Below are 53,025 nucleotides of genomic sequence, written 5' to 3'. Positions count from 1 at the left end.
CGCGATGCATATCGGGACCTTTGACGATCCGTCCGGGCTTGAGCCGCGTCACAATTACGGTTCCTCGCAACGGCTCGGCTGGGTCTGCTGCGGCATCGACTTGCCGCACCACGACACGGAAGAACGATGGTAGCGGCGCCCCGCAGCGACTTGCCGTTGCCATTGGAAACGCCGCCGATGGAAGCGCGAACGGCGGAAGCCTTGCCCGAGGGAAATGGTTCTTGGCAATACGAGCCGAAATGGGATGGCTTCCGCTGCCTTGCCTTCAAGGACGGCAAGGCCGTCGATCTCAGGGCGAAATCCGGAAAGCCGCTTGGCCGTTACTTTCCCGAATTGATGGCGATGATGCAGAGCGTCGATGCGGAGGATTTCGTCGTCGACGGCGAGATCGTCATCGAGATCGACGGTCGCGCTTCCTTCGATGCGCTGCAGATGCGGCTGCACCCCGCGGAGAGCCGTATCCGCAAGCTCAGCATCGAGACGCCGGCGCGGCTGATCCTGTTCGACATGCTGGTCGCCCCGGGAGGCAAGATCATGCTCGAACGACCCCTGCGGGCCCGGCGCGAGGCTTTGGAGGCCTTTCTGTCCAAGGCGGCCACTCCCGGCCTCCAGCTGTCGCGATCTACCACCGATGTCGCCACCGCCAGGCATTGGCTGCAAGGCGCCGGCGGTTCGACCGATGGTGTCGTCGCCAAGATGCTCGACGAGCCATATCGGCCGGGCGAGCGCGCGATGGTCAAGGTCAAGCGGCTGCGCACCGCCGACTGCGTGGTCGGCGGCTTCCGGTATCTGAACGGCAAACGGCAGGTCGGATCGCTTCTGCTCGGCCTCTACAACGACAATGGGCAGCTCGATCATGTCGGCTTCACATCAACCATCGCCAATGAAGACCGCGCGGCGCTCACGGCGAAGCTCGAGGCCTTGCGTGGAGGGCCGGGCTTCACCGGCAAGGCGCCGGGCGGTCCGAGCCGCTGGAGCACGGAGCGCAGCGGTGAATGGGAGCCGGTGAAGCCGGACCTGGTCGTCGAGGTTCGTTTCGACCATGTCACCGGTGAACGCTTCCGGCATGGCACAAGGTTGCTGCGCTGGCGGCCGGACAAGGCGCCGCGGCAGTGCACGTTCGAGCAGATCGCGTAGCCTTCTACTCTATCGGAGATAGCATTGCCGATCATCTCTTGAACGCGAAGAGGCTTGCATCCGCATCCTCCTTGCCGGCGATGGAAGCCGAGACAATCTCGGACGCGATCTGTGAAAACGTGATTCCGTTTCCACCGTAGCCCATCACCGCATGAACGCGCGGGTGGCCGGGCACACTACCGATAATCGGAAGTCCGGTATCGGTGGCTCCGAACGAGCCGGTCCAGGCGAATTCCGCAGCCGCGTCGAGTCGCGGGAAGATTTTGCCGAGTTTCTCCTCAAGTCGGTCCGTCTTTTGCGCGATCAGGGCGTCGCGCCGTTCCTCGTCGGTGAACTCCTCGTCTTCGCCGCCGCAGATCACGCGACCATCGGATGTCGCCCTGAGATAGAGATAAGGGTCCGAAGCTTCCCAGATCAGGGCGGCGAGCGGCCAGATCTTCTCCGGCTGCGGCCGGGTGGCAATCGCCCATGTCGAGATGATGCGATGGCGTATCTTCGGCACGATATCGAGCAGTTCGTAGCCGGTCGCGAGCACAAGATGGCGAGCATGGATCCTCGGACCCTGGCGCGTCGCCACCATCACGCCGAGGCGGGTATCTTCGATCGCCGTCACTTCCGCCGGCGCATAGAACCGCGCTTTGCGGTGCAGCGCCCTCATCAGCAGTCCGGACGTCAGTTTGCGTGGATCGAGCGCCAGATTGCCATGGCTCAGAATCGCTGCGGCGCGCTCTATCCCGAAATCGTCTCTCAGCTTCTTGCGTGGCAGGAAGGACGCTCCAATGCCTGCCTCGCGACGCGCTTCGGCCTCGCTGCGCAGCTCCGGTGCATCGAGCCGATTGCCGGCCAAATAGAGTGACGGCGTCTCGGCCGACCGGCAGCGGATATCGAGTTCCGCGATGCGTCCGCGCAGGTTGAGCAGCGACAGCCGCGAGCGAATCCAGGCCTGCCGCGCGGCATCGCCTCCAATCATCCTGGACAGCCTTGTCAGCGGTTGATCGATCTCGAACTCGACGAGCGCCGTCGTCGCGGCCGTCGAGCCCTGCAACGGCCCACGCCTGTCGATGCAAATAACGGCGTGGCCGTCGCGGGTCAAAGCTTCGGCCATCATTGCGCCGCTGATACCCATGCCGACGATCAGGACGTCGGTCTTTGCATCTCGGGTCAGGCGTTCCGCCGGCACCGCGGGCGAGCGATAGGCAGACCAGACAGGCGTGCCGCTTCTGAGATCGAGCTGGCGAGGCATGAAAGTTCCCGGTTCGGCACGATAAGTCACAAGGCGCAGTGCTGTTCCCGGGCAGCCGCGCCAACCATCCGTGCTTGGATATGAAGCGGAACAACTGTTTCGGCGAGAGGTTCTTCACTTGAAGCTCAGAAATGGAGAACGTCATGGACCCGCGCGACAAACAGCGGCCTGCAAAGGCCGACGAAACCGAAGCGCCGACCATCGAGCAGCAGGACTGGGACGCTCTGGAGGGCAGCAGGATCCTGCCTGACAGCGTCGCGGTGAACGGTGATCCGCAGGACGATGCCGAAGCGGAAGGCGACCTTCCGGAAGAGGATGACGACAACCCCTTCCAAGACAGCGATGAAGCCTTGCCTGATCACGAAGAAGAACGCGTCCTGTCGAAGGACCCTTCCAAGGAAGGCAGCCGGTTCGACGAGGTCTGACGTTCAGATTTCGAGCAGCGCGTAGGGCCGGCCCGTCGGCTTCGTGATGTGCATGGCGACGTTGTAGACTTTGGCGCCGCCGGGAGTCTGGCCCTCGAAAGTGCCACGGTGGGCATGGCCGTGCACGACCGCGCTCACCTTGAACCGGTCGATCGTTTCGGCAAGCCGCGACGATCCGAGGAACGGAAAGATTTCCGGCGGCTCGCCGGCGACCGTCTCCGCGATCGGCGCATAGTGAAGCACCACCAGCGTGCGCTTGGCGCGGACCTGCCGCATGGCGTTCTCGAGCCGCATCGCCTCGTTGACGCTCTCGGCCACCATGGCCTTGATCGCCGGCTCGCCGAAAGAGCCAAGCATCCTCGGGCCGAAGCCGCCGACAAAACCTTTAACGCCGACAAAGCCGACTTCCATCAGCTCCGTCGCTTGCCCATCGAGGAGATAGACACCGGCCTGCCGGAGCGTCGCCGCGATCTGGTCGACGCAGCCGGATTCGTAATCGTGGTTGCCGAGCACCGCTACCACGGGAATGGAGCAGGCGCGCAAATCCTCCGCGAGGAGCTCGGCCTCCTTCGGCTTGCCGAGATTGGTGAGATCGCCGGTGAGCACCAGGACGTCTGCTTCTCGGGAAACCTCGCCGAACAGGTCGCGGTAGGACGTCTGCGCATCTTCCTGAACATGCAGATCGCCCATGGCGGCAATCTTGACCTTGCCGTTGCCGCTCGCTTTGCGGCCTGTCCTGCTTTGTTCAGCCATCGCGGAATTCTCCAACGCCGCCGACGCCGGCGAAGCCCCATTCCTTGACGTCGATCTCGTAGTCGACCTGCGACAAAAGCCGGCCGCGGCAGATCTTCATCCGCGGCGAAGGCAGTTGCCGCTGCCTGGCGAGCCGGCCGAGCAGATTGTCGAGCAGCCAGTCGGGGATGTGGTCGCGCTCGCTGGGATAGATCCATCTGAAATTCAGCAGCTGGATCAAGAGCACCTCCCAGTGGGTGTCGAGATAGGACAGCAATCTTTGCCAGTCGATCTGCTCATGCGCCTTGAGGATGGTATGGGCGATGTCGGCGCCGTCATGCCGGCCCCTGTCCTGGATGAAGCATTTCGACCAGATAAGCTCGGTCGGGCCGATGATCCTGACGCGGCTGCCCAGCAGCTCGACCTGGCGGGCATGCTCCAGCCACTGGTCCTCGACCTGCATTGTCCCGTTGGCGGAAGCAAAGATCACGTCGAAGAAATGCGGGCCTTCGAAGACCTTGCCCAGCCAGCGATCGTCCTCGATCTCGACGGCGTAGCCGATATCCTTGAAATGGGTGAGGATGCGTGGGCAATCGCCGGGTTTGCAGAAGATGTCGAGATCCTTGGTCTGGCGCACGACGCCGGTATAGGCGCTGACGGCATAGGTCCCGGCAACCAGAAACGGAATGTCGGTGGCGGCAAGTTCGCGGATTGCATGCGTGTAGAATGCTTCCGCCTCCGCGCTCTTCAGCGTCGGCTCCGCCTTTGCATCGATAACCGGCAGCGTCGCCAGCACTCCCGGCAACTCGTCATTGGCCATCAACCGTTGCTCCGGCTTTCGATCTTCATTCCCATGTTTCGGTAAACAGCGGCAGACCGGCGTTGTTCCGCGCTTGATGTCACGCTTTGACGAGCTTCGCCAGGACAGAGGCGCTAGTCGCCTTCGTCCCGGTACAGACGCTGGGTTGCCCGGTCGCTCTCGCGCCGCTCTGCCGGTCCGCGGCGGCGGCGGGTAAGGAGAACGTAGACGATCACGAGCATGAGAATAAGGGGACCGCCCGCGACGACGATGAACCACAAGTCGGTGCCTGACATTGATCTTCCTTCCTGGGTTGAAGGCTGTTCTCCCGCAAGCAGAGGCGCCGGTGGTGCGCTAACCGGTGAAAGGATCAAATGTTCCGCTGTCGGAACGGAGACCGCACATCAGTCGTTGGTGGCTTGAACACGCTGGCAGCTCGCCATGACCCGTGCGGATGAAGCCCGACCTGCGTTTTCGTCCGTGACACAGGATTGCAGGCCGGGCCTGGCCTAAGTGAGGGACAAAGGCCAACCCATGTTGCACGATGATTGCGCCGCCGCCTTAACATAGGTTGTTGATGGCGGCGGGGATCGAGCGCTTCTCTTTGGGCGAATGGTCAGCGGTAAAGCGATCATGCGCTCAAGACGCAGCAAACGTTTTCGCAAACCGGTTATCGTGCAGCCCGGCCGGATCGATCGTGATCGGGTGGTGATCACTGTGCTGGATGCGGCCGACGTCCTTCTGCATACCTGGCCGAAGCCCAACTCCCGCGCCCGGCATCACGCCATCAGGGCGTGCCTTGCGGTGCTGCGGGACGAGAAGCCCCCACGCGTGGCGCGCCAGGCTTTCGTAGACGCCGCAAAGGACGCCAGGATTTTCCTGGGCGACCAAGCCTGACGCTATTTCTGGCTGCGCGCTTCTCGCCGGGTGCCTTGAGCATTTTGCCAAGGTGGATCAAGGCTTCTGTCCCGCCCGATCTTGGCCAGCAACTGTCGGGACTGCTGCAGCACAATCCGACTTCTGGCGATAGCCGAACCGGTTTCGCCGATCAGACGCTTCGCGCGTCGGCGGGTTTGGAGAAGATGTTCCAGGTCGAGCTGGATGCGATGCGAGCGCAGATCATCCATGATGCCGAACACCGTGGGAAGCCGCATGTTCCCTTCAGCCGACAAACCGCTCCAGCACTGCCATGACAACTCTCAGCGGCCGATGCAGCTCGAAGCGGATAAGAGCGGCGCACATCAGGTACCACCCGCGCCTGTCTGCCCGCTCGCCGGGTGCTGCAACGCTTGCTTGACGGCTTCAATCAACGCCGGCGGGCAGGGTTGGCCTTCGTAGAGATCTTCGTAAAGCGAGCGGACTATGTCCTCTATCGACACGGACGGATCGGACTGCACCAGCTCGCGCGCAACAGCCTTGATGTCGGAAAAGTCATAGCCATTGGCAGCGGAGACCATTTTGTTCTCTAGTTGCTTGGCTGAGCGCCTCGCGGGCGACCCCGGGCGCCACTCAACCGGGTCCGCCGGGTGACGCTGAACATATCTGCGCCCGGCTCAGGCCCCCGACAATAACGCAGGTTAAAGCGACTCTTTCCGGGCTCGGATAAATTTCGGCCCTGGCTTACAAGACGGTGGCAACCGAAGAGAGCCGGAGGGCCCGCCTAACTCTACCCCCAGGCGAGGCGGGCCCTTTTTGGGATCGGATTCTTGACCGCGCCCAAGCTTCCAAAGAATTTTCGCCTCCCTCGCATGGGTTAATGCTTGGCCCGAGGCAGGGCGCAATTACCAAATGCAAACATCACAAAAGCGCGGGAGGTTGCGGCGTGATCAAATATCATCCTGTGCGGCTGAACGAGCTTATCGAACACTACATGGAAACGCGTTCCTCGCAGCACACGCCGGTGTCGGTCGCCGCGGCCACGAGGGCCATCTTGACCGTCATGCCGGATTGCTCCGTCGAGAGGCCGCAATTGAGCAACATGATCGCGCGATCGGCCGTCAGGCATAGTCATGTCGTGAGCTTCGATTTGACGGCCATCTAGTCCAGCACCAAACCCATTATCGATCGCAAGGGATCGGCAGCGACTCGCGCGTCATGTCCACAATGTGGCGCGCCAATTCCGTTGCGTCGCAAGGTTTTTCGAACCTGCGAATCTCAGCAAAGCGTGGGGGGATGGCAGCGGCATCATAGCCGGTGGCGAACACAAACGGAAGCCGCCTTTCCAGCAGCGCGTCCGCCACGGCAAAGTCGATGCCACCGGCCAGATCGAGATCAAGTATGGCGGCGTCGACGCAATCCAGGTCAAGGGAATTCAAGGCCTTGTCACGGGTCGCGAAGGGACCGATGACCGTCAGCCCGAGCCCCAAGAGGGCTTTTGTGATATCCTCAGCCAGAAAATACTCGTCTTCCATGACCAGAACACGAGCGCCGGCGAATTTCTCGTTCATGGCAAGCCTCCCGCGGGGAGTCATTTGGACCGTCTTACGCGGTCCGACATTAACATAGGTAAGGTCGCCGCCGCATCATTGTGTGTATCACGGGAAAGAGGACTGGGATGAGGCGACCTCTGATCCGCAAGCTTGAGAAATTCACGCGGCTTTCGCAGGCCGACAAGGAGATGCTGGTCAGAATTGCGGCGCAACGCGTCCGACGCTTCGCCGCGCGCGAAGACATCATCCACGAAGGCGAGAAACCTGAGTTCATCAACCTGATCAACGAGGGCTGGGCCTGCCGCTATAAGACCCTCGAGGACGGGCGGCGGCAAATCATTGCTTTCTTCCTCCCCGGCGATCTCTGCGACCTCAACGTCTTCATCCTGAAAGAAATGGACCACTCGATCGGCGCCATCACGCCAGTCGCGGTCTCGGAGATTTCGCGCGCCGCCTTCGACGAGATGATGATCGGACATCCGCGCATCACTCAGGCTCTGTGGTGGGAATCGCTGGTCGCGGCGGCGATCCAGCGCGAGTGGACGGTCAACCTCGGCCAGCGCGATGCGCTCGAGCGGATGGCGCATCTGTTGTGCGAGCTGTTCATCCGGCTGGAGGCCGCCGGCTGCACAAGCGACAGCAGTTGCGAATTCCCGTTGACGCAGACGGAACTGGGCGAGACGCTGGGCATGTCGACGGTTCACGTCAATCGCACGCTGCAGGAGCTGCGCGCCTCGAATCTCATCGTGCTGAAGGACAGGACGCTGACCATTCCCAACCTCCAGGCACTGCAGGATGTCGCGCTGTTCAATCCCAATTATCTGCATCTCGATCGCGAGGGCAGGCATCTCGATGCCAACGAGGAGTGATGTCCAAGGGCCCGCCCAACAAGCCGCTTGAACCCGGTCTGGCAGATGTCAAGACGGCCTTGCGCGGGCATGCGCGTGCCGAAGCCCGGCTGCGTGAGAGCGACGAGACCCTGCGGGATTTCGCCGAAGCCACCTCGGACGTGCTCTGGGCCCGCAATGCCGACACGCTGCAGTGGGAATACCTGACGCCTGTCTTCGAGGCGATTTACGGGATGAGTCGTGAACAGGCCCTGGCCGGCGACAACTTCGCCACCTGGATCGGCCTTATCGTACCCGAGGATCGCGAGCATGTGCTGGGCCAGATCGCGCGCATACGCGACGGCGAACGCGCAACCTTCGAATACCGAATCTGCCGGCCGGCCGACAGCGAGATGCGCTGGCTGCGCGATTCCGGCTTTCCGATGCGTGATGAGGCGGGAAAGGTTGCCCATATCGGTGGCGTGGGCCAGGACATCACGCGCCAGAAAGAAGCCGAGGAACAGCAGCAGGCTCGCTTCGCGGAATTGCAGCATCATATGCGCAACACGCTGGCCGTGATCCGCTCCATCGTGCGGCGTACGATGGAGAAAAGCGAATCCCTGGACGAAGCCGCGGCTCACCTGGAGGGTCGCATCAACGCCTTCGCCCGCGTGCAGGCGGCGATCACACGCCGTCCGTCGATCGAGATCAACCTGGCATCGATCGTCGCCGAGGAATTGCGCGCCGCCGGCGGGCGGGAGGGCGATAACCTGACGATCGAGGGGCCGCCTTTGACGCTCGCCCCCAAGGCTGCCGAGACGATGGGCTTGGCCATCCACGAACTGGCAACGAACGCGTTGAAATACGGGGCGCTTGCCAGCTCGAGCCGGAGTGGCCGCATCGACATCGAATGGCGTTTGGAGGAAGATCTGCTTCGCTTCGTATGGGCTGAGAGCGGTGTTGACGATCTAAAACAGACCGAACGGCGCGGCTTCGGATTCGAGGTGCTCGAGCGGACCTTGCCTTACGAGCTCGGGGCGACGGTGGAGTTGCGGTTCGCTCCGAGCGGTCTCAATTTCACGGCTGCCGTCCCGCTTCGCGCCATTAGAGCAATTTCAGGAAAAGTGTGAGCGGCTTCCGCTGGAAATTGCGTCAAAAGAAAGAGATAGAGTGAGTTCGCCGGTTCCGTGAAGCGGCGAACCACTTCTAAAGCGCGTCGCAATCTTTCAGATTCGCTCCATGCGCTTAGGTTTTTGATTTACGCATGTCTTTATCCCGAAACTGGTTCCCACTTTCGGGAGACATGCTTAGCCGACGGCGGTCGTAACCGTCCGGGAGTCGCTGCGCAAATAGCCCGCCTCGTCTTCGTCTCTTTGCCTGCCGCCTAGCGCTGCCGCGACCGCGGCGATGAACGCGCCAATCACCAGCGACAGCGCGCCAACCAGTGCAGCGGTGGCGCTCGCCTTGCGGGTCTTATCGGCGGCTGCCTTGGCTTTGTTCTTGGCGTCCTCGGCACGCGCCAGGACCTCGTCGACCCGCTTCTGCGCCTCAGCCTGGGGAAGGCCCGTGCGGGATGCCACGAGTTGAGCAAGATACGCCTTGTCATCCGCGCTCATTTCGCCGTTCGCAGCGCTGACTGTCAGTATGCGTGCGGCCTGTGCCGCGGCGTCCGCGTTGTTTTGGGGCGTTGCCGCCGCTGTAGGCGCGGCCGCGTTGCCGGCCGGCCGGAAGAGCGCGTCCACGAAATAGCCGGCGAGATCGTTAGCGGACGGAGTTTGCGCCGAAGAAGCCTGCGAAGCCGCACCGGCGGCCACGCCGCTCAGCAAACCAGTCGTCGCCTGGGCGCCCGTCCCCGCGATTCCGGAGACCGCCGAGCCGAGGACCGTGGCCACGAGCAGCGTAGCCAGGGCCCAGGCCAGGAATCCATGCGCGGTGTCGCGGAAATACACCTCGTCGGTGTGCACGTTGACCCACTTGGTGCGAAGCCGCCCTGCGACGTAGCCGCCCAGCGCAGACGACAGCCATTGCACGATGACCAGCCAGACCGCGGTCGACACCGCAAATGTCATCAGGGTAGGGCTACCCCATGGCGACATCATCGCCAAACCGAGTCCGGAACCGACAAGCATGAGGATGACGGTCAAAGTGGCCGCCGCGAAAGCGCCGGCCACGATTGGTCCCCAGTTGACGGCGGAGGATGATGTCTCAATCGTTGCGGGTTCGTCCATTGTCGAATAGGCGTCGGTCATCGTCGGCTCCTAACGTGCGAAAAGCATCAAAAGGATGATGATCGGAATCGGAACGCCAAGCAGCCAGAGCAGAATACCTCGTCCCATTTCGTCCTCCTGCAAGTAATGTTCGAATGCTTGTACCTAATTCCCGGATCTCGCTTTCGTTCCGCCTGAACTACTTCTTTCAATCCTGTTAAACTCAGGGCCTGACGCAAACGCCATCACGGCCCGCAAATCTTGGACCGATGGAAGGCTCGCCCGCAAAGGGGTGAACGGGGGAGCCTTTCGATAGGACGCCTGACGCCCAAGACGGCGCATTCGGGACGCGGAACGCGCCGACGCCGATCGAACTAAGAAAGTGGCGAGATGTTCCGAAGGAAAAGCAGTCCGCTGGTCGGGGGCGCCGCCTCTCCGCTATCGCCAGCATTCCAGAATTGCCTCCACCGGCGCGACCTCGACATGGTGGGAGTACCGCTTGGTGAAGAGCTTCAGGATGTTCTCATAGGCCTCATCGGACGCGCTGCAGATGGCGTCCTCCGCGAGGATCGTTCGGTAGCCCAAATCGATGGAGCCGAGCAGGGTCGCCAAAACGCACATATCGGCCTCACCACCGCTGACGATGACTTCCTCGACGCCTTCGGACTGAAGCACACCAGCCAGTTCGCCGCTCAGCCACGGTGAATAGATCGGCTTGTCGAACACGCGCGCCGGCGGGATATGGACGGCAAGCTCGGGCAGAAGGTCGACCGCCTCCTTGCCGGCCCTTGCGATCGTCATGTCCGCCCAATGCTCATAATATTGTTTCCATTGGCCGTGGCCCTCGCCCGGATTTCGCGCGGGGATGAACCTTGTGAAGATCGTGGCTTCCGGTCGCTTGCGCACCAGCCTCTGAACTTGTGGCAGGATCACGGGCAGCCAATCGACCGCCCATGGCCACGGCGGCGTGAACATCTGCTGCATGTCTACGCAAATATGGACGGCTTTCGCCGAAATCGGTGAGACCCCGCTCAAAGCTGGTGACCCTCAAATCGCGGCGCGTTCGATATCGCGAGAAGCAGTTCGCGTGTCGAAGCCCGGCGTCAGGCTGGACCCCTTTATGCGACAGGCCAAGGCACGCATCGCGCGTGCGACCGGATACATCTTGATGCGTTCGAATTCCCGCGCTTGCGCCTCGGCGATAGCCGCGCACCGTTCGCGTTCGGCGATTTCAGGACAAAGGTTTTCGGCAGTGTATTCCATGTTGGATTTCTCCATCGCGTTGTCTGCCGCTAAACTCCGATTAAAGTCCTCCGTTCCATCAAAGCAGGCGCTTGCCACGTTTTTTCGAAAAGCACTCGCGCTGACCGGCCTCGATTTGGCAAGTTACAATAACAAATGATGTTTTCGGCCGCTCCGCAGAAGAAAATTCTTTGAATGAGTCGCCTCGCCGCGAGGTCTGTTGCGATCGTTGGCTTCATCGATAAGGGCGAGACCAGGGAGGAAGGATAGCCGACGCCCCGCTCTCCAAGCTCGCCGGAGGCAGAGTCAACCGACATCCGCCAGCCACGGCCGGACGATTTTTTGCAGGCCAAGGAAACGAGGTCATTGGGGAACAAAGGGCCGGAACGGTGGTTCGGTGCCACCAAGACCAAAGGAGCCTTGCCCCATGAGCATGCGGATATTCCTTATCCCATCGACGACCGCCGCGCTGATGCTTGCCCTTCCTGCCTTCGCGGCCGACGACGCGCAGACCTTCGTCAACAAGGCTGCGATAGGCGGGATGTTCGAAGTGGATTCGAGCAAGATCGCGCAGGACAATGCGAAGGATCAGCAGATCAAGGATTTTGCCAAGCGCATGATCACCGATCACGGCGCGGCGAACGCCAAATTGCAGAAGATCGCCGTCGAGCAGAAGCTGCAGGTGCCGGCGCAATCCGATGCCGCTCATAAGAGCGATCTGGAACGATTGCAGAGCACGACTGCTTCGCTGGACCAGCCTTACGTCGAGATGCAGCGTAAGGCGCATGCCGACGCCGTCGGCCTGTTCCAGGCCTACGCCAAGGATGGAGACAATCCAGCCCTCAAATCTTTCGCGGCGGAGACGCTGCCTAGGCTGAAGATGCATCAGGACATGATCGAGAAGATCGCCGGCACCAGCGCGAGCACGCCGGCGGTCAAATCGGCATCGACGCCCAAACCACCCGCTCCGGTCCCCGGCGCGAACAGCTTCACCGAAGCGCAGGCGAAGACGCGCATCCAGGATGCCGGCTATGCGGACGTGTCCGCCCTTGCCAAGGACGAACAGGGCATCTGGCGCGGCCAGGCGACAAAGGACGGCAAGGGCACCTCCGTCGCGCTCGATTACCAGGGCAACGTTTTTGCCGGCCAACAATAGACAGGAGAACCGACGTGCAAACGATCACCGCCCTGTTCGACGACTATGACGATGCCGCTGACGCCGTGGGCGCGCTGGAGTCCACCGGCGTTCCTTCGTCGGACATCAGCATCATGGCCAACAATGTGCGCGGCTGGTACCGCAACACGCAATCCCCCGCAGCCGAGGACGCCGCCAGCGGCGCCGGTATCGGCGCGGTCGTGGGTGGCGCCGGCGGCCTGGCAACGGGCCTAGGCGCGATGGCGATACCGGGCGTCGGGCCGGTGGTCGCGGCCGGCTGGCTGGCGGCGACAGCCGCGGGCGCCGTCGCCGGGGCGATTGTGGGCGGCGCGGCCGGCGGTATCATCGGCAGCCTGACCGACGCCGGCGTGCCGGAGCAGGACGCGCATGTCTATGCCGAAGGCGTCCGCCGCGGCGGCGCGCTGGTGACGGCTCGTGTGGAGGACGACCTCGCCTCGGAAGCCCGGGAAGTTCTCCGCAGCTCCGCGCCGGTCAACATCGCCGACCGCCGCAGCGAATACCAAGCGGACGGGTGGACAGCATTCGACCCGGCTGCCGGCGATTATTCGGCTGACGATGTCGAGCGCGAGGCGGCGCGACGGCGGGGAGCCTGAGCCAGACACGCGCTCGACAGAGGCCAGGAAGGAATCGGCATGAGACGCGTTGTTTTGCCGCTCATACTGACCTTGATCGTGCTGCTGGCATGCTACTGGGTCTTCATTCGTGTCGACAGCGGCTCATCTTCGGCGCCATGGAAGCGCACGCCCGAACAAAACCAGGGCGGGAATGCGCCGCAGGATAGCTCGCCAGCCGCCGGCATAACGAAGAATCCACAGGACGCCAGCAAGATGCCGGGGGCTCAGTGACAGTCGAAATCTTTGCTCCCGAATGGCTACTCGCGCGGCACGAACTTGTTGAAGCGGCTGGTGCTGCCTTCAGCGGTCATGTCCTGGTGAACGAACGCCAGGTTGCTGTCATCCAGCACCTTGAAGAAATCCTCCCATTCGATCGGCCTCAGATCTTCGTCGCCGGCGCCGAAATCGACCCGCAGCGTCGCAGCCTTCCCTGGCGTCGCGACAACGGCAGGCCGGCCTTCGCGCGCCTCGATCCAAGCTCGGATCACTTCGTGATTTGAGGTGGTCATGGCCTCGCTCATTGCGGCCTCCTGCTGACAGTTCCCTTCTCTCGAAAGCAACCCCGCACGCATCCGCTTGTTCCCGTCGGGCCCGGTTTTGTAGGCCCGCCGCAACCGAATATCGGCAGATAGAGAAGGCCCGCTGCCTGCATGCGGCAACGGGCCTTGTCAGGTCTTGATGGGACCCTGGATCGCTGGAGGGAGGGCGATCTTCTTTCGAACCGGCAGGCGCTCGAAATGTTCCCGCGACAGTCAGAGTTTGACGGCGCTCTCTCTCGCCCAAAGCCGCAGCTTGCGGCAAGCCTCGACGAATGAGCGCGCGGAATCGCCGCCCGTGAGCTCGATGAGCCCCTCGTCCGCATCGGCCGCTACCCCGGCGCTTGCCAGCAGAGGTCCGGCACCCGCGACAAAGCCGATGAACTTCAGATGCGCAAAGGCATCGGACACGAAGTCCTTTGCCGCAGCATCCCTGGACAGCATCTCGGCGCCTTCCTCGGAAACGAGCAGCACGACCGCATCGAAGAGAACGGAAGGACCGCCGTCGATCATGTGATTGGCTTCGATCCAACTGCCATCGCCTGCCTCGACACCGCCCACCCGGCGCGCCACGACTTCCACTTGGGCGCCTTCGGCTTGCGCCGCATCCCGCACCGCTTGCAGCAGGCCGGAATCGATGCCGTCGCTGACGAGCACGCCGATCTTGCGGCCCTTGAAGCTGTCCGGCCCGTTGTTGATGATGCTGAGCGCGGGCGACGGCTCGAGGTCATCGCGTGTCGGCACGGCGGCGTCGGCAGGGGCCGGCATGGTCTTGATGCCGAGCTTGTCGGCGACCGTGGTCGCCAGCGTCTCGTCGATGTTGAGCAGATGGGAGAGCATCCGCTCGCGGATGACCGGCGTCTCGACCTTGCTCAGTTCGAACGTCAAGGCCATCGCGATGTGACGCTGCTCAGGTTCGGTCTGGCTGATGAAGAATTGCCGCGCCTGGCTGTAGTGATCGGCGAAGCTCTCCGCCCGCAGCCGGACCTTCTGTCCCTCCTCCGCATCGGCAAAGGAGCGGAAGCCCCGCTCGGGTGACTCACGCGGCCCCTCGCCCCAGGAATTCGGCTGATAGTTGGCGCGGCCGGCGGGATTGCGCATCGCCATGTGACCGTCCTGCTGGAAATGATGGAAGGGACATTTCGGCGCGTTGATGGGAAGGTGCGTAAAGTTGGGGCTGCCCAGGCGTTTGAGCTGCGTGTCGAGATAGGAGAAGTTGCGTCCCTGCAGCAGGGGATCGTTGGAAAAGTCGATGCCTGGCGGCACGTTCTGCGTCATGAAGGCAACCTGTTCGGTCTCTGCGAAGAAGTTCTCAGGCATGCGATCGAGGACAAGCCGCCCGACCGGGATCGGCTCGATGATCTCCTCGGGAATGATCTTGGTCGGATCGAGGATGTCGAAGTCGAAACTGTCGGCGAAATCCTGGTCGAAGAGCTGGACGCAGAGCTTCCACTCCGGAAAATCGCCGGACTGGATGGCGTTCCAGAGATCGCGGCGGTGGAAATCGGGATCCGCGCCGTTGATCTTCACGGCCTCGTTCCAGACCACCGACTGCATGCCCAGCTTCGGCTTCCAGATGAATTTGACGAAGGTCGATTCATCCTTGGCGTTGACGAGACGGAAGGTGTGCACGCCGAAGCCCTGCATGAACCGGAACGACCGGGGGATGGCGCGATCGGACATGATCCACATGATCATGTGCATCGATTCCGGCGTGAGCGAGATAAAATCCCAGAAATTGTCATGCGCGGATTGGGCCTGCGGGAACGCCCTGTCCGGTTCCTCTTTCACGGCATGGACCATATCCGGAAACCTGATCGCATCCTGGATGAAGAAGACCGGGATGTTGTTGCCGACGAGGTCCCAATTGCCCTCCTTGGTATAGAGCTTCACGGCGAAGCCCCGCACATCCCGCGCCAGGTCGAAGGACCCCTTGCTGCCGGCGACGGTCGAGAAACGAACGAAGGCGGGTGTCTTCTCGCCGGGCCGCTGGAAGATATCGGCCTTGGTGTACTTGGCAAGCGACTCATAAGTCTCGAAGAAGCCATGGGCGCCGTAGCCGCGCGCGTGGACGACGCGCTCGGGGATGCGCTCGTGATCGAAATGGAAGATCTTTTCGCGGAAATGAAAATCCTCGATCAGCGTGGGACCGCGGTCGCCGATCTTCAACGTGTTGTGGTCATCCGCGATCGGCGCGCCAAGCGCCGTCGTCTGCACCTCGACCTCGCCTTCGGCCACCTGATGCAGCTCGCCGCCACTGCCGCGGACAAGTTCCTGGTCATGAATCTCAGCCACGGCTGTAGCGTCGGCCGGGGAAGCTTTCTTCGGCATTGTCGTTGTCCCTTGTGCTCGCTGAAATGATGTTGCCGAACGAGCAATCAAGGCGAATGTTCCAGCCGCTGGAGCGGGCATGCCCAGCTCGAACTATCTTTGAACGGCGTCCGACCCCTCCCCTGCCCCGCTTGCCTGGGAACGGTCCGGCGTTACCCGCGAGGATGCACACGCGGGCATCTCTCGCGGCGCAGGGATGCGAGATTTTCGGCGCCACCAGCGCGGCAGGAACTCGGCCATCAGGCTTTGAATCAGGCTCTTCATCGGATTGCCCATGTAACGTTTCAGCGGCGAACAGATGCCGGCCCTGATTGTTCCGGGTTGGCGCGATCAGAGCGTCGTCAGTTGAAAGTCAATTGGGACGGGACTTGCGCGCACGCAACGCGATCGCGGCGTCCAGCTTTCGCGCCAGTTCGAGCATTCGAGAAGGCGCGTCCTCGACTCTCAGCGTCTCCAACGCCACGGTCGTCTTGCGCTCCGGCGCTGTCGCCTCGGACAGTTCCTGTTCCGATGTCAGTGCTTCACGAACCTTCCGTGCCACGGCCGGACCTTAACATGGGTTAATGCCTCCCCACTAACCCACTGATGGAGAAAAAGTTCCTGTAGCGCCCGTCCGCTGGACCGGCGAACTTCCTTCGACGCAGCTTTCGCTCATTGCCTGCCGAATTCGACCAGAAATCTCTCCAATCCCTCCCTAACCTGTGCGGGAGCTTCCCTCGTCGGGAAATGACCGACACCCGGCAGGAGCACGCGCTCATAACCGGCGGTAAAATACGGCTCCTTGCCTTCAGAGGAATCCGGCAGAACGACGCGATCGTCGTCGCCATGAAGGACCAATGTCGGCACCGAGATGACCTCCGCCTCAATTTGCTTGCGCGCAAGTTCAGCATAGTTCGGGGCGGGATCCGCCTCGCCCCAGCGCACGCGATAGGAATGCAGCGTCACGTCCGGCCAGTCGGGATTCTCGAAGGACCTGGCCACCCGATCGAACAGCGTGTCGTCGAACCAGCCTGGGGGGCTCCAACTGTCCCACTGGAAACGCGCGAAGGAGCGACCGTGCTGTCGCACGAACCCTTCGCCGCGCCCGGTCGCCATGAACCACTGATACCAGAAAGCCTTCGTCTGCTCCAAAGGCGGCGTCGGAGCCGGGCCGGGCTGCCACCCCAGCGAAAGCGCCGCGCAGCATGTTATGCGCTGCGGAAAGACGGAAGCGAGCAGATAGGCGATACGCGCGCCCCAGTCATGGCCGACAACCGCGAACCGTTCGAGGCCGATGGCATCGGCAAAGTCGAGCGCGTCCTGCGCCATGGCGGCGATCTCGCCTGAGCGCATCGTTTGATCGGAGTGGAACGAGGTCTGCCCAAATCCGCGCAGCCATGGCGCGAAGGTTCGGAAGCCCGCGGCCTGAAGAGATGGCGCCACATCCGCAAAAGTCGTCGCATCATCCGGCCAGCCATGGAGGAGCAGCACAGGCGGTCCATCCTCGGATCCACCGCTCAGATAGGCGACCCGCAAAAGCGAAGTGTCGCAGAAAACAGGTTCCATGGACGCCTCCTCAGGACCATCACACTGCAGTGGCGGCCCAACCTGCGCAATCGGGGTTGTTCCGCCTCCATCCGGCGAGGGAACCAACCGCAGCCTCGCTGGTTCGGAAGCCAACAGCGGAGCCTCGCCATGCCCAATGCAGCCGAAATTCTCGTCGACACCTTGATCGCCTGGAACGTCGAAGTCGTGTTCGGGTTGCCTGGCGACGGCATAAACGGCGTCATGGAAGCGCTGCGCAAAAACCAGGACAGGATATCCTTCGTCCAGGTGCGGCACGAGGAATCGGCCGCGTTCATGGCTTGCGCCTACGCCAAATGGACAGGGAAGCTCGGGGTGTGCCTCGCAACATCCGGGCCCGGCGGCACGCATCTTCTCACCGGCCTCTACGACGCCAAGCTCGACCAGGCGCCGGTGCTGGCGATCACCGGCATGCAGTTTCATGACCTGATCGAGACTTTCACGCAGCAGGATGTCGATCTTACCCGCGTCTTCAACGACGTCAGCGTCTACAACGTCCAGGTCTCGGACGCGGCGCATATGGAAAACGTGGCAAGCCTCGCCTGCCGCACGGCGCTCGCCCGGAAGGGCGTCGCGCATCTTTCGATCGCCAGCGATATCCAGGAACAGCCCGCCGACGCGGCCGAGCGATCCAAGCGCAACCGGCCGGCACACACGCCGCAAGACATGTTCGCCCCCCACTGCCTAGCCCAGGATGCGGAGCTGGACAAAGCGGCGGCAATCCTCAACGACGCGCGGCGCGTGGCGATCCTGGCGGGGCGCGGAGCGCTCGGCGCGGCGGCCGAGCTCGAAGAAACGGCCCGGTTGCTGCAGGCGCCGATCGTCAAGGCCTTGCTTGGCAAGGCGGTGCTGCCGGACGACCATCCCCACACCACGGGCGGCATCGGCATTCTGGGCACCTTGCCATCGCAGGAGGCGATGGAGACGTGCGACGCCGTCCTCATCGTCGGCTCGACCTTCCCGTATATCGAGTACTATCCGCAGCCGGGCAAGGCGCGTGGCGTCCAGATCGATTGCGACGCGCAACGCATCGGCCTGCGCTTCCCGGTCGAGGCCGGTCTGGTCGGCGATGCGGCGGAGACCTTGCGCGCCCTCAACAAGCGGCTGCAGCAGAAGGGCGACGGCGCATTCCTGACGACCGCGCAGATCTCGATGCAGAAATGGCGCGAGATGATGCGCCAGTCCGAAGATGGCTTGGCCCATCCGCTCAAGCCGCAACGCGTCGCGCGCGCCTTCGGCGAGCGCCTCGCCGAGAATACGGTGCTGGCGACCGATTCTGGCCAGAACACGGAACTTGCCGCGCGCCATGTCGATCTCCGCGCGGGACAGGCTTTCGGCGTTTCGGGCGCGCTCGCCTCCATGTCCTGCGGTTTGAGCTATGCGATCGCGGCCGGCATTGCCTTTCCGGGCCGGCCGGTCGCAGCGATCGTCGGCGACGGCGGGCTCGCTATGCAGCTCGGTGAGTTCTCCACGGCGGTGCGCTACGGCATTCCGCTGAAAGTCCTGGTGATCAAGAACAACATGCTGAACCAGATCGCCTGGGAGCAGATGATGTTCCTCGGCAATCCCCAGTTCGGCTGCGAGCTGCAGCCGATCGATTTCGCCAAAGCCGCCGAGGCGATGGGCGGAAAAGGGTTCAGCATCGAGCGGGCGGAGGAGGTCGAGCGGGTGCTCGATCAGGCTTTCGCCACCAGCGGGCCAGTGATCATCGAGGCGCTTGTCGACGCCTACGAGCCGATGATGCCGCCGAAAATGCCGCCCGATTACGCCAAGAACTTCCGCAAGGCGCTGCCGCAGACTCCGGGCCGCGACGAGATCGAGGAAAACGTCGGCCGCGAGCCTGCCAGGACGATGATGGAGGCAGGCGAATAGAAGGGGATTGCGATGCTTGATCTTTCCCGTGAGCGTCGTCGGATGGTCGATGTGCATCTCGGCCGGCGCGGCATCCATGATCGGGAGATCCTGGCAGCCATGCGGGAGGTTCCGCGCGAAGTCTTCGTGGACCCAGGCTATGAGGAATTCGCCTATGAGGACGGACCGCTGCCGATCGCGGAAGGACAGACGATATCGCAGCCTTACATCGTTGCCTTCATGCTGGAGATGGCGGAGATCGGCCCAGGCGACCAGGTGCTCGAAGTCGGTACGGGATCCGGCTACGCAGCCGCCGTGATGAGCCGCATCGTCGACCATGTCTACACGATCGAACGCCATGCGCCACTGGCCGAGGACGCACGGCGACGCTTTCAAAGACTAGGCTACGGCAACATCGACGTGCGGATCGGCGACGGCACCAGAGGCTGGCCCGAAGCAGCACCCTTCGACGCCATCGTGGTGGCGGCGAGCGGACCGGGCGCACCGCTGGCCTTGCAGCAGCAGCTCGACGTCGGCGGCAGGCTGGTCATTCCGGTGGGCGACGATCCCGACGAGCAGCGCCTGCTCAAGGTGACCCGCACCGGCGCATCGACCTACAGCGAGGAGGATTTCGGCGGCGTGCGCTTCGTCCCGTTGATCGGCGAACAGGGCTGGCGAGAGGAAAGCCGCCCGGTGACTGTCCGCACGACCCCACTGGCGCGCCAGCGCAGCCTGCCGGAAATGATCGCCGCGGTCGCCGAGCCGCTTTCCGACTTCGACGACCCTGTGTTTGCCGAACCATTCGACCGTTTCGCGGACCGGCGGATCGTCCTGCTCGGCGAATCCAGCCACGGCACGTCCGAATTCTACCGGGCGCGCGCTGCAATCACCAAAAGGCTGATCGAGAGGCACGGCTTCACCATCGTCGCGGTCGAGGCCGACTGGCCCGATGCAGCGGCCATCGACCGCTATGTCCGCGGCAGGGGCGCCTCGCCCGGCGCGGACCAGCCGTTCCAGCGTTTTCCAACCTGGATGTGGCGCAACACCGATGTCGCGGCATTCGTGGAATGGCTGCGCGAGCACAATGACAAGGTCAAGGCGCTGCAGCCGCAAGCAGGTTTCTATGGCCTCGACATCTACAACATGCGCGGTTCGATCGCCGCCGTCCTGGAGTATCTCGACCGCGTCGACCCGGAGGCGGCAAGGGTCGCGCGGGAACGCTATGGCTGTCTGACGCCATGGCAGACCGAGCCGTCGACCTACGGCCGCGCGGCGCTGACCAAGGGCTACCGCGAATGCGAGGAAGCTGTCCTCGAGCAGTGCCACGACATGCTGGCGAGGCAACTCGATCATGCCGGCCGGGACGGCGAGGAACTGTTCGACGCCGCGCAGAATGCCCGGCTCGTCGCCTCCGCCGAGCAGTATTATCGCGTCATGTATTACGGCGGACCGCAATCCTGGAATCTGCGCGACACGCATATGTTCGAAACGCTGGGTCATGTGCTCGATGCACGGGGTCCCAACGCGAAGGCCGTCGTGTGGGCGCACAATTCCCATATAGGCGATGCCCGCTACACCGAAATGGGAATCTCGAGAGAGGAAGTGAATATTGGCCAGCTCTGCCGGCAGCGCTTCGGCGATGCCGCGGCTCTCATCGGTTTCGGCACACATACGGGCACGGTCGCCGCGGCGACCGACTGGGACGGCGAGATGGAAATCAAGTCGGTGCGGCCATCGCGCGAGGACAGCTATGAGCGGCTCTGCCACGAAGCCGGCATCGAGCGGTTCCTGCTTGACCTGGCACTCGACCCGACGCTGCGCGACCGGCTGACCGAGCGCCGCCTGGAACGGTTCATCGGGGTGATCTACCGGCCGGAAACCGAACTGCACAGCCACTATGCCGATGCTTCCCTGGCGCGGCAATTCGATGCCTTCGTCTGGTTCGACGAGACCAGCGCGGTCACGCCGCTCGGACCCGAGCACGCGGCAGAAGGCATGCCGGACACTTATCCGTTCGGCGTTTGATGTCGGAACATTCCGCGCCGCTTCCGGTTCGAAGGACATAACGAGGAACGACCATGAGCGGAAACCAGCACCCGAAATCGAAAAAACCGAGCGATGCCGATATGGGCAATGATCCCGGCATCGGAACTTCCAAGGGCACCATCAAGGAAGGCGACGAGCTGGAGCACGGCGAGAACACAGTCGAAGGTGATGTCGAGAACGACACCACCGACGCGGGTGGCATCAACCCGCGCCAGAAGGTTCGCACGAACAAATAAATCCAGAAACAACACCGATCAACATAGTTTAATCCTTAATTTTGTCCGGCACAAATCAACATCGACGAACAAAATCCGCACCAGAGCAGCGATCTTTGGAACATCCGATAGAATTTCTTGTTGATTTATATCGCAATCAGGCGATCAACAGGAGATCCTTACCATGATCAAACTTCTTTCCGCATCGGTTCTTGCAATTGTCCTGGCGACTTCCGCGATGGCGCAAACGAGCGGCTCGGGCAACGGGGACGGCACCAACGGCACCGGCGCTACCACAGGCACCACTGGCACGGGCGGCGCAACGGGTACGGGCAACAGCAACGGCACGGTCGATCCAAACGCCACCAACAGCACGAACAGCACCAAGTCCAACGGCGCAAACGACCGGTGCAAGGACGCCGCCGGCAACGACATCGACAACAACACAGCCAGCGGCAACACGACGTCCAATATGCAGAATTGCAACAAGTAAGCTATCGGCCTTTGCACGGCCTGGAAGGCCCGCCTTTGTGAGGGCGGGCTTTCTGTCGTTCAACCTTTCGGTTGAGCCGTTGCAGGTCACATCCCGCGGTCGGGAACATAGAGGCAGAAAGAGTGCTGCGACTTGATATCGCCACCTGGTTTGCATTCGTGAAAGTTTTCGTCGCGCGATCGCTTTATGCGGTGATCGCTGTAGGGGATCAGCTCGCCGGTCGAAAGCTGGTAGCCATACTTCGTTTCCTTCACGTCCGAAGGCGGCGCCTGGTAGCAATCCACCCCAGCGCAGCAGGAAGGGTCATACTGCCAGCCCGCCGGGGCCTGATGGGCCGATGCCGGGACGCAAAAGAGGCTCGCCAGGACACTTGCCGTCAGAGGAAGCCATGCCCGCCGGCGGAGTGGACGTAAACCAACCGCCGCTGCCCGTTCTCGCAGATGCTTGCGTGATGCTGTTTTGTTCATAGCCGATCCGCCGTGGTTGCGGCAGCTCCGGACGGGTCCAGAGCCTCACAATCCGCCGCCGGATCGTCGGCGGCGGCTATTCCCCGAACTTAGAAGTCATAGCTATGTTCCATCGCGTCCGCGGCGCCGATCATTCCTTCACATAAGCGCCGGGCTGACGACCGCTCCTGGGCGCCTTAGCGTCCTTGGAATGCTCAGCCACGGATGGACCGGCGCCTGAGCTTTTTTCGGTCGCCGGGCTCGGCGTCGGTTGCCGCGGCGGATTGCGGCCTTCCGATTGGTGGGTCTTGTCCTCGACCTCGCCCTGTTTGCGGCTAAGGCCTGGATCGACGTGAGGTCTTTCGTTGCCGGCGGCGTCCTGGGAAAATTCGTCGCTCGGATCCGGATCGGTATTCGCCGGATATTTCCTGGCGCCCGTCTCGCGACGGTTCTGGATGTTGTTCATGACTGATCTCCGGTTGATGGAAGAAAACACCCGCGCGAGGACGGAGTTCCCAACTACCGGGCAGCCGAAACAAAGTCCTCGGTGGAACAAACCTCCCCCCTCCCGATTAGGCGCGGGCGGTGGAGTTCAGCCGCAAGAGGAGCCGGGCATGGACAGGGAAGAACGGATCAGGCAGCGCGCCCACGAGATATGGGAACGCGAAGGCAGACCCGAGGGACGCCAGCAGGAACACTGGGATCAGGCCGTCCAGGAGATCGAGTCGGAAGGTTCGGAGGCCGAGCGCGGTCCGGTTGCGCCCGATCCCGCGGTTGGTATCGGCTCGGACCCGGCCGCCAACCGGCCAGGGGGCTGAAGCCGCCGATGCCCCGGATCATATTCGCAGTTGGCCTTCTGGTGATCGTTCTGGTCGCCCTCTGGCTGTGGGCTGGCCAGAATGGCGGGCGTCCGGCCGGCGGTGCCCAGCAGCCCTCGCCTCATGCTATCGACCAGAATGGCTGAGACGATGAGGCGCTTCATCGCGCGGCGGTGTCGCCGGCCTTGTGCCGCTTTGCCTTGGCTGGAACGAGCCGGCCCGAGTTGGCGCGCAGGCCTCTGAAGAACTCCTCCACATAGGGCAGCAGTTCGAACAGCACGATAATGACCATCACGGCGGCAATATATGCCACCGGCAGTTGCTCCTGCTTCCAGGTCAGATCGAAGCGAGCCTTTTCCGTTCCGGCGCCAAACAGCGCCAGGAATTGCCCCCAATGCAGCGCCACCACGATGACCAGGCCCATCAGCGGGATCATCTCCAGGAAGCTGTGCACATGCTGCTCGATCGGGTTCACCGTGCGCGCCGTGGTCGCGTAGCGCACGTCCCACATCGCTGTCGCTTCATGGACAAAGAAGGTGACGATCATCACGGCGATGACCAGGGCGTTCACCTCGAGGAACATTGCCGCAAGCATCGGGATCCCGACCTCGGCGAACATCAGGAGATGGATGAGCGATTCCTTCGCGCCAGTCGTGGATTCTATGTGGGTCGCGCGGTGGCAGAGCCAATCGGCAAAACCCGCGATCAGCCAGACCGGCAAGACGAAATACATCAGGATGAGGACCATCGGATCGTCAAGCACGGCTGCCCCCTATCTATCGCTCTTGTCCGCGTCCCGCTTCAGCTTTGCCGCCTCGCGATCGAGCACCTCCGGATCGTTTCCGTATTTCAGGATCAGCGCTAGCGCCAACCCGCTTGGAATTCCCGCTCTTTCCGCGAGGTCGCGGACACGTTCGGCATTCTCACGCTCGTTATCGTCCTTGGAGGCTTTGTCGTGCGATGTCATGGTCCTGGTTCCCGGCCAAATCCCGCCTCGTGCCGAACCGCAGGCCGGCGCAATGGTTCCATGCCTGCCGGATCGGATCGAAGCGCATGCAGTGAACGGCCGGAACGGTTCACCCGTCGCTGCGTTCTAACATCTGGCTTCCCTGCTGCCTCATTGTCATGCGCGCCGATGTCAGCGCCTTGCTTTACGGTTGCGGTATGCGAACTGAAGGAGCTCGTGTGCGAAACCTCCGGGGACTTCACCTCTTGATTGCGGAGGACGAGTGGCTGCTCGCCAGCGATCTGGCCACCTTCTTCGCCGACATGGGCGCCATCATCCTCGGACCGGTGGCGACGGTGGAACAGGCTGGACGGCATGCCAAAGCGGCCGAGGCCGCAATCCTGGACATTGACCTGCACGGCCGCAAGATTTTCCCGATCGCGGACGAACTGATGCTGCGCAACGTGCCCTTCGTGTTCTTCAGCGGATATGACGACATCGCCATCCCCGAGCATTTGCGTTTCGCCAGCAGCCTGAGCAAGTCGTCGAACCGCGCTACCCTGGTCGATGCACTGTTCCCACCGGAGCCCTCCGCAGAGCCAGCGCCCGTCGCGCAGCCGGTGTCTGCGGCGGAGGACGTCGTCGCGCTGCTGCCCAAGCTCCGGCTCACCGCACGTCTGCTGCTGGACGATGCCGGAGCCTCCGACCGGCTTGTCGAGCACACTTTGGAACAGGCGCTTGAGGACATCGACAAAAGGCCCGAGGACTCGTCCATCGCCGACTGGCTGAACGCCATCATGCGCAGAGTGGCGCAGTTGCGCGGAGCTTCTCTTCTGCACTGATCATCGGGTCGCCGGCGACCTGCGCTCGCCGGGCGACCAGCCCGTCTCAATGCGTAAATCGGCTTCTTAGCCAGGCGAGGATCCGGCTGCCTCTTACGATCCGGCGCACCCGCGCGGCGGCCCAGCTGGCCTGCATCGTCGCGCCGGCATGGCAGCTGCAGACCACGTCATGCAATTGCCAATCGGACAGTTCGAAAAAGCGCTTCGCCTCGCCATAGGTGTCCGATTGCAAGCCGGCCGCGCGCAGCAGCGGATCATCGAAGGCAACCGCGAGCGCCGAGCCATCCGCCCGCACCCGTTCACGGACGCCGGGATCGACATATTCGGTGCCCGTCAGCGCCGAGAGGCAGCGCTGGGGATTGCGGTCGAGCAGTTCCGCCCACCGCTCGATCCGCTGCCTTCTCGTCGCAAGGGGAATCAAGCCGAGCCGGTCGACGATTGCCACCGATTGAAGTTCGTATGAGGTCTGATGCTTCATTGCTGTCTCCTGTGGTTGTGGCGGCGACATCTGCACGGCGGCGCGGCAGGTTCTGCCGGGGCCTGAAGCCCACGCCTGCGAGGGACAGGCGCGGGCCGACCAGGTGTTGCCCACCCGTCTTCGACAGACGCCTTGGAGCGGCGTCCGAAGCGAAACCGAACTGCCGGCGATCTCCTATGTTCCAGCCATCTTTTGGGGATAGCGGGCAGGCGCTTGAACCTGCAGCGATGGAACATCGCGCGAACTGCATTGTTAAACACCTGAACGGTCGCTGAACCGCGATGGCGCCATCGCCGCAACGGAACGGTTCTTAAAGCCCAATCTGGAGGCTCGTCGCGGAATGGCCCGTTCCAAAGGCCCAACGAACAACCACAACATCATCGTCATCGGCGCGTCGGCCGGCGGGATCGAGCCTCTGAAGCGGATCGTCGCCGATCTGCCCGCCGATCTGCCGGCGGCGGTGTTCGTCGTGGTGCATGTCGGCCAGGTCAGCTACCTGCCCGATATCCTCGACCGTGCGGGGAGGCTCGAAGCGCAGCCGGCCAGGAACGGCGCGGCGTTCGGGATGGGCTGCATCTATGTGGCGCCGCCAGGCTTCCATCTTCTTCTTCACGATGGCCATATGATGCTGCGGCGCGGCCCGCGCGAAAACCTTGCCCGGCCGGCCATCGACCCATTGTTCCGTTCGGCGGCGCTGAGCTACGGCGCCGGCGTCATCGGCGTGCTGCTGTCGGGCTCGCTTTCCGACGGCACCGCCGGGTTGAGGGCCGTCAAGGCCGTCGGCGGGCTGGCGGTCGTCCAGCATCCCAAAGACACGCTGGTGCCTTCCATGGTGGAAAGCGCGCTGCAATATGTCGAGATCGACCACTGCCTGCCCGCCGCGAAGCTCGGCGCCTTGCTGGCAAAGCTCGCGGATGAGCCCGCCGGCGAAACTTTAACAGCCCCACCGGCGGTCAGACTGGAGGCGGCCATCGCCGCCCAGGAGCATTCGACCATGAAAGACGCGGATCGACTTGGCGAGTTGTCGGTGTTTACATGCCCGGAATGCCACGGGCCACTGTGGGAGATCGAAGACGGTGACATGTTGCGCTATCGGTGCCATACCGGGCATGCCTTCACCGCCGACGCGGTGATGGAGGCTCAGGCGATCGAGGCGGACGAGATCCTTTGGGGCCTGCTTCGCTCGCATCAGCAGCGGGCGGCGTTTGCCCGGCGCATGGCCGAGCGGGAAAAGACACGGCGTCGCTCCGAACTGGCCAATCACTTCGGCCAGCGGGCGCAGGAATACGAAGCGGATGCCGCCGTCATCGAGCGCATCCTTGAGAGCAGGCGAGCACGGTTAGGCGGCAATGGCGCGGGCGGCGAGGAAGACAGGCACGACAAGAGCGAAGGCTAACGACGCGCGCGAGGCCGCAACGGCGGCGGCATCTTTCCCGATTATCGGCATTGGCGCGTCGGCCGGCGGCATCGCGGCCCTGCAACGGTTCTTTCCCGAAGTGCCGGCCGACAGCGGCTTTGCCTATGTGGTCATTCAACATCTCGACGCCGAGCACGAAAGCGTTCTCGCCAGCATCATCCAGCGGTCGACCTCGATCGAGACCCTGACGGCGGCTGAAGACATGGAGATCGAGCCCGACAAGATCTACGTCACGCCGCCCGGTGTATCGGTGACGGTGCATGACCAGCATTTCCATATGGCCAAGATGGCCACGACGAGAGCCAGGCGGACGCCGATCGACGATTTCTTCACCTCGCTGGCGCAGGAGCAGTCGGAGAATGCGGCGGGAGTGATCCTGTCCGGCACTGGCAGCGACGGCACAATCGGGCTGAGAGCCATCAAGGAGCGCGGTGGCCTGACCTTGGCGCAGGAGAGCGCCGAGTATGACGGCATGATGCGCAGCGCCGTCCAGAGCGGCCTAGTCGACATGGTGCTTCCGGCCGAGGAAATGGCGGGCAAGCTGACCAGCTATTTCCGGCACGCCAACCACACCAATGGCGAGCGCGACCGCCGCAAGCGCGACGTCGCCGAGCAGCTTTCGCGCATCGCGGCGCTGCTTCGCGTGCGGACCGGCCATGATTTCAGCGGCTACAAGGATAACACGATCCTGCGCCGCATCCAGCGACGCATGCAAGTGCTGCAGATCGATGACCCGGCCGCCTTCTACGAGCGGCTGCGCGACGAGCCGCAGCAGGTCGATCTGCTTTTCCAGGACCTGCTGATCGGCGTCACCAGCTTCTTTCGCGACGAGCACGCCTTCGATGTGCTGGAAAGGCTGGTCATTCCCCGGCTGTTCGAGAACCGAAAGCCGGGCGAGACCATCCGTGTATGGGTGCCGGGCTGCGCCACGGGCGAAGAGGCCTATTCGATCGCCATGCTGTTGAAGGAGAGCGCTCCGCGGGGCGCCGCCTCGCCCAATCTGCAGATTTTCGCCACCGATATCGACGAGCGCGCGCTGGAGGTGGCCCGCGCGGGGCGCTATCCCGCAACGATCGCCACGGACATAACCCCGAAGCGGCTCAAGGAGTTCTTCTCGCGCGAGGACGGCACTTACCGCGTTTCGGCGGACCTGCGCGAGGTCTGTCTGTTTTCCTCGCACAACCTGTTGCGCGACCCGCCCTTCTCCAAGCTCGACCTGATCACCTGCCGGAACCTCCTGATCTATATGGGCCCGGAACTGCAGGAAAAGATCATTCCGATCTTCCACTACGCTCTGCGCAACAACGGCTATCTCTTTCTCGGATCCTCGGAGAATGTCACGCGGCACGCCCGCCTGTTCTCCACCGTGGACAAGGGCAGCCGCATCTTCCAGAAGCGTGGCGGGATGACCCCGCAGCGTTTGCCCGAATTCCCCCTCGCCGCCGCCGCCAGGCACAGCGTGCCGAATACACGGCAGCGGGCGACGAACGGAACCTTGCAGGAAGTGGCGGAGCGTCTTCTCGTCGAGCGATTTGCGCCGGCCTATGTGGTGGTCAACGCCGGCGGCGAATTGATGCATAGTTCGGGCGGCACCGGCAAATATCTCGAGCTCGCCGCGGGCGCCCCCGACCACAACGTCTTTTCCATGGCAAGGCGGGGCCTTCGCATGGACCTGCGCGCGGCGCTCCACAAGGCGGCCAGCACCGGGCAAGTGGCGATCCAGAACAAGATCACCGTCGGCACCAATGGCGGCCGCCAGACGATCAGCCTTGCCGTGCAGCCACTGCCCGCCGACGGCTCGTCGGACCCGCTCTACATGCTGGTGTTCCGCGACATCGGCGGCATCAAGGCGGAGTCGGAGGACGAGCCGGTCCACACGACCGACGACGTGGAAAGCGCCAATGTCAGCCAGCTCGAAAGGGAGCTGAGGGAAACCAAGGAGCGGCTGCAGATCACCACGGAGGAGCTCGAATCCTCCAATGAGGAACTGAAATCCTCCAACGAGGAATTGTCGTCGATCAACGAGGAGCTGCAGTCGTCCAACGAGGAACTGGAAACCTCGAAGGAAGAGCTGCAGTCGATCAATGAGGAACTGCAGACGGTCAATGCCGAGCTCAACATCCGCGTCGACGAGCTCAGCCGCGCCAACAACGACATGGCCAACCTGCTCGAAAGCACGCAGATCGCCACCGTGTTCCTCGACCGCGACCTCTGCATCAAGAGCTTCACGCCGACCGCCCGCGACCTTTTCCGCCTGGTCGAGAGCGATGTCGGCCGCCCCTTGGCGCATGTGCGCCCGCGCTTCCCCGCCGACGGGCTGCAGGCCGACATGGAGCAGGTGCTGCTGAGGCTTGGCACGACCGAGCGGCAGGTCGAAGGTACCGACAACGGCCGGCGCTACATCATGCGCGTCCTGCCCTATCGCACCGTCGACAATGTGATTGCCGGCGTCGTGGTCACTTTCGTCGACGTCACGCAGATCGCGCGGGCCGAGGAGAAGATCGGCGCGCTCTCGCACGACCTGCGCAACCGCGTCGAAAGCCTTGAAACCCTGCTCGACCTGGTGCCGGTCGGCATCTTCATCGCCGAAGACGGCGACGGCGCGGAGATCCGCGCCAACCGCCGCGCGGTGGAACTCATGGGGCAGCGCTCCACCGGCGACAAGCTCATTTCAGTTCCCGCCATCCTGCCGCTGACGCTCAACGGCGTTAAGGTGGATACTGAAGACCAGCCTCTGCGAAAGGCGATTCGCACCGGAAAACCTATCCCCGGCTACGAAGCGCAAATCCTGCATGAGAATGGCTCGGGCATCGACGTGATGATGTCGGCCAACCCGCTTTTCGACGAAAACGGTAAGGTGCGCGGCGCCATCGCGACCCTTGTCGACATATCAAGCCACAAGGAGGCAGAGCGCAGCCAGGAGAGACTGCTGCACGAACTGCAACATCGCGTGAAGAACATCCTGGCCACAGTCACCGCGCTGGCTTCACGCATGGTTGGCACATCAAGTTCAATCGGTGATTTCTTTTCCTCGTTCCAGCAGCGGCTGCAGGCAATGGGCCGAACGCACGAAGTGCTGTCTTCCTACAACTGGCGCGATGCCGATCTCGAGCAGTTGCTGCGGGCGGTTCTAACGCCCTACAGCAGCAAGCTTCGCCAGAACATCGTCATTGACGGAAAATCACTGCAGCTCGGCGCAAGCGTGGCCGCGACACTTGGCATGGTGTTCTTCGAGCTTGCCAGCAATGCGGCGAAATATGGGGCGCTCTCGACTGAGGACGGCCGCGTCGAAGTGGCCTGGAGGACCGACAAATCCGGCGTTCTGTCAATCGGATGGAAGGAAATCGGCGGGCCTGCCGTAGACGAGCCGTCGCGACTGAATTTCGGAACAAGCTTTATCAAGCAAAGTTTAGAGTATGAGCTTGGGGGGAAGGTCGACCTGCGGTTCGAGCCCTCCGGGCTTGAGTGCGACATCCAGATACCGTTGGCCCCCGCCACGGATCGCTGATGTCCTCGGGTGCCGGGAATGAACACAAATACACTTTTGTCTGGCCTTAATGTCCTCGTGGTCGAGGACGTGTTTATGCTTGCGCAAGACATCGCCGACCAGCTGACCGGTGCCGGATGCACAGTGGTGGGACCGGCGCCCACGGTTCAGCAGGCGATGGGTGCAATCGACGGCATCGAGCTGGATGGCGCCGTATTGGATGTGAATCTTCGTGGCGAGCGAAGCTTCCCTCTAGCCGAGCATCTGGCACGCGGCGGTGTCCCTTTCATTTTCCTCACCGGCTATGACAGCGTCACCGTTTTTCCCGACAGCTTTCGCGACACGCCGAAGCTGACCAAGCCGGTCGACTACGGCCTGCTTATCGAGGCGGTGTCGCGATTCCGTAACGGTGACGCCGCGCCAGGCTGAATGGGCTTTGTTGAATTGGGCTCATCTATGGCTCGGCGCGACCGCCTACCAACTGGCTAGCCAGTTCGACCAGATGCCGGATCGGCGCCGGCTTAGGCAAATAGGGCGCGCCGTGAAAGATCGGCGACTGGAACTCTGGATCGTAGCCTGAATGGACGACGAAAGGCACGCCCGCCTCCTTGAGGCGGGCTGCGGCGGCGCCGCGCTGGCCGTCAAGGAGTTGGATATCGATGATGGCAAGGTCCGGCTGGTGATCGTCCAGCCAGGCCGCGGCTGCCCGCTCGGACGCCACGCAGGCCACCTCGAAGCCGCGCTCCTTCAGGCCATTCGCCACGTCCGACGCGATCAGATACTCGTCTTCAATGATCAGTGCCAAGGGCGCTGCCATGGCGACCTCCTCTGACGGGCGCATCCCTTCCGGACGCACGGCCGATCGTACTCCGCCGGCCAGGGAAACGCACCACGCTTTGCTTCGGAGCGGTTTCGAGCTCCCCAACAGGATTTGGACCGGCCTGGTTCAAACCCGTCTCCCGGTGAAGTTCGATCACGTCGGGGTGGGACAGGGCCGCGCGCGCATCAAGCAGGCGAAGGAATTCGGGCCTCAGCCCGTCGCCTCGTGAACTCGCAAGCGCATGCAGTGACATGAGGGAACGCATCATATTAACCTTTCACAGATGCCGCCTCCCTCACATTGCGGCGGTTGCCCTTTCCTGCCTTGCTTCTTCGAAATCGACGGACACGACGACAGCGCCGTCGCCGCCACGAACCCGAACCGCCCAGCCGTCCTGAAGGGGTTCGGCCGCATCGTCGAGCAGATCGATCGCCGAGCGCAGCGCTTCATGCCGAACAGCTTCGAGGTCGGGCAATTCGACGCCATCGAGCCGCCTTACACTGCCACCCTCGCGATATTCGAATGTGTACGAACCCTGGTTCGTATCGCTTGGCCGCTCGGCGCCGGGCCGGCCTGCGTTCACCTTCCCGTCCGGTCCGTCTTGTTCTGAGGGGCCGCCGAAAGCGGCGCATTGAAGCATCATCTCTCTGGCGCGATCGATAAGCCCGGAGTCGCCGAGCAACGGATCGGACACGACCATGGTGACAGCGATGCTTTCCCCACCCTCACCAAGAAACTCTACCGTGGCGCCTTTGGGACTTGCATGTATCGCTGTGTCGAGAACTTGCATTGCTGCCTCTCTGTCCTGGTATCGAGGATAAAAAGCTCCGCTGGTCCGAAAGTTCCGTCCGAGCTCAGGAATCCAATTTCCGAAAACCGGGCCTGACGCTCCTGTTATGCCCGTGATGAATGCGCTGAGCTCGCCGGCAACTCATTCCTCGCTTGAGGGCCGGTTGGAACAGCGGGGCCGGATGAAGGTTTGGGAACAAAGGAGGCGCCGAATGTCACCCAACCCACGCACACCGGCCGAGGCCCGCGGCGAAATCCAGGCCGGCAGGACGCAGGACAAGACACCCGGATTCGACCCGGCGGCGGCACCGCAGGAAGCAGACGCCGAAGCCGGTGCTGTCTCGACGTCCGCCGCACCGGCCGAGCCGCGCAAACCGAACTTCACCAACCAGGCGAGCTTTGCCAACGCGATGCGACCGCCGGAGAACGCGCCAGACCTTGAGCCGCGCAGGAATGGGCCGGTCCTGGTCATCGTGGCGCTGGTTGTTCTGGCCGCGGTCGCCTTTCTGTTCGCCGCGGCCCTCCGCTAGGAAGGGAAGGAACATCATTCGCCGTCCCAGGTTTGATAGCGCAAGGAGGTTATTGCGATGCCGAGCTTGAGAAGTTTGTTTCGCCATCTGTGGCGCTGGAAAGCACAGCCTGCGACCGACCCCTCTCCAGTGGACGCCATTGTGCGGCTGCTGCGCGACGCCGAGAAGCAGCGCGGATCCCGCCGTTCGGAATGACCAAGCATGCTGACGGTTATGTCTCCGGTGGATCGAGCGATCGCCGGAGTCACTCCTCGTCGAAGATATGTTCGTGGACGATGCCGAGAATCTGCAGCTTCACCGTTTCCCGCGCTTCAGGCTTCACAAAGGGCATCAGCAGATCGACCGTTTCCTCCACCCGCCGCGGCAGGTCGGCGCTCGGATCGCTCAGATAGCTGCCATGGGCATAGAGGTTTTCGGTCAGCTTCTTGTTCAGGTCGGAAAAGAGTCCCATGGCGATTGCTCCTTGCCGATCCAACAGCCGAAGCGCCCACGCGGTTCCCTCGGCCGAAGGCATTGCAGTTTCATCGTGCGGAATCCTCCGATCCCAAGGAACATTCGGTCCAACCGGATGTTCGGCCGAACCACTCAGGAGGATCGAATGGGAAACGGGAAACTGGCGGTCGTCACCGGTGCATCGAGCGGCATCGGCAGGGAGCTCGCGAAACTCTGCGCCAACGACGGCTACGATCTGGTCATCGTCGCCGATGAGCCGGCCATCGAGCAGGCCGCGGAGGCGCTCCGATCGCACGGCGTCTCGGTCGATGCGATGGAGGCCGACCTTGCACGCGAGAACGGCGCCGACAAATTGATCGCCGAGATCGGCGACCGCGACATCGATCTCCTGTTCCTCAACGCGGGGCGCGGCCTGGGCCGGGGCTTTGTCGACCAGGATTGGAACGAGGCACGCCGCGTCATCGACACCAACATCACCGGCACGGTCTATTTGGCCCATCGGCTCGGCCGCAAGATGGTCGGACGTGGTCGCGGCCGGATCCTGTTCACAGGCTCGATCGCCGGCTTCACGCCAGCCACATTCCAGGCGGTCTACAACGGCACCAAGGCCTTCATCGATTCCTTCGCCATCGCGCTGCGTCACGAGCTGAAGGACAGCGGCGTGAGCGTCACCGTGCTGATGCCGGGCGCCACGCAGACGCGCTTCTTCGAGCGCGCCGACATGATGGATACGGAAATCGGGGTGCAAGAGAAGGACAATCCCGCCGATGTGGCCAGGGACGGCTACGACGCCTTGATGGCCGGCGAGGAGCAAGTGGTCAGCGGCTGGAAGAACAAGATGCAGGTCGCCGCCGCCCATGTCACACCCGCCGGCACGCTGGCCGAACAGCACCGCAACATGGCCGAACCAGGTTCGGCGAAGAATGGCTGAAAACGCGGGCACTGATCCGGGAACATTCCCGCCCAGCGCCAGTTCGGCCCGTAGCCCGCTAAGCATCGACAACCCAAAGGAACAACCCAATGAAAGCCCTGACCTGGCATGGCAAAGGCGACATTCGTTGCGACCAGGTCGCCGACCCGGCGATCGAGAACGATCGCGACATCATCATCAAGGTCACGTGCTGCGCCATATGCGGCTCAGACCTGCATCTGATGGACGGCTACATGCCGACGATGAAATCGGGCGACGTGCTGGGCCACGAGACCATGGGCGAAGTGGTGGAAGTCGGCCGCGCTCACACGAAGTTCAAGAAGGGCGATCGCGTCGTCGTTCCCTTCAACATCTCCTGCGGCGAATGCTGGTTCTGCCAGAACGGCCTGTTCTCGCTCTGCGACCGGTCTAACCCCAATGCCGAGCAGGCCGCCAAAGTGATGGGCCAGTCGCCCGCGGGCCTGTTCGGCTATTCGCATCTGGTCGGCGGCTATTGGGGAGGACAGGCCGAGTATCTGCGCGTGCCCTTTGCCGATGTCGGCCCGATCAAGGTGCCCGACGGCATGGATGACGAGCAGGTGCTGTTCCTGTCCGATATCTTTCCCACCGGCTACATGGCGGCCGAGAACGCCGGTATCCAGGAAGGCGACACTGTCGCCATCTGGGGCTGCGGGCCGGTCGGGCAGTTCGCCATCCAGAGCGCCTGGATGCTCGGCGCCGGCCGCGTCATCGCCATCGACAAGGTACCGGAACGGCTCGCCATGGCGCGCGACTTCGGCAAGGCCGAGACCCTCGATTTCAGCAATTCCGATATTTACGATGCTCTCATGGCCATGACCGACGGTCGCGGCCCTGACAGTTGCATAGACTGCGTCGGCACCGAAGCCGACGCCACCGCAACGTCCGATTCCATGCTCGATAAGGCCAAGGCCACCGTCTATCTCGGCACCGACCGACCGCATGTGCTGCGCGAGGCGATCTATTGCTGCCGCAAGGGCGGCACGATCTCGGTGCCCGGCGTCTATATCGGCCTCGTGGATCACATTCCGTTCGGCGCGGCGATGAACAAGGGGCTGACCTTCCGCATGGGCCAGACCCACACCCACCGCTACCTCGAGCCGCTGTTGCGTAAGGTCGAGAGCGGCGAGATCGACCCGTCCTTCGTCATCACCCATCGCGCCGGCCTGGAGGAAGGACCGGATCTCTACAAGACATTCCGCGACAAGCAGGACGGCTGCATCAAAGTGGTGATGCGCCCGCACGGCTGATCGCGCGGATAGCGAACGGCTGAACGAGGAAGGATTCGAAAATGGCTGAACCGAAAGACCTGTCCAAGCCCGCGGTGAAGTCGCCCGATCCCGGGGGGCTTCCGCATCCGCATCGCGATGGGCAGGACCGCGATGCGGGCGCGGCGCCGACGGCCCCGAAGACCTCAGGCGCACGGGAGCCCCCGACCTCGCCGCTCGACAATCCTGTTGCAAACCGCAACGCCGGCCGACGGCGCCAGACCGGGCCGACACCCAGGCCGACGGACAAGCCGCTCGATTAAGCGGCACGAACAAATGCGGCAGCCTGACCGCCTGCCGCGGCGCCGTTGCAGGGCCTCCTCTCCCTCCAACGGCGCCATGACGCCAGCTTCTCGACCCACTAGAGGGGTTCAGCGTTTCACGGAATCGCCGAACCGCTCTAAGTGTTTGTTTTTACGCAATTCCGGACGGAAAACCGCTCCACACTTTTCCTGGAATTGCTCTAGTCCTTCTGGCTGCGCTCGACGAATTTGTTGAAGCGGCTCGTTCCGCCGCCGCCGGCTTCATCCTGATGCAGGAAGGCGAGGTCGTTCTCGTCGAAAATGCGGAAGAATTCGTCCCACTCGATCGGTTCCAGCGTGTCTTCGGGCTCGCCGAAATCGATGCGCAGAATGCCGCCCTTGCCTTTCGTGCGAACGACGGCCGGCTGGCCATCGCGTTCTTCCACCCATTTCCGGATCTCGTCGTGATTGGTGGTGGTCTTGGCCTCGGACATGGATTTCCCTTTCTCGCAGCGGGGATTGGTGAGCGGTCCTAACAGCAGCCAAAGGGCAATGTTCCAGCAGGTTGCACAGCCCTTGTCCGAGCTGCGTGAGCTCCCGCGGCGGGAACTTTGTTGATGCAGGGAACAAACCTTTTAGCGCGCAGTTCGGGGCGCCGAAGCAAAATCCGCAAGGGAGTCATCGTGAAACGAGTATTGGTTACGGGAGGTTGCGGCTTCATCGGCCGCCACGTCGCCCAGGAGCTCGCCGACCATGGCTATCGCGTGCGCCTGCTCGATGCGCTTGTCGACCAGGTGCACGGCGCCGAAGCCATCAACCTTCCCACCGGAGCCGAGCTGATCAAAGGCGACGTGCGCGATCGCGATGCGGTCGCCGAGGCGGTTGCTGATGTCGACGCGGTCATCCACCTGGCGGCCGAGGTCGGCGTCGGCCAGTCGATGTACGAGATCGCCCGCTATGTCGGCACCAACGATCTCGGCACGGCGGTGCTGCTCGAGGCACTGATCAAGAAGCCGGTCGAACGGATCGTCGTGGCATCCTCCATGAGCATCTATGGCGAAGGCCTTTACCGAACTGCGGACGGCGAGCGGATCGACAATGCGCGCCGCAAGCCCGCTGACATCAAGGACGGCCTGTGGGATCTCAGATCGGCATCGGGCGAAGCCCTGTCGCCGATTCCCACCGACGAGGAGAAACGGCCCGATCTCGCCTCGATCTACGCACTGACCAAATACGCGCAAGAGCGCGCGGTGCTGATCTTCGGCCAGGCCTATGGCATCGACACCGTGGCGTTGCGCCTCTTCAACGTCTTCGGCGCCGGACAGGCGCTCTCCAATCCCTATACCGGCGTTCTCGCCAACTTCGCCTCGCGTCTCGCCAACGGCAAGCGGCCGACGATCTTCGAGGACGGCGAGCAGAAGCGCGACTTCGTGCATGTGCGCGACGTCGCCACCGCGTTCCGGCTGGCGTTGGAACAGCGCCAGGCTGCCGGCCATGCCATCAACATCGGCAGTGGCCACGCCTATTCGATTAGCGACGTGGCCCGCCTGCTTGCCAAGGCGATGGGCATTCCCAAGCGCCCGCCCGAAATCCTCGGCAAGGCGCGCTCCGGCGATATCCGCAATTGCTTCGCCGACATTGCCAAAGCGCGCGAGCTGCTCGGCTTCGAGCCCAAGCATCGTCTGGAAAATTCGCTCGGCGAATTCGCCGCCTGGGTTCGCAACAGCGTCGTCATCGACCGGGGCGCCGACATGCGGCGCGAACTGGAAGAGCGAGGATTGGTCTCATGACCCAGACGCACCGCCACGCCCGACAGGCGCCCGTGGCCGTTATCGGCGGCAGCGGCTTCATCGGCTCCAATCTCGCCGACAGCCTGCTGTCCGACGGGGAAACAGTGCTGGTCGTCGACAATCTCAGCCGTCCAGGCGTCGAGCAGAATCTCGATTGGCTGGCGCAAAAGCATGGCGAGCGGCTGATCGCCGAAATCGTCGACATTCGCGATCTGAGCGCGTTGGCCACCGCACTGGCGCCGGCCAAAGCGATTTTCCATCTGGCCGCTCAAACAGCCGTGACGACCAGCCTGAGCGATCCTGCTGAAGACTTCGACATCAACCTTAAGGGGACGTTCAACGTGCTGGAAGTGGCCCGCGGCACCGGAGCTCCCGTGGTCTTCGCCAGTACCAACAAGGTCTATGGCAGCCTGCCCCAGATCGCGGTGCGGCAAGCCGACGATCACTATGAACCGTTCGACGAGGAGGTGCGTACGAGCGGCGTCGCTGAGAAGGTCGGCCTTGATTTCTGCACGCCCTATGGCTGCTCGAAGGGCGCGGCTGACCAGTATGTGCTCGACTATTCCAAGTCCTACGGCTTGCCGACGGCGGTGCTGCGTATGAGCTGCATCTACGGGCCGCGCCAGTTCGGCACCGAGGACCAGGGCTGGGTCGCGCATTTTCTTCTCAGCGCGCTGTCCGCCCGGCCGATCACCATTTACGGCGACGGCCGGCAGGTGCGCGACATCCTGCATGTGTCAGATGCGGTTGCCGCCTATCGCGGCCTGTTGGCCAGGATCGAGGAGCTCAAGGGCCAGGCGTTCAATCTGGGCGGCGGCCCGCGCAATGCGGTCAGCCTGCGCGTGCTGCTGGCGGAAATCGCCGACATGACCGGCAGCGACATCACGATCCGCCACGACCACGAGCGAACCGGCGATCAACCCTACTTCGTCGCCGACACGCGCAAGCTGCAGGCCGCGATCGGCTGGCAGGCGCATGTCCCATGGCGCGAAGGCGTCTGCGATCTCGCCAGCTGGCTGCTGCGGCATCGGCTCCAATCGCACCCCGAAGCCACGAGGTACGTCGCATGAAAGTCGCCCTGGTCAATCCGTTCTGGACGTATGAACACAGCATCTATTTCGGCTGCCGCCAGCCGCATCTGCCGCTGGAGCTCGGCTATTCGAAGGCAATGCTGGAAGCCGATGGCCACGATGTGCTGATGCTGGACGGCTTGCTGCAGGGGCTCGACAACGCAGCCCTTGCCGAGCGCGTGGCGGCATTCGCGCCAGACATGACCGTCGTGACCACCGCGCCGACCTATCTGTTCTGGCGCTGCGCGCCGCCGGAACTGCGTGTTCCCGGAGAATTCCTCAACCATCTCGCCGGGCGCGGCGGCCGAACGGTGGCGGTCGGACCGCATGGCTCGGCGACGCCGGCGCCGACCTTGCGCAAGCTCGGCGTCGATGTGGTCGTGCGCGGCGAATGCGAGGAGGTCGTGGCTGAGCTCGCGCGGCAAAGCGACTGGAGCAAGGTCGCGCATGCGGCCCGTCTCCAGGGCGAGCGTCTGGCCTGCAACGGCGGCGTGCATGCCAGTCCGTTCGTCGATCATCCGGCGCTCACCTGGCCATCCGACTGGATCGCGGCGCATGGCCACCACCACCATAGGTTCGATACCGTCCAGAAGGGCGCCGGCGCCGAGGTGGAGGCCTCGCGCGGCTGTCCCTACAATTGCAGCTTCTGCGCCAAGATCGATTTTCGCGATGCCTATCGACGCAGGAAGCACGATGCCATTGTCGCCGAGATCGACGAGCTGATAGCGCAAGGCGTCGGCTACATCTATTTCATCGACGAGATCTTCCTGCCGCAGAAAGCGCTGCTGGAGGCGCTGGTCGATCGCGACGTTCAATTCGGCGTCCAGACGCGCATCGACCTGTGGAAGCCGGAACTGCTCGAGCTGCTCGGCGCGGCAGGCTGCGTCTCGATCGAAGCAGGCCTTGAAAGCCTGACCGTCGAGGGCCGCGCGATGCTTGCCAAGCGATGCCGCCTCGACACTGAGGACCTCGCAGCGCTTCTTATCGACGCCCGCCGCAACGTGCCTTTCGTCCAGGCCAATCTGATCGGCGTGGTCGAGGACGACCCGGCGCTGGTGGATTATTGGCGCAAGCACCTCATCGATCATGGCGTCTGGGCGAACGAGCCCGTGCCGCTCTACCCCTATCCGAGCTCGCCCAGCTATCGCGAACTCTGGGGCGAACCCGACGACCTCGCCTGGGAGCGCGCGCATGAGCACTACCTCGCCTCCTTCCGCTCCTTCAGCGACATCCAGGACCAGCGCCCGCATGCGCTGGCTGAGTTGGAGTCCTCATGCTGCAATCACTGATCCATCGTCCGCGGCGCATCCTGATGACGACCGACGCCGTCGGCGGGGTGTGGCGCTACTCGCTCGACCTGGCTCGCGAGCTGGCGGCCGGCGGCGACAGCATCGTGCTTGCCGGGCTGGGGCCGGAGCCTTCTCCGGAGCAGGCGCGTGAGGCGCAGTCTTTCGCCACGCTGGTTTGGCTGAAAAGCCCGCCGGACTGGATGACGCGCGATGAAAAAGATCTCGACCGCTTGCCGGGCGAATTGCGAAGCCTTGCCAAGACCTACGCGATCGATCTCGTCCATCTCAATGCGCCGGCGCAAGCCGCCGGACTTGATCTGACATGTCCCATCGTCGCGGTCTCGCATTCATGCGTGGCCACCTGGCTGCACGCGGTGCGTGGGCAGGCGCCGGCGGACGCCTGGTCCTGGCAGCGAGATCGCAACAGGGCCGGATTCGATCGCGCCGACACCATTGTCGCTCCGAGCCGAAGCCATGCCGAGATGCTCCAAGCCTGCTACGGCGCGATCGCAGGGTTGGGCGTCGTCCACAATGGCGCCCTGCCCGGTCCGAGGCCGGGACGCCGCGAGCCTTTCGTCTTCGCCGCCGCGCGCTGGTGGGACGAAGGCAAGGATGCGGCATCGCTCGACGCCGCCGCCGCGCTCTGCGCCTGGCCCGTTCAGGCCGCCGGTCCGCTCGCCGGCCCCGACGGACAGCGCGCCCGTCTCGACAACTGCGTCTCGCTCGGGCCGATGGATCACGGCAAAGTCCGCCGGCTGATGAGGCGAGCCGGCATCTTCGTTTCGACCTCCATCTACGAGCCTTTCGGGCTGGCCGCGTTGGAAGCCGCGCTCTCGGCCACGCCGCTGGTGCTTGCCGATATCGCGACCTACCGCGAGATCTGGGACGGCGCGGCCATGTTCTTCAACCCGCGTGATCCACATGCGCTGGCCGGCTGCATCGAGAGCCTGTCCCGTGACGAAAGCTTGCGGCGCAAGCTCGGCAGACGCGCCGCGCGGCAGGCACGCAAATTCTCGCTGGGCAAGCAGGTGAGGATGATGCGCGACATCTACAATCGGGCGGCGCTGACCGCAGCGGGGCGTTGACCATGCGTTTTCTGTTCTACACCCATTCGGCGGTTTCCGACTGGAACCACGGCAACGCGCATTTCCAGCGCGGCATCATGCGCGAGCTTGTGGCGCGCGGCCATGAGGTGATCGCGCTGGAGCCCGCCGACGGCTGGAGCCGATCAAACCTGATCGCCGAGCAAGGCCCCTTCGCCGTCGAGCGCTTTCGCAAGGATTTTCCGGAATTGATGGCGGTGACCTACGACGCGGGTTTCCAGCATGAGTCCTGGCTCGCCGGCGCAGATATCGTCATCGTTCATGAATGGACCGACCCTGAGCTCGTCGCTCGCATCGGCCGCATCCGGGGCCGGGGTGGCGATTTCACGCTGCTGTTCCATGACACCCATCACCGCGCCGTATCGGCGACGCAGGCGATCGCTGCGCTTCAGCTCGAGCATTATGACGGGGTTCTGGTCTTCGGCGAAGTGCTGCGGGAGAGCTATCTTCGTGCCGGCTGGGGCAGACGGGTCTTCACCTGGCATGAGGCGGCGGATGACCGGCTGTTCAAGCCGCTGCCCGAGATCGACCGTGATTCCGATGTCGTGTGGATCGGCAATTGGGGCGACGACGAACGCAGCGCCGAGATCGCCGAGTTCCTGATCGAGCCTGCGCACGCCCTCGCGCTGTCGGGAACCGTGCACGGCGTGCGCTATCCGCCCGAGGCGCTGACGGCCCTCGCGGATACTGGCCTGCGCTACGAAGGCTGGATCGCCAATGCCGACGTGCCGAAGGCCTTCGCCCGGCATCGCGTCACCATGCACATCCCACGCCGGCCCTACCGGGAGAGCCTGCCGGGCATTCCCACCATTCGCATGTTCGAGGCTCTGGCCTGCGGCATTCCGCTTGTGTCTGCGCCATGGTCGGATGTCGAAGGCCTGTTCCGCTCCGGAACGGATTTCCTCTTCGCCCGAAACGGCGCCGAGATGCGGAAGCACCTGCACGACGTGCTGAACGATTGCGAGCTTGCAAAGGCGCTGGCCGCATCGGGCCTGGAGACCATCCTTGCGCGGCACACATGCCGGCATCGCGCCGACGAGCTGTTCGACATCCTCGCCGCATGCGGCAATCGCGCGGCGGCTGAAATCAAGCCTGCAAGGGAGGCGGCCGCATGAAAATTGCCTTTTACGGATCGAGCCTCCTGTCATCCTACTGGAACGGCGCCGCCACCTATTACCGCGGCCTGCTCAAGGCACTGTCGCAGCGCGGCTATGACATCGTCTTCTATGAGCCCGACGTCTACGACCGGCAGAAGCATCGCGACATCGAGGCGCCGGACTGGTGCAGCGTCGTGGTTTACGAGCCGACAGCGCACGCGCTGATGCAGGTCGCCTCGCGCGCCGCGCAGGCAGACGTCGTGGTCAAGGCAAGCGGCGTCGGCTTCGAAGACGATGCGCTGCTGCGGACAGTCCTCGACAACGCCCGCCCGGACGCGCTGACCGTGTTCTGGGATGTCGACGCGCCGGCGACCCTGAGCGAGCTGCGCAACGACGCCGACCACCCGTTGCATGAGGCACTGAAGAGGATCGGCATCGTGCTGACTTACGGCGGCGGCGACCCGGTCGTCTGGGATTATCGTGCGCTCGGCGCCGCGGAGTGCGTGCCGATCTACAATGCGCTCGACCCTGAGGCGCATCATCCCGTCGCCGCAAATCCGCGCTTTGCCTGCGACCTCGCCTTCCTCGGCAATCGGCTGCCCGACCGTGAGGCGCGCGTCGACGCCTTCTTCCTCGACCCGGCCCGCAGGCTCGGCGGCCAGCGCTTCCTGCTTGGCGGCTCCGGCTGGGACGACAAGTCCCTGCCCCCGAATGTCTCATGGCTGGGGCATGTCGGCACCAGCGATCACAACGCCTTCAACGTCACGCCGAAGGCCGTGCTCAACATCAGCCGGGACAGCATGGCGGCCAACGGGTTTTCGCCCGCGACCCGTGTCTTCGAGGCGGCGGGGGCCGGCGCGTGCCTTCTGACCGACGCCTGGCTCGGCATCGAGTTGTTCCTGACCCCCGGCGAAGAGATTCTGGTCGCCCGCGACGGCGCCGATGTCGCCGAGATCATGCGCACGCTGACGCCACAGCGGGCGAAGGCGATCGGCGCGGCAGCGCTGCGGCGCGTTCGGGCCGAGCATACCTACACGCTGAGGGCTCGGCTGGTGGACGACATCTTCAAGGCGCATTTCGAGCGCCGCGCAATGGAGGCTGCGGAATGACGAAACCGCTCGACATCGTTTTCCTTGGGCTCTCCCTGTCTTCGTCCTGGGGCAACGGCCATGCGACGACTTTCCGCGGATTGCTGCGTGCGCTCAACGATCTCGGCCATCGCGTCACCTTCCTCGAACGCGATGTCTCCTGGTACGCGCATCATCGGGACCTGCGCGATCCCGATTTCTGCGACTTGCGCTACTATGAGACAGTCTCGGAGCTGCGCCGAAACCACCGGCAGGAGTTGCAGCGCGCCGATGCAGTGGTGATAGGCTCCTTCGTGCCGGAAGGCAGGGTGATTATCGACGATCTTGCGTCGCTCTGCACGGGGCAATTCTGCTTTTACGACATCGACACACCGGTGACGCTGGCGCGGGTTGCCGATGACGATTGCGACTATCTTGCCCGCAGGCAGATTCCCTATTTCGACGTCTACTTCTCCTTCACCGGCGGACCGACGCTGGAGCGGCTGGAGTCCGAGTTCGGCGCGCGCCGGGCGGAGGCGCTCTACTGCTCCGTCGATCCAACGCGGCATCGTCGCACCAGACACGCCGTCGAATGGGACCTTGGCTATCTTGGCACTTATAGCGCCGACCGGCAGCCCTCATTGGAAGCGCTGCTTTTGGAGCCTGCGCGACGCCTGCCCGACCGCCGCTTCGTTGTCGCCGGCTCGCAATATCCCTCCGACATCACCTGGCCGGACAATGTCGAGCGGGTCGAGCACCTGCCGCCTTCTGCACATGCCGCCTTCTACAGCCGCCAGCGCTATACGCTGAACCTTACGCGGACGTCGATGATCGCGGCTGGATGGTCGCCCAGCGTGCGGCTTTTCGAGGCCGCAGCCTGCGGCACGCCCATCATAAGCGACCGCTGGCCCGGGCTCGACGATTTCTTCCCGGGACCGGCGATCGAGACGGCGGCCAATGCCGAAGATGTCGAGGAAATCCTCAGCGCCAAATCCGAGCGGGCAAGGCTCGACATGGCCAGGCTGGCGCGCGAGGCGGTGCTTTCAAGACATACCGCCATGGCAAGGGCACGTGAATTCGTCTCGGCGCTGACGCCATCTGTCGGAATGCGTCCGGCGGTCGATCTAGACGTCGAAAGTGCGGCATGAGCGACAGACAGGAGACCATCGAGATGCGGCGATCAAAAAGAGCTGAACAAAGAAGGACCGCGCTTGTTGCCGGCGGTGCAGGTTTCCTCGGTTCGCATTTATGCGAGGGGTTGCTGCATGACGGCTATCGCGTGATCTGCGTCGACAATTTCCTCACCGGCAGAATGGAGAATATCGGTTCGCTGGTTGGCCAGGCGCGCTTTCGGCTGATCGAGCAGGACGTTTGCACCCCGCTAGAACTCGGTGAACCTGTCGATCGCGTTTTCAACCTGGCCTGCGCGGCATCGCCGCCTCGCTATCAGGCCGACCCGATCCACACGACGCGGACCTGTGTGATCGGGACGCTCAACCTGTTGGAGCTCGCCGCCAGCAACGGCGCCCGCTTCCTGCAAGCATCGACCAGCGAAGTCTACGGCGATCCGGAACAGCATCCGCAGCGCGAGGACTATGTCGGTCACGTCAACTGCACCGGGCCGCGAGCCTGTTACGACGAGGGCAAGCGCGCCGCCGAAACGCTCTGCTTCGATTATCTGCGAGCCGAGATGGCGGATATTCGCGTCGCGCGCATCTTCAACACCTATGGGCCCAGGATGGACCCCGCCGACGGCCGTATCGTCTCCAACCTGGTCATGCAGGCGATCGAGAAGCGGCCGCTGACGATCTTCGGCGACGGCCGGCAGACCCGCTCCTTCTGCTATGTCACCGATATGGTCGAGGGCTTGCGCCGCCTGATGGATATCGATCCCAATCCGCGCCAGCCGGTCAATCTCGGCAATCCCGGGGAGTTCTCGATCCTCGAGCTGGCGAGACTGGTGCGCGAGCTGACCGGCACCAGATCGCCCGTGAAATTCCTGCCTCTGCCTGAAGACGATCCGCGCCGGCGGCGCCCCGACATAGGCCGCGCGAAGGCGCTTCTCGGCTGGTCGCCCGAGGTGCCTCTCAGGCAAGGCCTGCTGCAGACGATCCTCTACTTTTCGGGGATGGACGATCTGGCGATCGCGCCCACCGCTGCAATCGACAGGGCGGGTGGGGGAAAGCTACAGAACTTGCAGCTTTGAAGCAGCGGCATCTTTTCACCAGTGCGGAACAACCGCCCGACATTGCGGTTGGGCATGACTACGCGACGGAGGAAGAGCTGTGCAGCCGAAGCGATCAGTCAACGACATCGAGCAGATGGCAGCGGCGGAAACCGCCGCATTCCTGCGAAGAGCTTCCATCACCTATCTCGAGTGTTGCGTCAGCCTGATGATGACGCATCTGCGACGGGAGGAAGTGGCAAGCATCCTGGAACAGGAAGCCGACATGCTGCGCAGGCTGGACTGACCCTGCGGGCTGGGCCTTCAATAGCCCAGAAGCCGGACAAGTCCGGCTTTGTAACGTTCGACTGCGCGCGTCGACCGCATCCGGTCTTCCTCGTCAGTCGAACGCCCTGCAATCGTCCAGAGGCCAAGCTGAAACGCAAGATAGCAAGGCTCGAAATAGTCGACCAAAGCTCTGTCGATCGATGTCGCCTGCTCGATGCAGTCGACCAGCGCGGAAAGCTCGGCGGCCGACAGGTCGTGTTCGACCCGTGCCCCGGCGATGTCCCATTCTATGCCCTGGCAGCCGATGAGATCGTGCGATCGGCAATGATCGAACGCGTCCGTCTTGAGCAGGCCGTGCGGGCGGACCAGAAATTCCCAGGCATGCAGCCGTCCGTCGATCTCGACCCGGCGCGTTGGACCCGGTGACGGCTGGCCGGCAAACCAGCACTGCAAGGCGTGCGCGAACCTCTCCCCCAGCGTTTCCTTGCAGTTTTGCACAGCCATGCGCGCCAGTTGGTCCAGCGACGCGCCTGTCTCGTCGGCCTGCAGCCTGGCGGCGCGCCAGCCGAGGTAGCGCCCAAGCCATTCGATCAGCAGATCCCTTGCCGGCGCTGCCCGGTCCAGCCTGCCGGCATCGATCCAGCGCTCCACCAGAAAGCCGTGGCAGAGTCCGGCAGGCAGAGCGCCAAAGCCGGCTTCGTGGAGTGCCTTGGCCGTACTAAGCTTGCGCTGTCCTGTCTCGCCAAGGCCCGCGAACTTGACCAGCCAGCGATCGCCGCCAGCCGAAGCCATGAATTTGCGCCGCTCGAATGCCGGGAATGCAGGCGGCCAGGCGCCAGTCGGCACAGAAAGATAGTCGCGCCATGCACCCCCGGAGATTTCCTGAAGCTCAACATCGGCCTTGCCAAGCAGATGTTCTATCCAGTCCTGCAGCCCGGGAGCAACCGCGCCGTCAAAGACATCTTCGAAGTCCGCGACATGGCTTTGGCACTGCGACAAGGCAGCGACGGTCTGGGCATCAGCCTGCGCGCCCGGCCCGCCATGGTGGCTCGGGAAGAGATGAATACGCTCCTGATCGATGTCCTGCCGGAGCAGCCATGCAATGACAGCGTGAAAGGAGCTGCCGGAGAGACCCGGACCTTCATCGACGATGGCGAATTTGGCTCGCGGTCTGTCGCGCCAAGAGCCCAGGAGTTCTGGCGCGGCGCTTATGTGCCGGGAAAAAGGATGGCCGATCGGCCGCACGCTGACTGGCGGCGGCGCATCCAGGGCGGCGGCGACCATCGCCGCCAGGCCGAGACCGATGCTGCGGATGCCGATGACGCAGGTGTTTGCGTCGAGGCCGGACTGCAGCGCCGCAAGCAGATAAGTTTCCGGGTAGAGGGCGTACAGCGCATAACCTTCGACCGGACCGGTGGTTATTGCGCTGCCGCAGTCGATGGCGACAAGCTTTGCAAGCAGCGATCCATCGAGCGATCCTTTTCGGGCAAATCCCTGCTGCCAGGACCGCAGCACTTCCCGCGACAGCTCGACGAGGATTTCCGACCCCAGCTTCTGCCTCGACGAACTGCCGTCGGCGCCTCTGGTGTCGAATTCCGCATCGGCAAGGCCCTGGAAGAGTTCAGAGGCACTGACGAAAAGATCGACCAGAGCGGCATGACGTTCGATGCCGGCAGGCAGAACGCCAATCGCTTCAGCCTCGGCCAGGACAGCTTCCCTGAGCTGTTCTGCGCTATGCGTTCGCTTGTGGTCGCCGAAGACGATCATACGGCTCCTGCCTGCTGTCTGGTCGCCAACGCGAAGCGGCGCCTGTTTGATCCGCAATCGGGCTCGGCAATTTTTCGCGGCGCGAAGGAACATTCGAGGCCGATCCCGGTTCGGCGGCGAGGAACTTACCTCCAACCAAAGAGGCCGTGGTTCGTGACATCGAAGAAAGTTCGTATCGGCATCGTCGGCGTAGGCAATTGCGCATCATCGCTTGTGCAAGGTCTCTCCTACTATCGTCACGCCAACGGCAATGAGCCGATCCCCGGACTGATGCATGCCATTCTCGGCGGCTACCATGTCGACGATATCGAGGTGGTCTGCGCCTTCGATGTTGCGGAAAACAAGGTTGGGCGCGATGTGGCGGAAGCGATCTACACCGCGCCCAACAACACCTTCCGTTTCGCCGATGTTGCTCCGACCGGGGTTCGTGTCGAGCGCGGCCCGACGCTCGACGGTATCGGCAAGTATCTCCGGGACGAGATCCCGGAGTCTGGCGAGCCGGTTGCCGACGTGATCGCTCGACTCCGGGAGAGCGCGACCGAGGTGCTCATATGCTATCTTCCAGTGGGCTCCGAAGCGGCTGCACATTTCTATGCAGAATGCGCGCTCGATGCTGGCTGCGCCTTCGTCAATTGCATCCCTGTCTTCATCGCTTCGCGGCCGGAATGGCGCCAACGCTTCGAGGAGCGCGGCCTTCCCCTGGTCGGCGACGACATCAAGAGCCAGGTCGGCGCAACCATCGTGCACCGGCTTCTCGCCAATCTGTTCCGCGAGCGCGGCGTGCGCATCGATCGCACCTACCAGCTCAACTTCGGCGGCAACACCGACTTCCTCAACATGCTCGAGCGCGAGCGGCTGGAATCGAAGAAGATTTCGAAGACGCAGTCCGTCACCAGCCAGATCGACGTCCCGCTCGAAGCCGGGAACATCCATGTCGGACCCAGCGACCATGTCCCGTGGCTGACCGACCGAAAATGGGCCTATATCCGGGTCGAGGGCACCACCTTCGGCGGCGTGCCGCTCAATGCCGAGCTCAAGCTGGAGGTTTGGGATTCGCCCAATTCGGCAGGCGTCGTCATCGACGCCGTCCGCTGCGCGAAGCTTGCGCTTGACCGCGGTATTGCCGGCGCACTCACCGGCCCGAGCAGCTACTTCATGAAGTCGCCCCCAGAGCAGTTCACCGACGCAGAGGCGCGCCTGCGCACGCTCGCCTTCATCGCCGGCAATGACGAGCCGATGCTGGACGCCGCCGAATGACCACCACCTTCTTTCTCATCCGCCACGCGGCGCATGATCATGTCGGCTCGTACCTGGCCGGGCGGCTCGAGGGCGTTCGCCTGGGCGAAGCCGGCCAGGCGCAAGCGCTGCATCTCGCACGGCGGATGGCGCGGGAGCCGCTCGCCGCGATCTTGAGCAGTCCGCGCGAACGCACGCTGGAAACAGCGAAGCCGATCGCCATCGCTTGCGAGATTGAGAAGATCGCGATCTGCAAGGAACTCGACGAGATCGACTTCGGCGAATGGACCGGCAAGACCTTCGAAGAACTGAACGGCGACGCAAGCTGGCGGTTCTGGAACGACCAGCGCCAGAGCGCCTGCACGCCGAGCGGCGAGACCATGCTCGACGTGCAGCACAGGATGATCGGCCTGATGGACGCGCTGCGCGAGAATGGACAAGGCCAGTGTATCGCGCTTGTCAGCCATGCCGATGTCATCAAGGCGGCCGTCTGCGCGATCCTCGGCCTGCCGCTCGGCGATTGCTTCCGCTTCGACATCGCGCCGGCCTCCATCACAACGGTCGTCCACGGCGACTGGGGGTCCAAGCTGGTCCGTTTGAATGAAATCGCCTGACGGGAGCGGCAACCGATGCGCATGGTTATTTTCGGCCTCACCGTCACGTCGTCATGGGGCAACGGACACGCCACGCTCTGGCGCGGGCTGATCGGCGCTCTGGCGCCGCTTGGCTGGTCGATCAGCTTCTTCGAGCGCGATACGCCCTACTATGCGGGCGCCAGGGATATCGATCGGCTCAATGGCGGGAATATCGTTCTCTACGCAGACTGGGAGAACATTCGCCAAGACGCCGAGGCTGCGATACGGGAAGCCGACGTCGTCATCGTCACCTCCTATTGTCCCGATGCCGTCGAGGCCTCGCGGATCGCGAATGACAGCTGCCGCGGCCTGAAGGTGTTTTACGATCTCGACACGCCGGTGACGCTGTCGGGCATCGAGCGAGGTGATTACCCGGCCTATTTCGAGCCGAAGGGATTGCGCGATTTCGATCTGGTCCTGAGCTATACCGGAGGGCCGGCGATCGACACACTGAAGAGCCTTCTTGGCGCACGTCATGTCCTGCCGCTTTACGGCCATGTCGACCCCAACCGGCACCGGCCGGCGCAGCCAAGGTCGGAGTTCGCCGGCGACCTGTCCTATCTCGGCACCTATGCCGAGGACCGGCAGGCGGCCGTGGAAAGGCTGCTCGTCGCTCCAGCGGCCCGACTGCCGAACCGCCGTTTCGTCATCGGCGGGGCGCAGTACCCGCAGGACTTCCCCTGGAGCAGCAACATCTATTTCGTCAGGCACCTGCCGCCCGCCGACCACCCGGCCTTCTTTTCCTCCTCGCGCCTGACGCTGAATGTCACCCGCGAGGCAATGGCGCGACAGGGCTGGTGCCCGTCAGGCCGTCTGTTCGAGGCGGCGGCGTGCGGCGCCGCGATCATCTCCGACGACTGGGCCGGCCTCGACAGCTTCTTCACGCCCGCCAGCGAGATTCTGTTGGCGCACAGCACCGGCGACGTCGTTGCCGCGCTTGACCTGTCGGAGAACGAGATCGCGACTCTCGGCCGCCGCGCCCGGGAGCGCGTTCTCGACGAGCATACGTCCGCGCATCGCGCCGCCGAACTCGACCGCATCCTGAACGACGCTTTTTCGTCCATGTCGAAGGGCACAATGGAGGAAGCTGTCTGATGTTTGGCATCGTGCCTGCCGCCGGCCGCGGCAGCCGCATTCAGCCGCTGGGTTTTTCCAAGGAGTTGCTGCCGGTCGGCAGCCGCCTGGACGGCCAGACCGAACGCCCTTGCGCGGTGAGCGAGTATCTGGTGCGGCGCATGGTGCGCAACGGCGTCGATCGCATCTGCTTCATCATCGGTTCCGGCAAGTCGGACATCCTCGAATATTACGCCGCCGGCTATGGGGACGCCGCGGCGATCTTCGTGGCGCAGCCGTCTCCGGTTGGCCTTTGCGACGCGATCTTCCGCGCCGCGCCGCTCGTGACGCCGGACGAAACGGTCCTGATCGGCCTGCCGGACACGATCTGGTTCCCTGAAGACGGCTTCTGCCGTCTGGCGGACGACCGGCTGTCCTTCCTGATGTTCCCGGTCGATCGTCCGGAACTGTTCGACGCCGTCGTCCTCGATGGCAACGGGCGGGTCGAGCAGATCCAGGTCAAGCAAGCTGACGCCGCGACAAACTGGGTCTGGGGCGCCTTCAAGATGCCGGGCCGTGTCTTCCATCAACTGGCCTCCCTGTGGCGACAGCGCGACGGCGTCGACGAGTATTTCGGCACGCTGGTCAACGCTTATCTCGCCGACGGAGGCGAAGCTTACGGCGTCAAGGCGGGGACGGCCTATGTCGATGTCGGTACCTTCAACGGCTATCGCACGGCGCTCAGGCTGCTCGAAAGCAACGATACCGTCGACGATGGGACCCTGCCGACATTCGCATCACAGGACCGTCCGGCAGTGCCAACCGTTCCAGGCGAAGGAGCTTAGCCATGCTGCATTCCAGCACGGAAATACGCCGCCGCATCGACGCACTGGGGCCGTGGTTCCACAATATGGAGCTCGCGGGCGTGGAGACTGCTCCCGATCATTTCCTCGGCAACTACCCGCTGATCAAATGGCGCAAATTCGCGGATGCCATTCCGACTGACCTCTCGGGCAAGTCGGTGCTCGATATCGGCTGCAACGCCGGCTTCTATTCGATCGAAATGAAGAAACGCGGCGCCGATCGCGTGCTTGGGATAGACTTCGACCAAGCCTATCTCGCCCAGGCGCGTTTTGCCGCCGAGATCGCCGACTGCGAGATCGAGTTCAGGGAATTGTCGGTCTACGACGTCGCCTCGCTCGGCGAGCAGTTTGACATCGTGCTGTTCATGGGCGTGCTTTACCACCTGCGCCATCCGTTGCTGGCGCTCGACCTGATCCGCGCGCATGTCGCGAGCGACCTGATGATCTTCCAGTCGATGCAGCGGGGCAGCAACGAAGTCCTGCCGCTCGAACAGAACTACCATTTCTGGACACGCGACCTCTTCGATCAGCCGGAGTTTCCGAAGCTGCACTTCATCGAGCATCGCTATGCCGACGACCCGACCAACTGGTGGATTCCGAACCGCGCCTGCACCGAAGCGATGCTGCGCAGCGCCGGTTTCGAGATCCTGCTCCACCCGGAAGACGAGGTCTATTTCTGCCGCGCGTCCGGCGAACCGGCCGGCAGCGCCGCCGTCTATCCTTCGAAAGGAGAGACCCATGATTGAAGCCGCCATGATCTGGAACGAGCCCAACAACAAATCGCACTGGGATCCGGAGCTCGACCCCGACTGGAGCCGTTTTGCCGCAATGGCGACCCTGGCGGCTGACGCGATCGGCCGGGAAAATCCTGCCATCACAAAGGTGCTGGGCGGCATTTCGCCGATCGATGCCGGGTTCATGACGCGCATGAAGGAGTTCGGCGTGCTCGACCATGTCGACGCGGTCGCCGTGCATGGCTTCCCGCTCGACTGGAACCTCTGGCAAATCCACGAGTGGCCCCACAAGCTCGGAGAGATCGCGACGGTCGCCGACATTCCAGTTTGGGTCAGCGAGGTCGGTGTGTCGACCTTCGGCGCCGAGGAGGTGCAAGTCTGGGGCTTGCGCCGGACGGCGGAGCTTTTGCTCGGACTTGCGCCGCGCGTTCAGTGGTACAGCCTCTATGATCTGCCGCGCTCCTGGGAAGCGACGACGCGCCATCGGGAGGCGGAGGGCTCGTCCTATTACAGGCACTTCTACATGGGCCTGCTTCGCGAGGACGGCACGCCCAAGCCGGCGCTCGAGGAATTCGTGCGCCACACCCCGCAAATGGGCCTGGTGCAGTGGTTCCATTACGAGGACCCTCGGCTGGACGACGCTGTTGCCTGGATGGAACGTCTGGGTGTCACCCACCTGCGCACCGGCCTGTCCTGGGCCGACAGTTTTCGGCCGAATGCGCTGGACTGGTTCGACCGCCAGATGGAAGCGCTGGCCGACTTCAACGTCACCGTCACCTTCTGCTTCACGCCGGAGCATCGCGGTCTTCAACCTCATCACACAAGCCCACCCCAGATACCCGAGGAATTCGCCGAGTTCTGCGCGGCGATGATCCGACGCTACGCTCCGGCGATCGGCGACAACATGGCGACGACGCAGCGCGTGTCGGCGGCATGGTGAAGCCCCAGATCAACGATGACACTGACTGTCCTCAACGTCGCCTACCCTCTCGCGCCCGTCGGGCCGGATGCGGTCGGCGGGGCCGAGCAGGTGCTGTCGGCGCTGGATCGTGCGCTGGTCGAGAAAGGCCACCGTTCGGTTGTCGTCGCCTGCCGCGGCTCAAGCACGGCCGGCGTCCTGGTGGAAACACCAGCCGAGGCGGGTGTGCTCGATGAGGCGGCGAAGGATCGTGCTCATCAAGCGCAGCGCGACGCGATAGCAGCCGCCCGCGCGCGCTGGCCGATCGACGTCGTTCACCTCCACGGGATTGACTTCGATGCCTATCTGCCTGACGACGGTCCCACCCTGGTGACATTGCACCTGCCGCTCGGCTGGTACCCGCCCGAGGTGCTGGCGCCGTCACGCGAGGACTTGTGGCTGCATGCGGTCTCGCAGGCGCAGCACAGGACGGCGTCGGCGGGATCGAGACTTGCAGGACCTATCCCGAACGGCGTCGATGTCGATGCGCTGAACGAACTTCGGTCGCGGCGCAATTTCGCGCTGGTGCTCAGCCGCATCTGTCCCGAAAAGGGCATCC

63 protein-coding genes (2 of these 63 running past the window's edge) are annotated in these 53,025 nt (G+C 63.4%); 39 read left to right on the top strand and 24 right to left on the bottom strand.

Annotated features, from left to right (window positions below):
- On the top strand, positions 1–133 hold the 3' end of the coding sequence (locus tag E5X34_RS02620; protein WP_292560610.1) for a GFA family protein. 299 nt of this gene lie to the left of the window's left edge; only the last 133 of its 432 coding nucleotides appear in the window; the start codon falls outside the window, past its left edge; its stop codon occupies positions 131–133.
- Complete coding sequence (locus E5X34_RS02615; protein WP_292560607.1) at positions 127–1,137, top strand: ATP-dependent DNA ligase; 1,011 nt, start codon at positions 127–129, stop codon at positions 1,135–1,137. The genes E5X34_RS02620 and E5X34_RS02615 overlap by 7 nt, the downstream gene beginning before the upstream one ends.
- 31 nt (positions 1,138–1,168) lie before the next feature.
- Here the strand turns inward: E5X34_RS02615 and E5X34_RS02610 are convergent, their stop codons facing one another.
- Positions 1,169–2,380 (bottom strand): FAD-binding oxidoreductase, encoded by a 1,212-nt coding sequence (locus tag E5X34_RS02610; protein ID WP_292560604.1) that lies wholly within the window; start codon positions 2,378–2,380, stop codon positions 1,169–1,171.
- A 143-nt stretch (positions 2,381–2,523) separates the two neighbouring features.
- Between E5X34_RS02610 and E5X34_RS02605 the strand changes: the two genes are divergently transcribed.
- Positions 2,524–2,805 (top strand): hypothetical protein, encoded by a 282-nt coding sequence (locus tag E5X34_RS02605; RefSeq protein WP_292560601.1) that lies wholly within the window; start codon positions 2,524–2,526, stop codon positions 2,803–2,805.
- A 3-nt stretch (positions 2,806–2,808) separates the two neighbouring features.
- Here the strand turns inward: E5X34_RS02605 and E5X34_RS02600 are convergent, their stop codons facing one another.
- The 3 genes from E5X34_RS02600 to E5X34_RS02590 form a co-directional block, all read right to left on the bottom strand.
- Entirely contained in the window at positions 2,809–3,558 is a 750-nt protein-coding gene (locus E5X34_RS02600) for a metallophosphoesterase (RefSeq protein ID WP_292560598.1), read from the bottom strand.
- A complete protein-coding gene (locus E5X34_RS02595) occupies positions 3,551–4,357 on the bottom strand; it encodes a hypothetical protein (RefSeq protein WP_292560595.1) in 807 nt (268 codons plus the stop codon). Before E5X34_RS02595 ends, E5X34_RS02600 begins: the two co-directional genes overlap by 8 nt.
- Before the next feature lie 113 nt (positions 4,358–4,470).
- The gene (locus E5X34_RS02590) at positions 4,471–4,632 is read right to left on the bottom strand and encodes a hypothetical protein (protein WP_189341621.1); all 162 of its coding nucleotides are present in this window, start codon (positions 4,630–4,632) and stop codon (positions 4,471–4,473) included.
- Positions 4,633–4,948: 316 nt separating this feature from the next.
- Here E5X34_RS02590 and E5X34_RS02585 point away from each other — a divergent pair, with 316 nt between their 5' ends.
- Positions 4,949–5,233, top strand: a complete 285-nt coding sequence (locus tag E5X34_RS02585; RefSeq protein ID WP_292560592.1) for a DUF982 domain-containing protein — start codon at positions 4,949–4,951, stop codon at positions 5,231–5,233.
- A 2-nt stretch (positions 5,234–5,235) separates the two neighbouring features.
- Here E5X34_RS02585 and E5X34_RS02580 read toward each other — a convergent pair whose 3' ends face one another.
- Together E5X34_RS02580 and E5X34_RS02575 are read right to left on the bottom strand one after the other, a co-directional pair.
- Positions 5,236–5,490 (bottom strand): hypothetical protein, encoded by a 255-nt coding sequence (locus E5X34_RS02580; RefSeq protein WP_292560589.1) that lies wholly within the window; start codon positions 5,488–5,490, stop codon positions 5,236–5,238.
- Between the two features lie 87 nt (positions 5,491–5,577).
- Complete coding sequence (locus E5X34_RS02575) at positions 5,578–5,793, bottom strand: hypothetical protein (protein ID WP_126062589.1); 216 nt, start codon at positions 5,791–5,793, stop codon at positions 5,578–5,580.
- 365 nt (positions 5,794–6,158) lie between these two features.
- On the opposite strand from E5X34_RS02575, the gene E5X34_RS02570 reads away from it, so the two are divergent.
- On the top strand, positions 6,159–6,377 hold the full coding sequence (locus E5X34_RS02570; RefSeq protein ID WP_292560586.1) for a hypothetical protein: 219 nt from the start codon (positions 6,159–6,161) through the stop codon (positions 6,375–6,377).
- Between the two features lie 16 nt (positions 6,378–6,393).
- On the opposite strand, the gene E5X34_RS02565 is transcribed toward E5X34_RS02570, so the two are convergent.
- Positions 6,394–6,783 carry a response regulator gene (locus tag E5X34_RS02565; protein ID WP_127304872.1) on the bottom strand — a complete coding sequence of 130 codons (390 nt, stop codon included), beginning with the start codon at positions 6,781–6,783 and terminating at the stop codon, positions 6,394–6,396.
- 107 nt (positions 6,784–6,890) lie between these two features.
- Between E5X34_RS02565 and E5X34_RS02560 the strand changes: the two genes are divergently transcribed.
- Complete coding sequence (locus E5X34_RS02560) at positions 6,891–7,634, top strand: Crp/Fnr family transcriptional regulator (RefSeq protein ID WP_126079162.1); 744 nt, start codon at positions 6,891–6,893, stop codon at positions 7,632–7,634.
- Positions 7,634–8,722, top strand: coding sequence for an HWE histidine kinase domain-containing protein (locus E5X34_RS02555; protein WP_292560582.1), 1,089 nt, complete (start codon positions 7,634–7,636; stop codon positions 8,720–8,722). Before E5X34_RS02560 ends, E5X34_RS02555 begins: the two co-directional genes overlap by 1 nt.
- A 177-nt stretch (positions 8,723–8,899) precedes the next feature.
- Here E5X34_RS02555 and E5X34_RS02550 read toward each other — a convergent pair whose 3' ends face one another.
- The 3 genes from E5X34_RS02550 to E5X34_RS02540 form a co-directional block, all read right to left on the bottom strand.
- On the bottom strand, positions 8,900–9,841 hold the full coding sequence (locus E5X34_RS02550; RefSeq protein ID WP_292560579.1) for a hypothetical protein: 942 nt from the start codon (positions 9,839–9,841) through the stop codon (positions 8,900–8,902).
- A 396-nt stretch (positions 9,842–10,237) separates the two neighbouring features.
- A complete protein-coding gene (locus E5X34_RS02545; RefSeq protein ID WP_292560576.1) occupies positions 10,238–10,834 on the bottom strand; it encodes an isochorismatase family cysteine hydrolase in 597 nt (198 codons plus the stop codon).
- Positions 10,835–10,846: 12 nt separating this feature from the next.
- Positions 10,847–11,062, bottom strand: coding sequence for a hypothetical protein (locus E5X34_RS02540; RefSeq protein ID WP_292560573.1), 216 nt, complete (start codon positions 11,060–11,062; stop codon positions 10,847–10,849).
- Positions 11,063–11,468: 406 nt separating this feature from the next.
- On the opposite strand from E5X34_RS02540, the gene E5X34_RS02535 reads away from it, so the two are divergent.
- From E5X34_RS02535 to E5X34_RS02525, 3 genes are read left to right on the top strand one after another with little or no spacing between them, the layout of a single operon-like run.
- Complete coding sequence (locus E5X34_RS02535) at positions 11,469–12,197, top strand: DUF4142 domain-containing protein (RefSeq protein ID WP_292560570.1); 729 nt, start codon at positions 11,469–11,471, stop codon at positions 12,195–12,197.
- 14 nt (positions 12,198–12,211) lie between these two features.
- Positions 12,212–12,811 (top strand): hypothetical protein, encoded by a 600-nt coding sequence (locus tag E5X34_RS02530; RefSeq protein WP_292560568.1) that lies wholly within the window; start codon positions 12,212–12,214, stop codon positions 12,809–12,811.
- Between the two features lie 39 nt (positions 12,812–12,850).
- The gene (locus E5X34_RS02525; RefSeq protein WP_126079168.1) at positions 12,851–13,063 is read left to right on the top strand and encodes a hypothetical protein; all 213 of its coding nucleotides are present in this window, start codon (positions 12,851–12,853) and stop codon (positions 13,061–13,063) included.
- A 26-nt stretch (positions 13,064–13,089) separates the two neighbouring features.
- Here E5X34_RS02525 and E5X34_RS02520 read toward each other — a convergent pair whose 3' ends face one another.
- The 4 genes from E5X34_RS02520 to E5X34_RS02505 all read right to left on the bottom strand — a co-directional run bounded on the left by E5X34_RS02520 (position 13,090) and on the right by E5X34_RS02505 (position 17,244).
- Complete coding sequence (locus E5X34_RS02520; protein ID WP_042647291.1) at positions 13,090–13,353, bottom strand: hypothetical protein; 264 nt, start codon at positions 13,351–13,353, stop codon at positions 13,090–13,092.
- Between the two features lie 231 nt (positions 13,354–13,584).
- Entirely contained in the window at positions 13,585–15,699 is a 2,115-nt protein-coding gene (locus E5X34_RS02515) for a catalase (RefSeq protein WP_292560565.1), read from the bottom strand.
- Between the two features lie 352 nt (positions 15,700–16,051).
- Positions 16,052–16,240, bottom strand: a complete 189-nt coding sequence (locus tag E5X34_RS02510; protein ID WP_292560562.1) for a hypothetical protein — start codon at positions 16,238–16,240, stop codon at positions 16,052–16,054.
- A gap of 110 nt (positions 16,241–16,350) precedes the next feature.
- On the bottom strand, positions 16,351–17,244 hold the full coding sequence (locus E5X34_RS02505) for an alpha/beta hydrolase (protein WP_292560560.1): 894 nt from the start codon (positions 17,242–17,244) through the stop codon (positions 16,351–16,353).
- 129 nt (positions 17,245–17,373) lie between these two features.
- Between E5X34_RS02505 and E5X34_RS02500 the strand changes: the two genes are divergently transcribed.
- The 4 genes from E5X34_RS02500 (at position 17,374) to E5X34_RS02485 (ending at position 21,867) form a co-directional block, all read left to right on the top strand.
- Positions 17,374–19,134 (top strand): thiamine pyrophosphate-dependent enzyme, encoded by a 1,761-nt coding sequence (locus E5X34_RS02500; RefSeq protein ID WP_292560557.1) that lies wholly within the window; start codon positions 17,374–17,376, stop codon positions 19,132–19,134.
- A 12-nt stretch (positions 19,135–19,146) separates the two neighbouring features.
- Complete coding sequence (locus E5X34_RS02495) at positions 19,147–21,138, top strand: protein-L-isoaspartate(D-aspartate) O-methyltransferase (protein WP_292560554.1); 1,992 nt, start codon at positions 19,147–19,149, stop codon at positions 21,136–21,138.
- A gap of 53 nt (positions 21,139–21,191) precedes the next feature.
- On the top strand, positions 21,192–21,395 hold the full coding sequence (locus tag E5X34_RS02490; RefSeq protein WP_126062604.1) for a hypothetical protein: 204 nt from the start codon (positions 21,192–21,194) through the stop codon (positions 21,393–21,395).
- A gap of 163 nt (positions 21,396–21,558) precedes the next feature.
- Positions 21,559–21,867: a hypothetical protein gene (locus E5X34_RS02485; protein WP_292560551.1), complete on the top strand. Its 309-nt coding sequence runs from the start codon at positions 21,559–21,561 to the stop codon at positions 21,865–21,867.
- A gap of 86 nt (positions 21,868–21,953) precedes the next feature.
- Here E5X34_RS02485 and E5X34_RS02480 read toward each other — a convergent pair whose 3' ends face one another.
- Together E5X34_RS02480 and E5X34_RS02475 are read right to left on the bottom strand one after the other, a co-directional pair.
- Positions 21,954–22,334, bottom strand: coding sequence for a hypothetical protein (locus tag E5X34_RS02480; RefSeq protein WP_292560549.1), 381 nt, complete (start codon positions 22,332–22,334; stop codon positions 21,954–21,956).
- Positions 22,335–22,464: 130 nt separating this feature from the next.
- Entirely contained in the window at positions 22,465–22,779 is a 315-nt protein-coding gene (locus E5X34_RS02475; protein WP_292560546.1) for a hypothetical protein, read from the bottom strand.
- Positions 22,780–22,927: 148 nt separating this feature from the next.
- Between E5X34_RS02475 and E5X34_RS02470 the strand changes: the two genes are divergently transcribed.
- Positions 22,928–23,131: a DUF2934 domain-containing protein gene (locus E5X34_RS02470; RefSeq protein ID WP_042647280.1), complete on the top strand. Its 204-nt coding sequence runs from the start codon at positions 22,928–22,930 to the stop codon at positions 23,129–23,131.
- A gap of 160 nt (positions 23,132–23,291) precedes the next feature.
- On the opposite strand, the gene E5X34_RS02465 is transcribed toward E5X34_RS02470, so the two are convergent.
- Together E5X34_RS02465 and E5X34_RS02460 are read right to left on the bottom strand one after the other, a co-directional pair.
- The gene (locus E5X34_RS02465) at positions 23,292–23,894 is read right to left on the bottom strand and encodes a diguanylate cyclase (RefSeq protein ID WP_292560543.1); all 603 of its coding nucleotides are present in this window, start codon (positions 23,892–23,894) and stop codon (positions 23,292–23,294) included.
- A 9-nt stretch (positions 23,895–23,903) separates the two neighbouring features.
- Positions 23,904–24,098 (bottom strand): hypothetical protein, encoded by a 195-nt coding sequence (locus E5X34_RS02460; protein ID WP_292560540.1) that lies wholly within the window; start codon positions 24,096–24,098, stop codon positions 23,904–23,906.
- Positions 24,099–24,343: 245 nt separating this feature from the next.
- On the opposite strand from E5X34_RS02460, the gene E5X34_RS02455 reads away from it, so the two are divergent.
- Positions 24,344–24,919 carry a response regulator gene (locus E5X34_RS02455; RefSeq protein WP_292560537.1) on the top strand — a complete coding sequence of 192 codons (576 nt, stop codon included), beginning with the start codon at positions 24,344–24,346 and terminating at the stop codon, positions 24,917–24,919.
- 46 nt (positions 24,920–24,965) lie between these two features.
- Here E5X34_RS02455 and E5X34_RS02450 read toward each other — a convergent pair whose 3' ends face one another.
- Positions 24,966–25,397 carry a hypothetical protein gene (locus tag E5X34_RS02450; RefSeq protein WP_292314349.1) on the bottom strand — a complete coding sequence of 144 codons (432 nt, stop codon included), beginning with the start codon at positions 25,395–25,397 and terminating at the stop codon, positions 24,966–24,968.
- 340 nt (positions 25,398–25,737) lie between these two features.
- Between E5X34_RS02450 and E5X34_RS02445 the strand changes: the two genes are divergently transcribed.
- The 3 genes from E5X34_RS02445 to E5X34_RS02435 are packed head-to-tail and all read left to right on the top strand — an operon-like array spanning position 25,738 to position 30,730.
- On the top strand, positions 25,738–26,793 hold the full coding sequence (locus E5X34_RS02445) for a chemotaxis protein CheB (RefSeq protein ID WP_292560534.1): 1,056 nt from the start codon (positions 25,738–25,740) through the stop codon (positions 26,791–26,793).
- Positions 26,747–30,322 carry a CheR family methyltransferase gene (locus E5X34_RS02440; RefSeq protein WP_292560531.1) on the top strand — a complete coding sequence of 1,192 codons (3,576 nt, stop codon included), beginning with the start codon at positions 26,747–26,749 and terminating at the stop codon, positions 30,320–30,322. Before E5X34_RS02445 ends, E5X34_RS02440 begins: the two co-directional genes overlap by 47 nt.
- Positions 30,323–30,340: 18 nt before the next feature.
- Positions 30,341–30,730, top strand: a complete 390-nt coding sequence (locus tag E5X34_RS02435) for a response regulator (protein ID WP_292560528.1) — start codon at positions 30,341–30,343, stop codon at positions 30,728–30,730.
- A gap of 25 nt (positions 30,731–30,755) precedes the next feature.
- Here the strand turns inward: E5X34_RS02435 and E5X34_RS02430 are convergent, their stop codons facing one another.
- Complete coding sequence (locus E5X34_RS02430) at positions 30,756–31,118, bottom strand: response regulator (protein ID WP_292560524.1); 363 nt, start codon at positions 31,116–31,118, stop codon at positions 30,756–30,758.
- Positions 31,119–31,416: 298 nt separating this feature from the next.
- Positions 31,417–31,911 (bottom strand): hypothetical protein, encoded by a 495-nt coding sequence (locus E5X34_RS02425; RefSeq protein WP_292560521.1) that lies wholly within the window; start codon positions 31,909–31,911, stop codon positions 31,417–31,419.
- A gap of 211 nt (positions 31,912–32,122) precedes the next feature.
- Here E5X34_RS02425 and E5X34_RS02420 point away from each other — a divergent pair, with 211 nt between their 5' ends.
- On the top strand, positions 32,123–32,440 hold the full coding sequence (locus E5X34_RS02420) for a hypothetical protein (protein ID WP_126062616.1): 318 nt from the start codon (positions 32,123–32,125) through the stop codon (positions 32,438–32,440).
- 244 nt (positions 32,441–32,684) lie between these two features.
- Here the strand turns inward: E5X34_RS02420 and E5X34_RS02415 are convergent, their stop codons facing one another.
- On the bottom strand, positions 32,685–32,954 hold the full coding sequence (locus tag E5X34_RS02415; RefSeq protein WP_292560518.1) for a hypothetical protein: 270 nt from the start codon (positions 32,952–32,954) through the stop codon (positions 32,685–32,687).
- 84 nt (positions 32,955–33,038) lie between these two features.
- On the opposite strand from E5X34_RS02415, the gene E5X34_RS02410 reads away from it, so the two are divergent.
- From E5X34_RS02410 to E5X34_RS02400, 3 genes are all read left to right on the top strand, one after another.
- The gene (locus E5X34_RS02410; RefSeq protein ID WP_292560513.1) at positions 33,039–33,824 is read left to right on the top strand and encodes an SDR family NAD(P)-dependent oxidoreductase; all 786 of its coding nucleotides are present in this window, start codon (positions 33,039–33,041) and stop codon (positions 33,822–33,824) included.
- A gap of 89 nt (positions 33,825–33,913) precedes the next feature.
- Complete coding sequence (locus E5X34_RS02405) at positions 33,914–35,092, top strand: zinc-dependent alcohol dehydrogenase (RefSeq protein WP_292560510.1); 1,179 nt, start codon at positions 33,914–33,916, stop codon at positions 35,090–35,092.
- Between the two features lie 41 nt (positions 35,093–35,133).
- The gene (locus tag E5X34_RS02400) at positions 35,134–35,373 is read left to right on the top strand and encodes a hypothetical protein (RefSeq protein WP_292560507.1); all 240 of its coding nucleotides are present in this window, start codon (positions 35,134–35,136) and stop codon (positions 35,371–35,373) included.
- 200 nt (positions 35,374–35,573) lie between these two features.
- Here E5X34_RS02400 and E5X34_RS02395 read toward each other — a convergent pair whose 3' ends face one another.
- Positions 35,574–35,846, bottom strand: a complete 273-nt coding sequence (locus E5X34_RS02395) for a hypothetical protein (protein ID WP_042647258.1) — start codon at positions 35,844–35,846, stop codon at positions 35,574–35,576.
- Between the two features lie 189 nt (positions 35,847–36,035).
- Between E5X34_RS02395 and E5X34_RS02390 the strand changes: the two genes are divergently transcribed.
- The 9 genes from E5X34_RS02390 to E5X34_RS02350 all read left to right on the top strand — a co-directional run bounded on the left by E5X34_RS02390 (position 36,036) and on the right by E5X34_RS02350 (position 45,239).
- The gene (locus E5X34_RS02390; RefSeq protein ID WP_292560504.1) at positions 36,036–37,142 is read left to right on the top strand and encodes an SDR family NAD(P)-dependent oxidoreductase; all 1,107 of its coding nucleotides are present in this window, start codon (positions 36,036–36,038) and stop codon (positions 37,140–37,142) included.
- Positions 37,139–38,212, top strand: a complete 1,074-nt coding sequence (locus tag E5X34_RS02385; RefSeq protein ID WP_292560502.1) for an NAD-dependent epimerase/dehydratase family protein — start codon at positions 37,139–37,141, stop codon at positions 38,210–38,212. The genes E5X34_RS02390 and E5X34_RS02385 overlap by 4 nt, the downstream gene beginning before the upstream one ends.
- Complete coding sequence (locus E5X34_RS02380; RefSeq protein ID WP_292560499.1) at positions 38,209–39,501, top strand: TIGR04295 family B12-binding domain-containing radical SAM protein; 1,293 nt, start codon at positions 38,209–38,211, stop codon at positions 39,499–39,501. The genes E5X34_RS02385 and E5X34_RS02380 overlap by 4 nt, the downstream gene beginning before the upstream one ends.
- The gene (locus E5X34_RS02375) at positions 39,486–40,586 is read left to right on the top strand and encodes a glycosyltransferase family 4 protein (RefSeq protein ID WP_292560495.1); all 1,101 of its coding nucleotides are present in this window, start codon (positions 39,486–39,488) and stop codon (positions 40,584–40,586) included. The genes E5X34_RS02380 and E5X34_RS02375 overlap by 16 nt, the downstream gene beginning before the upstream one ends.
- 2 nt (positions 40,587–40,588) lie before the next feature.
- On the top strand, positions 40,589–41,719 hold the full coding sequence (locus E5X34_RS02370) for a glycosyltransferase (RefSeq protein ID WP_292560493.1): 1,131 nt from the start codon (positions 40,589–40,591) through the stop codon (positions 41,717–41,719).
- Complete coding sequence (locus tag E5X34_RS02365; protein ID WP_292560491.1) at positions 41,716–42,810, top strand: glycosyltransferase; 1,095 nt, start codon at positions 41,716–41,718, stop codon at positions 42,808–42,810. Before E5X34_RS02370 ends, E5X34_RS02365 begins: the two co-directional genes overlap by 4 nt.
- The gene (locus E5X34_RS02360; protein ID WP_292560487.1) at positions 42,807–43,916 is read left to right on the top strand and encodes a glycosyltransferase; all 1,110 of its coding nucleotides are present in this window, start codon (positions 42,807–42,809) and stop codon (positions 43,914–43,916) included. Before E5X34_RS02365 ends, E5X34_RS02360 begins: the two co-directional genes overlap by 4 nt.
- Positions 43,917–43,939: 23 nt before the next feature.
- A complete protein-coding gene (locus E5X34_RS02355; RefSeq protein WP_292560778.1) occupies positions 43,940–44,974 on the top strand; it encodes a UDP-glucuronic acid decarboxylase family protein in 1,035 nt (344 codons plus the stop codon).
- Between the two features lie 79 nt (positions 44,975–45,053).
- Positions 45,054–45,239, top strand: a complete 186-nt coding sequence (locus tag E5X34_RS02350) for a hypothetical protein (protein ID WP_127864093.1) — start codon at positions 45,054–45,056, stop codon at positions 45,237–45,239.
- A 17-nt stretch (positions 45,240–45,256) separates the two neighbouring features.
- Here E5X34_RS02350 and E5X34_RS02345 read toward each other — a convergent pair whose 3' ends face one another.
- The gene (locus E5X34_RS02345) at positions 45,257–46,504 is read right to left on the bottom strand and encodes a hypothetical protein (RefSeq protein WP_292560484.1); all 1,248 of its coding nucleotides are present in this window, start codon (positions 46,502–46,504) and stop codon (positions 45,257–45,259) included.
- A 636-nt stretch (positions 46,505–47,140) separates the two neighbouring features.
- Here E5X34_RS02345 and E5X34_RS02340 point away from each other — a divergent pair.
- The 7 genes in view from E5X34_RS02340 to E5X34_RS02310 are tightly spaced (at most 15 nt apart) and all read left to right on the top strand, a layout consistent with a single transcriptional unit that may run on beyond the window.
- A complete protein-coding gene (locus E5X34_RS02340) occupies positions 47,141–48,244 on the top strand; it encodes an inositol-3-phosphate synthase (RefSeq protein ID WP_292560775.1) in 1,104 nt (367 codons plus the stop codon).
- A complete protein-coding gene (locus E5X34_RS02335; RefSeq protein WP_292560481.1) occupies positions 48,241–48,837 on the top strand; it encodes a histidine phosphatase family protein in 597 nt (198 codons plus the stop codon). Before E5X34_RS02340 ends, E5X34_RS02335 begins: the two co-directional genes overlap by 4 nt.
- A 15-nt stretch (positions 48,838–48,852) precedes the next feature.
- The gene (locus tag E5X34_RS02330) at positions 48,853–49,953 is read left to right on the top strand and encodes a glycosyltransferase (RefSeq protein ID WP_292560478.1); all 1,101 of its coding nucleotides are present in this window, start codon (positions 48,853–48,855) and stop codon (positions 49,951–49,953) included.
- Complete coding sequence (locus E5X34_RS02325) at positions 49,953–50,756, top strand: sugar phosphate nucleotidyltransferase (RefSeq protein ID WP_292560476.1); 804 nt, start codon at positions 49,953–49,955, stop codon at positions 50,754–50,756. The genes E5X34_RS02330 and E5X34_RS02325 overlap by 1 nt, the downstream gene beginning before the upstream one ends.
- Positions 50,757–50,758: 2 nt before the next feature.
- Positions 50,759–51,520: a TIGR04290 family methyltransferase gene (locus E5X34_RS02320; protein ID WP_292560473.1), complete on the top strand. Its 762-nt coding sequence runs from the start codon at positions 50,759–50,761 to the stop codon at positions 51,518–51,520.
- Positions 51,513–52,448, top strand: a complete 936-nt coding sequence (locus tag E5X34_RS02315) for a beta-xylosidase (RefSeq protein WP_292560470.1) — start codon at positions 51,513–51,515, stop codon at positions 52,446–52,448. The genes E5X34_RS02320 and E5X34_RS02315 overlap by 8 nt, the downstream gene beginning before the upstream one ends.
- 15 nt (positions 52,449–52,463) lie before the next feature.
- Positions 52,464–53,025, top strand: the 5' portion of a protein-coding gene (locus E5X34_RS02310) for a glycosyltransferase (protein WP_292560466.1). Its footprint extends 500 nt past the window's final position; only the first 562 of its 1,062 coding nucleotides appear in the window; its start codon is at positions 52,464–52,466; its stop codon lies beyond the right edge, outside the window.

Source organism: Mesorhizobium sp. (genome assembly GCF_004963255.1).
Taxonomy (GTDB): domain Bacteria; phylum Pseudomonadota; class Alphaproteobacteria; order Rhizobiales; family Rhizobiaceae; genus Mesorhizobium.
Note: the sequence above shows the minus strand (reverse complement) of the source record. Positions and strands in the feature narration are given on the sequence as shown.

What these genes read in the sequence shown, in the direction of transcription:
- E5X34_RS02615 (WP_292560607.1), top strand. Translation starts at nt 127, where the DNA reads ATGGTAGCGGCGCCCCGCAGCGACTTGCCGTTGCCATTGGAAACGCCG.
- E5X34_RS02610 (WP_292560604.1), bottom strand. Translation starts at nt 2,380, where the DNA reads ATGCCTCGCCAGCTCGATCTCAGAAGCGGCACGCCTGTCTGGTCTGCC.
- E5X34_RS02605 (WP_292560601.1), top strand. Translation starts at nt 2,524, where the DNA reads ATGGACCCGCGCGACAAACAGCGGCCTGCAAAGGCCGACGAAACCGAA.
- E5X34_RS02600 (WP_292560598.1), bottom strand. Translation starts at nt 3,558, where the DNA reads ATGGCTGAACAAAGCAGGACAGGCCGCAAAGCGAGCGGCAACGGCAAG.
- E5X34_RS02595 (WP_292560595.1), bottom strand. Translation starts at nt 4,357, where the DNA reads ATGGCCAATGACGAGTTGCCGGGAGTGCTGGCGACGCTGCCGGTTATC.
- E5X34_RS02590 (WP_189341621.1), bottom strand. Translation starts at nt 4,632, where the DNA reads ATGTCAGGCACCGACTTGTGGTTCATCGTCGTCGCGGGCGGTCCCCTT.
- E5X34_RS02585 (WP_292560592.1), top strand. Translation starts at nt 4,949, where the DNA reads ATGGTCAGCGGTAAAGCGATCATGCGCTCAAGACGCAGCAAACGTTTT.
- E5X34_RS02580 (WP_292560589.1), bottom strand. Translation starts at nt 5,490, where the DNA reads ATGCGGCTTCCCACGGTGTTCGGCATCATGGATGATCTGCGCTCGCAT.
- E5X34_RS02575 (WP_126062589.1), bottom strand. Translation starts at nt 5,793, where the DNA reads ATGGTCTCCGCTGCCAATGGCTATGACTTTTCCGACATCAAGGCTGTT.
- E5X34_RS02565 (WP_127304872.1), bottom strand. Translation starts at nt 6,783, where the DNA reads ATGAACGAGAAATTCGCCGGCGCTCGTGTTCTGGTCATGGAAGACGAG.
- E5X34_RS02560 (WP_126079162.1), top strand. Translation starts at nt 6,891, where the DNA reads ATGAGGCGACCTCTGATCCGCAAGCTTGAGAAATTCACGCGGCTTTCG.
- E5X34_RS02555 (WP_292560582.1), top strand. Translation starts at nt 7,634, where the DNA reads ATGTCCAAGGGCCCGCCCAACAAGCCGCTTGAACCCGGTCTGGCAGAT.
- E5X34_RS02550 (WP_292560579.1), bottom strand. Translation starts at nt 9,841, where the DNA reads ATGACCGACGCCTATTCGACAATGGACGAACCCGCAACGATTGAGACA.
- E5X34_RS02540 (WP_292560573.1), bottom strand. Translation starts at nt 11,062, where the DNA reads ATGGAATACACTGCCGAAAACCTTTGTCCTGAAATCGCCGAACGCGAA.
- E5X34_RS02535 (WP_292560570.1), top strand. Translation starts at nt 11,469, where the DNA reads ATGAGCATGCGGATATTCCTTATCCCATCGACGACCGCCGCGCTGATG.
- E5X34_RS02525 (WP_126079168.1), top strand. Translation starts at nt 12,851, where the DNA reads ATGAGACGCGTTGTTTTGCCGCTCATACTGACCTTGATCGTGCTGCTG.
- E5X34_RS02520 (WP_042647291.1), bottom strand. Translation starts at nt 13,353, where the DNA reads ATGAGCGAGGCCATGACCACCTCAAATCACGAAGTGATCCGAGCTTGG.
- E5X34_RS02515 (WP_292560565.1), bottom strand. Translation starts at nt 15,699, where the DNA reads ATGCCGAAGAAAGCTTCCCCGGCCGACGCTACAGCCGTGGCTGAGATT.
- E5X34_RS02505 (WP_292560560.1), bottom strand. Translation starts at nt 17,244, where the DNA reads ATGGAACCTGTTTTCTGCGACACTTCGCTTTTGCGGGTCGCCTATCTG.
- E5X34_RS02500 (WP_292560557.1), top strand. Translation starts at nt 17,374, where the DNA reads ATGCCCAATGCAGCCGAAATTCTCGTCGACACCTTGATCGCCTGGAAC.
- E5X34_RS02495 (WP_292560554.1), top strand. Translation starts at nt 19,147, where the DNA reads ATGCTTGATCTTTCCCGTGAGCGTCGTCGGATGGTCGATGTGCATCTC.
- E5X34_RS02490 (WP_126062604.1), top strand. Translation starts at nt 21,192, where the DNA reads ATGAGCGGAAACCAGCACCCGAAATCGAAAAAACCGAGCGATGCCGAT.
- E5X34_RS02485 (WP_292560551.1), top strand. Translation starts at nt 21,559, where the DNA reads ATGATCAAACTTCTTTCCGCATCGGTTCTTGCAATTGTCCTGGCGACT.
- E5X34_RS02480 (WP_292560549.1), bottom strand. Translation starts at nt 22,334, where the DNA reads ATGAACAAAACAGCATCACGCAAGCATCTGCGAGAACGGGCAGCGGCG.
- E5X34_RS02475 (WP_292560546.1), bottom strand. Translation starts at nt 22,779, where the DNA reads ATGAACAACATCCAGAACCGTCGCGAGACGGGCGCCAGGAAATATCCG.
- E5X34_RS02470 (WP_042647280.1), top strand. Translation starts at nt 22,928, where the DNA reads ATGGACAGGGAAGAACGGATCAGGCAGCGCGCCCACGAGATATGGGAA.
- E5X34_RS02460 (WP_292560540.1), bottom strand. Translation starts at nt 24,098, where the DNA reads ATGACATCGCACGACAAAGCCTCCAAGGACGATAACGAGCGTGAGAAT.
- E5X34_RS02450 (WP_292314349.1), bottom strand. Translation starts at nt 25,397, where the DNA reads ATGAAGCATCAGACCTCATACGAACTTCAATCGGTGGCAATCGTCGAC.
- E5X34_RS02445 (WP_292560534.1), top strand. Translation starts at nt 25,738, where the DNA reads ATGGCCCGTTCCAAAGGCCCAACGAACAACCACAACATCATCGTCATC.
- E5X34_RS02440 (WP_292560531.1), top strand. Translation starts at nt 26,747, where the DNA reads ATGGCGCGGGCGGCGAGGAAGACAGGCACGACAAGAGCGAAGGCTAAC.
- E5X34_RS02435 (WP_292560528.1), top strand. Translation starts at nt 30,341, where the DNA reads ATGAACACAAATACACTTTTGTCTGGCCTTAATGTCCTCGTGGTCGAG.
- E5X34_RS02430 (WP_292560524.1), bottom strand. Translation starts at nt 31,118, where the DNA reads ATGGCAGCGCCCTTGGCACTGATCATTGAAGACGAGTATCTGATCGCG.
- E5X34_RS02425 (WP_292560521.1), bottom strand. Translation starts at nt 31,911, where the DNA reads ATGCAAGTTCTCGACACAGCGATACATGCAAGTCCCAAAGGCGCCACG.
- E5X34_RS02420 (WP_126062616.1), top strand. Translation starts at nt 32,123, where the DNA reads ATGTCACCCAACCCACGCACACCGGCCGAGGCCCGCGGCGAAATCCAG.
- E5X34_RS02415 (WP_292560518.1), bottom strand. Translation starts at nt 32,954, where the DNA reads ATGCCTTCGGCCGAGGGAACCGCGTGGGCGCTTCGGCTGTTGGATCGG.
- E5X34_RS02410 (WP_292560513.1), top strand. Translation starts at nt 33,039, where the DNA reads ATGGGAAACGGGAAACTGGCGGTCGTCACCGGTGCATCGAGCGGCATC.
- E5X34_RS02405 (WP_292560510.1), top strand. Translation starts at nt 33,914, where the DNA reads ATGAAAGCCCTGACCTGGCATGGCAAAGGCGACATTCGTTGCGACCAG.
- E5X34_RS02400 (WP_292560507.1), top strand. Translation starts at nt 35,134, where the DNA reads ATGGCTGAACCGAAAGACCTGTCCAAGCCCGCGGTGAAGTCGCCCGAT.
- E5X34_RS02395 (WP_042647258.1), bottom strand. Translation starts at nt 35,846, where the DNA reads ATGTCCGAGGCCAAGACCACCACCAATCACGACGAGATCCGGAAATGG.
- E5X34_RS02385 (WP_292560502.1), top strand. Translation starts at nt 37,139, where the DNA reads ATGACCCAGACGCACCGCCACGCCCGACAGGCGCCCGTGGCCGTTATC.
- E5X34_RS02380 (WP_292560499.1), top strand. Translation starts at nt 38,209, where the DNA reads ATGAAAGTCGCCCTGGTCAATCCGTTCTGGACGTATGAACACAGCATC.
- E5X34_RS02375 (WP_292560495.1), top strand. Translation starts at nt 39,486, where the DNA reads ATGCTGCAATCACTGATCCATCGTCCGCGGCGCATCCTGATGACGACC.
- E5X34_RS02370 (WP_292560493.1), top strand. Translation starts at nt 40,589, where the DNA reads ATGCGTTTTCTGTTCTACACCCATTCGGCGGTTTCCGACTGGAACCAC.
- E5X34_RS02365 (WP_292560491.1), top strand. Translation starts at nt 41,716, where the DNA reads ATGAAAATTGCCTTTTACGGATCGAGCCTCCTGTCATCCTACTGGAAC.
- E5X34_RS02360 (WP_292560487.1), top strand. Translation starts at nt 42,807, where the DNA reads ATGACGAAACCGCTCGACATCGTTTTCCTTGGGCTCTCCCTGTCTTCG.
- E5X34_RS02355 (WP_292560778.1), top strand. Translation starts at nt 43,940, where the DNA reads ATGCGGCGATCAAAAAGAGCTGAACAAAGAAGGACCGCGCTTGTTGCC.
- E5X34_RS02345 (WP_292560484.1), bottom strand. Translation starts at nt 46,504, where the DNA reads ATGGTCGCCGCCGCCCTGGATGCGCCGCCGCCAGTCAGCGTGCGGCCG.
- E5X34_RS02335 (WP_292560481.1), top strand. Translation starts at nt 48,241, where the DNA reads ATGACCACCACCTTCTTTCTCATCCGCCACGCGGCGCATGATCATGTC.
- E5X34_RS02330 (WP_292560478.1), top strand. Translation starts at nt 48,853, where the DNA reads ATGCGCATGGTTATTTTCGGCCTCACCGTCACGTCGTCATGGGGCAAC.
- E5X34_RS02325 (WP_292560476.1), top strand. Translation starts at nt 49,953, where the DNA reads ATGTTTGGCATCGTGCCTGCCGCCGGCCGCGGCAGCCGCATTCAGCCG.
- E5X34_RS02320 (WP_292560473.1), top strand. Translation starts at nt 50,759, where the DNA reads ATGCTGCATTCCAGCACGGAAATACGCCGCCGCATCGACGCACTGGGG.
- E5X34_RS02315 (WP_292560470.1), top strand. Translation starts at nt 51,513, where the DNA reads ATGATTGAAGCCGCCATGATCTGGAACGAGCCCAACAACAAATCGCAC.